Here is a 41,083-nt window from a genome sequence, read left to right on the forward strand (position 1 = left end):
TCAAATGGGCAGAAGATTTTCTCTTTAAAAGAGGTGTAATGAAGGACGATTTATTGATAGGAATAAATCCAGGAGCTGCCTATGGGATTACTAAGAGGTGGTTTCCAGAAAGATATGCAGGGCTTATAGAGAAATTATTGGCTCTGAAAAGAGTAAAAATTATGATTGTTGGTGCAAGGGAAGAGGGAGACTTTTTTGATTACTTAAAAAAAGAGATCAAAGATAAAATAGTCGATACAGTAGGTAAGACAGATCTCATTGAATTGGCTGCTCTTCTAAGTAAGTGCCATGTTTTGGTAACGAACGATTCTGGACCCATGCATATTGGAGCATCTGTCAATACTCCTATTATTGCTATTTTTGGGTCTACTGATCCATTCCAAACAGGCCCTCTGGGGGAAAATCATCTGATTATTAAAAAGGATCTTTCATGCAGCCCCTGTTTTGAAAGGGATTGCGATACATTAGAATGTTTTCATGCGATTACGGTTGAAGAGGTCTATCATTATGTAAAAGATCATATAAATAAGATTTACGGTCTTTCATTATGAATGGCTGGCTTGAGTGCAAAAGGGATATAAGATTGGATTGGTTTGTAAATTAGACCAAAGGTTTTAAAGATATAACTGGAAGATATTTTTGCCAGTAAATATTTTTTTAAAACAACATATATCCTTTTAATATTTGATAGGGTATAATATTTTTATTATAAATATAACCAGTATTCTTAGAAAATACTTAAGTGTTATAAAAAAATAAAAATGATTTGACTTGTTATTTTAAATACAAATCAGCATAATTTTAGAAAAGTTTTTGAATTCTTATATGAAAAGATAAGACATTATACTAAAGAAGACAAAGTAGAAGTCTAATACAATGAATGTACTTTTTTTACTCGAAAGTAGAAAAACACCGAGCAGCAGATTTAGGGGCTATAACTATACAAAATATTTAGAAAAGATAGGGGTAAAGTATAGAGTCATTGCTATACCAAAAAACTTTATTTGGCGACTCTCTATATTTTTTCCTATACTTTTTTATGATGTAGTTTTCATTCAAAAGAAGGTATTTCATATCTGGGAGCTGGCACTCATTAGAATATTAGCATCAAAGGTTATCTATGATATTGATGATGCTATCATGTTTATTGAAAAGGCTACAGAAGAAAAGAAGGAAAGAAGAAATATTAATAGGAATAAAAGACTATTTAAAACCTTAAATACTGCAGATTATATCATAGCGGGAAACAATTATCTGGCAGAATTTATACGGAAATTTAACACTAATATCAAAATTATTCCGACTCCTGTTGATACAAAAGCTTATCATGTAATTAAGCATAAACTTAATAATAGAGATATAGTAATAGGATGGATTGGCACAGAAGGGAATTTAAAATATTTATTTTTATTGAAACACGTTTTTAAAAATCTTAAAGAAAAATATAATAACATAATTTTAAAAATTGTATGTGATAAGTTTATTGATTTGGATAAGTTTTCTATTCAAAAGAAGTTTTGGAAATTAGAGGATGAGGTAAGAGATCTTCAAAGCTTTGATATTGGTATCATGCCTTTAAAAGATGATGAGTGGACAAGGGGAAAATGTGGGTTTAAGATACTTCAGTACATGGCAGTTGGTATACCCTCCGTTTCATCTCCTGTAGGTGTCAATTCTGAGATTGTTCAGGATGGTTTTAATGGATTTTTAGCGAAGGATGATGAGGAGTGGATTGAGAAACTCTCTTTCTTGATTGAAAACAGAGATTTGAGGATAAAGATGGGTAAAAGGGGAAGGGAGTATGTTGAACGTAACTATTCGTTGGATATCACATTCCCTGAATTTAAAGGGGTCTTAGAGGATGTCTTTTTAGATAAATATAAAAAAGATAAAAAACCTCATATTCTACATACAGAAAGCTCTGATGGTTGGGGTGGACAGGAAATGAGAATACTTATGGAGGCTGAAGAGTTTTCTAAGAGAGGATATAAGGTATTATTGGGCTGTTATCCCAACAGCGGTCTTATGAAAAATGCAGAAAAAAGAGGCATCAGAACTGTTCCTATCGCTATTAAGAACTACTTTGATTTCTTATCTATTTTTAAGATTTATCGATTGATTAAAAGAGAAAAGATAGATATTGTCAATACCCATAGCTCCAAAGATAGTTGGGTAGCTTCTTTTTCCTCAAGGATGATAGGAAAAAGAAAACCCTTGCTTATTAGAACAAGACATCTTTCTGTTCCTATTTCAACACATTTTTTTAATTTTATTTATAAGATGCCTGATATGATTATCACAACCTGTGAATCAACTAGAAAAGAAATTATTCATACAAACAAGGTTAAAGAAAATCAGATTATTTCCATTCCAACAGGAGTTGTGTTAGAAAAATTTAATATACAAAATAATAGCACTGATGGGTTAAAAGAAAGCTTTGGAATTGATGATAAATCTCCAATTATCTGTAAAATAGCTGTTTTAAGAAGCTGGAAAAGACATGATATATTTTTAGAGGCTGCTCGAGAGATTGTTCAGGAAATACCAAAAGCAAGGTTTTTAATTGTTGGAGAAGGCCCACAGAAAAAAAATATAGAGGATAAAATCAAACAACTAGAGCTTGAGTGTAATGTAATTATGACTGGATATAGAGAAGATATTCCAGGGATTCTTGCCATATCAGACATATCCGTATTAGTCTCTGATTCTGCAGAAGGGGTTCCGCAGGCAGTGGTTCAATCTCTCGCTATGAGAAAACCAGTAATAGGCACAAAGGTTGGAGGAGTTTCAGAACTTATTATAGATGGAGAGACAGGAATAGTGATAGAACCTAATAATCCAGAAATCCTGGCAGAGAAAATCCTTATGTTATTAAGAAATAGGGAGTACGCAAAAAGATTAGGAGAAGCAGGGAGAAAAATGGTAGAGGAGAGGTTTAGCTGTCAGATGATGGTAGAGAAGTTAGAAAAACTATACCAGGAATCTTTAAAATAATCATATACATTTTTAATTAGAGAAATCAATGAAAGGACTTACAGTTACTGTCATAACATATAATGAAGAAGAAAATATACGAGCCTCTCTTGAGAGTGTCAAATGGGCTGATGAGATTGTTATCATTGATTCTTACAGCAATGACAATACTGTAAAAATATGCAAGGAGTATACTGAAAAGATATTTTTTAATGAATGGCTTGGATTTGGATTGCAGAAGAACCTCTGCATTGACAAGGCAAGTTGCGATTGGATTTTGAATCTAGATGCGGATGAGAGGATCACTTCTGAGCTGAGAGAAGAAATAGCAGATACCCTCTCTCAGGAAAACTCGGTTGATGGGTATTATATACCAAGAAAAAATTTTTTTGATAAGAAATGGATTAGATATGGTGGATGGTATCCTGATTATAATCTGAGACTCTTTAAAAAGAATAAGGGGAGGTTCAAAGAGAGACAAGTTCATGAAAAAATTGATTTAAACGGAAAAGCAGGTTATTTGAAAAACCCTTTAGAGCATCATACCTATAAAAATATAACTGATTTTTTAAAAAGGATGAATAAATATTCTACCTTATCAGCTGAAGAATTGTATAAGAACAAAAAAAAAGTCAGTTATCTTGATATAATGTTTCGTCCTCCTTTTACTTTCCTCAAAATGTATATCTTAAAAAGAGGATTTCTCGATGGATATCTGGGTTTTCTTCTTGCTCTTTTATACTCATTTTATACCTTTGCGAAATACATTAAGTTAAAAGAGCTCTATGAAAATGCATAGTAAAATATCAAAAGAGTCTTTAAATAAAATTTTGCTCATTAAGCAACGAAATATTGGTGATGTCTTGCTTTTGGTGCCTACTATAATGGCTCTTAGAGAGAGTTTTCCAAATACCTATATAGCGGTTCTTGTGAACTCAGGTACTGAGGAGATGCTCACCTTTAATCCGGCTATTGATGAAATTATAGTCTTTGATAGGAAATGGAAAGGTATGCCTTTTTTAAAGAGATGGATAAAAGAGATAAGTTTTGTAAGAAATATCCATAAAAAAAAATTTGATATGGTCATCAACCTTACCGAAGGAGACAGGGGAGCCATTTTCTCCTTATTGAGCGGTGCAAAATACAGATTAGGATTTAATCCTTCAGGGAAAGGTTTTTTGGGAAAGAAGCATATCTTTACCCATTTAGAGGAAGTTCCTGATAAAAAGTTCCATGTGGTCGACTATAATCTAGCACTTCTAAAGGTTTTGGAAATAAAACCCTCAAACAAAGATATATCCATTTACTTTTCTGAAGAAGACGCGAAATATATAGAAGAAATCTTTTATAAAAATAGTATTCAAAAAGAGGATATATTAGTTCATATCCATCCTACCTCCCGTTGGTTATTTAAATGTTGGTCAGACAGAAAGATGGCTGAAGTAATAGACTATTTACGACTTGAGAAGAAGACAAAGGTTTTTTTAACCGCTGCTCCTTCTAAAAAGGAATTAGAGAAAATAGAAAATATATTGAGCTATACCACCTCTGAGCCAATTAATTTAGCAGGAAGCACCACATTAAAACAGCTTGTGGCTTTATCCAGTAAATGCGACCTCTTTTTTGGTATTGATTCAGCACCCATGCATATTGCAGCAGCTGTTAAGACCCCTGTTATTGCACTCTTCGGGCCTTCGGGTGAATTTAATTGGGGTCCGTGGGGTAATGGACATACCGTCATCACAAAAGAGATGGACTGTCGTCCTTGTGGAAAGGATGGATGTAATGGGACGAAGAGAAGCCTCTGTCTTGAAACAATAGAACTTGATGATGTATTGGATGTGATAAATAGGAAACTGGAAGCTATTAATGAAAGTCGCTTTTATAAGAAAGAAGTATAGTGATTTTGGAGGGGCAGAGCTTTATATTAGAAGGTTGGCGGAGAGATTAGCTGAATCTGGGAATGAGGTTCATCTCTTCGCAAACAGCTGGAAAATCAAATCAGAGGCCAAAGGAATCATATTTCATAAAATTCCCATTCTTAAAGGACTCTCCCTTTTTTCTCTTTTGAGCTTCCTTCTTTTTCTGAAAATAAAATTAAAGAAAAACGAATTTGATATTGTCCACAGCTTTGAAAAGACATTATCCCAAGATATTTATAGGGCAGGAGATGGGTGTCATAGAGAATGGCTTTTACAGAGGTCTCGATACAGAAGCTTCTTGAAAAATCTGATTATTAGGATTAATCCTTTTCATATCTGCATGTTGTATATAGAAAAAAAGATTTTTAAAGAAAGAAATTATAAATTTATCATTGCCAATTCAAAAATGGTCAAAGAGAACATTATGAAACATTACAATGTTCCTGAAAAAAAGATTAGGATCATTTATAATAGTATCGATACAGAGAAATTCAATCCTGATCATATAGAGAGATTCAGAAAAGAAGTGAGAGAAAAATATGGAGTAGGGTATAATGATATCCTCATCTCTTTTATCGGTTCTGGGTTTGAGAGAAAGGGACTAGGATATGCAATAAGAGCTGTAAAAGAATTAAGGGATAAAAAATACAAGCTTATTATCGTGGGCAAAGGTAATCCAAAGAGATACAAAAGATTGGCAGATCATCTCTCGATAAAGAAAAAAATAGTATTTGCAGGTCCCATGCTTGACACCTATCCTATCTATGGTGCCAGTGATGTCTTTCTTCTTCCCACAATTTATGATCCCTTTAGTAATGCCTGTTTGGAAGCCATAGCTACTGGCATACCTGTATTGACAACGAGGATGAACGGTGCCTTTGAAACTGTCGTTCAAGGCAAGAATGGATTTGTAATAGAGGACCCAAGGAATACAAAAGAAATCGCTGAAAAGATAAATCTATCTGTTCAGTTAGACAGAGAAGAATTAAGCAGGACAAACAGAGACATCCTTGAAAGATTTTCAAAGCAAAGAGATGTAAGAGAGACGATTTCCCTCTATAAAGAGGTTTTAAATGAACCCTGTCATTAGTGTTGTGATTCCAAACTGGAATGGAGAGGATGTTATCGGAGACTGTTTGGAATCTTTGAGAAAGCAGACCTTCAGAAATTTTGAGATGATTGTTGTAGATAATGGGTCAAGCGATTCCTCATTGGATTTGATCAAAACGAAATATCCTGAGGTAAAAGTAATTTCTCTATCAGAGAATAAAGGGTTCTGTATAGCGGTCAATACTGGAATAAAATATTCTCAGGGGGAATTTATTGCAATATTGAATAATGATACAGAGGTGGTAACAAACTGGCTTGAGGAATTGTATATGGCATTTGAGAATCATCCAGAAATATCCTTTTGTTCTTCAAAGATGCTTTACCATGAACAAAGAGATAAGATCAATACAGTGGGAATTAAGATAAAGAGAAACGGCGATTCATCAAGCATTGGCACTGGTCAACCTGATGGCCCTCGGTTTGAAAAAGAGGGTGAGGTATTCGGAGCATGTGCCGGAGCCGCAGTTTACAGAAAAAGACTTTTTGATGATATCGGTTTGTTTGACGAGTCCTTCTTTGCATATCTGGATGATGTGGACCTGAGTTATCGAGCTCAACTCTCTGGTCACAGATGCCTCTTTGTACCCAAGGCAATTGTGTATCATAAAAAGGGATATTCCCTGAAAAGGCATGATAGTCCAAACGAACTCGAGGTCTTATTAAACAGCAGAAATAGCGTTTACTGTCTGTTGAAGAACTGGCCCACAAACCTTATTCTTAAGAATCTGCATTGGATCTTATTGAGAAGGCTCGAGCTTGCTGTTCGATATACGATACAGAGAATCCATAAAGGCACAGCCATTCCATTTATAAAAGGGAAACTGGATGCGTATAAAAATATTGGTAATATTTTTAAAAAAAGGAAAGAGATCTTATCGCAAAAAAAGGTTCCGGATAGTTATATAGCCAGTATTATGAATAAGGAGTTCTTTTAAGGCCGGAATGAATGTAATCTGAAGTTCGATCAATAATCTCTCCGTTTACATAATCAAAAACAAATATCTTTTCTTCATTCTCTCGGCTCTTTTTTTGGATGTTTATCTTGCCTGTTTTGCTTGAAAAGGTTTTGAGAGTTGGATTAAAAAAGACATGCATCAGGGCTTTAACGTGTACCTCTCCTGTTGAGATATTGAGAAAGTAGATTTTACTGTTATCAGGAAAATTGTCGTATTGGGTTTTAAGAGTATGAATTATTTTTCTCCAGTCAGGTTTTTTTCCAAAGAACTGTTCGCGATGGTATATTTGAAAAGAATTCGAGAGAATAATGACCACTGTTATCATAATCAGAGAAGCTTTAAATCTTCCCCATGATTGCTTGTCTGTTGTTTGTATTAATTTTGTTCCTGCTTGATAGAAACTGTAGATCAAGAAACTCAGAAGGATTGAACTGCCGATTGATGGTGTATAAAAGTATCGTGAAGCGACAATAGTTGTATTTTGAAAGAAACTAAAGGGGATTAAAGTTATTGGTATCCAGATAAAGGAAAAGATCACCACTGGGTTATTGAATAAATCTTTCAATAATTGTCTGGTGATGTAATTTCTTATAATGATAACTGAGAGTATAAGAACAGGAATAATCCATTCATTAATCGTAATCGTACTTCTAAAAATCTTATAAGGAACATGAAAATTGATTGCGATATCGTTTCGAGCTATAAGCGGAGAATCTGACTGTATATAATACTGAAATAGCAAATAGGGTATTAACAAAATAATAAAAACAGCGTATCTTCTTATAAACTGAGAGATATTTGAAATATTTAATCTTTCGTGAAAAATGACATCGTATAGAAACATTATGGGTAATAGTGTGACTGTTCCTTCATAAGTAAGCAGAGAGAGGCCAAAGGTTATAGCTGAGGCGAAATAGCTTGCTTTGCTTTTTGATATCAAATACTTTGAGAAAAGTATAAGAGCTGTAAGATATAACATGGCAGCTTGCAAACTAGCTATTTCGCTGACCTTCATAATAGCCTGGTAGTGTTCGAAATTGACTGCGAAGAGAAGAGAAGCCAGAAAGCTGATAGATCTATTGTTTGTTAATAAGTATGCGAAATAGAAGAGAAGGAGAGAGTTGACGATATGCAAGAGATAATTGATAATGTAATAACCAGATGGATCCAGACCAAATAGTTTATAATTGAATAAAAAAACAAGGTTGTATAATGGCCTGAAGAAATGTCCCAATTTCAAACTGAATAAATTTAAGATATTACCACTTGATTTAACTGACTCTTCTAAAAGATTAAAATCATCCCATAGAAAGAAATTATTAAAGATTCTTACATAAGGGAAAAGGGTAATAACAGAAATAATGAGAAGATATATCAAAAGCTCTTTATTTGTATCTTTGCCGATGAATTCACAGTAATTCTCAGAGAGTTTTAAAACCGCCCTGTCTACCACGGAATCTGAATCCCTGAAAAGTGATAGTCTTAACGCCAAGAGAATAGAAAAAATCAGGAGAGGGTTGTGGAGGTGGTTGAGCCTGATTTTCACACTGCTGATATAAAGCGTTTGTCCGCCAGAGATAAGTATATAAATAATAACAAGCAAAGATAATAAAATAAAAAGATTTAAGAGGTTTTTTAGGATTCTGGATGTCATGATTAAGCTATATATTCTTTTCATTATGTTTTGTATTATAATTTTTTAATATTCTGAGTCAATCTATTATTTTTAAAGTGGCATTATAACGCTCATTTCAATTCGGTGAATTCAAATGAGGGAAAATGTTTTTTAATAACATAAAAAAATTAAGACAAAAGAGATATTAAACTTGATTGCACCATTGTCTTTTGATATAAAATTCATAATATATTTAGAATAAGGGGGAGATATTTTTGGGTAGATTTACAGATAATTGGATCGAGTATTGGAATCAGGATCAGTTTTGGAGCCGAAATATCCTATGGAAAATAAATTCCGAATTACTCTTACATAGAGCTAGTCAATTTCTCACTTTTAAAAAGGATGATTCTATTCTTGACATCGGCTGTGGATCGGGACACATTGGTGAACTTCTTGCTCCTATGGTTGAATCAATATTAGCTGTTGATGTCGCAGAACAGTTTGTAAAATTGTGCAAACAAAGATGCATGAACTATAGCAATGTCTCCACTCAACTTCTAAATGATGATTATACAAAACTGCATTTTTTGAAGAAGCAATTTTCGCTAATACTTTGTGTTAGTGTTGTACAATATTACAATAATATAAAGGAAATAGAGACTCTTATTCGTTCAATACAAAAGATTGCATTGCCTGGGGCGAAAATGTTAATTGCCGACTTGCCTCTCAAAAGAGGGGTGTTCGGATTTGCATGGGATTCTTTATGTTCTTTTCTTTTGAGCATCAAGGAAGGTTATACCTTTCACCTATTGAGTACTGCCTTCAGTCGGTGGTGCTGGAAATCTGTCTATAAATCGTTTTGCAAAAACAATAAAACATTAGAATTTTCTATTCAGGACATTGAAGAATTGATTAAACGTATGGATTTGAAAGCAAAGATTATCACTAAAAGTTTTTCCATCTATGCCAATCGACCCAGTATTCTGATTCAGCTTTGACCTTCCCAAAAAGCCAATTGAATCACTAATATTCTTTGCACAATCTCCTTTTTTAATTATAATAAAGTTATCTATGCTGTTATTTCTTTCTTAAAAATTTAAATTTTTTTGTCAAGGTTTTATGATGTAAACCAGTTCGTACCATCACAAGATCTTGAAATGAGTCTTCTAACAGCTTATTTTTATTATTTCTTTTTTTACCATAATTCGGAAAAAAGGATTTTATTAACTCAATGGTAAACTTCTTTGTGTTTCTAATCCTCTTTCTCATCCATGGTCTCTGCCTTTCTGATGTTATGTCATAAATAATGGCTCTGTAGATCACAAAATCTGCTGGAATGTATTTTTCCGCAACCCATTCAGTGTCAATATGGTATAACTTGCCCGTTCTGTTTTTTATTAAATTACCGAAGTGAAAATCAAAAGATTCTCCTTTCAAAAGAGGGTAGCCTTCTTCATCATCCATCCCAGTGTAATATCTATTGATTAATTCTTTATGATAGATTTCCAATATCTCTAGGAGTTTTCTTTTAAAATTGTTTTCGCAGATTGCCTTAAAGATATCAATTGTTAATAAATCACCTTCATACCAAGGGCTGTCGTTAACTATCTGTTTGATTTTGATTTTATTGCTCACGATTATATGGTTTTCTTTATCCCCGAAAATTCTCTTTTTCTCAATATATGGTTTCTGATTTATTCTTGCTGTTGTAATGCAGCTGAATTTTTTTCTTCTTTTCAGGGAAAATTTTTTAGCAATCCAATCTGATTTTTTGATTATATCAGACTTGCCTTGGCTGGCGACCACTAAAAAAGAATTTGCAAATTCCCCAAGCAATTCTGCCTCATATAATGTTTTATTCACAAGCCCCTCATGAAAAATGTGATCTCTTTGTAGATTATATGAGATGAATGGCACATCTATCCAGTTATGTAAATAATAGCCTTTTTCGATGCCAATATCGCTGAATATGGTAGAAGCAAATTTATAATCAGGGAAACAATAGTAAAAAGAGATATTAGAAAAACCGGTTGCCTTTAAGAGAGCTTCTAACTCCTTTTTAGAAAAGGTTGCTAGGATTCTGTTACCGGTATATCCATGGAGGCTATCAAACATCTTCCTTGTATGATCTTCAGGACATCCACTCCAATACTTTAATCCAATCTTGTTTTCTATCGCAATTATCAAAGCACCATTTTCACTAAGAGCAGTTTTAGCAAGTTTAAGGAGGGATAAACAAGATTCCTTTACATTGATTTGATCTGTAATATATAAAGGAGCATATTCCAGAACACCAATCAAAGTGACTATGTCGTATATAGGTGCAAATTTAATATGCTTCACATTTGAACAAATCACCCTAACATTCTCTAGATCTCTGCATCTTTCTCGCGTGATTTGTGCACGTAGAGGGCTACCCTCAATAGCATCAACTAATTCAAAATTTTCGCCCAAATATCTTGTTGTAGCTCCACATCCAGAGCCAAATTCTAAAATTTTAATATTGTCAGATAATTCGAGACACTTTAAGATATTTGATCTTCCTATACCCAAATGATAATAAGATGGCCAATCTTTTACTGCATGCATAAGCTCTTCTGAATCATTGTTAATTTCTTTAGCATTTTTAATGGCATTCAATATGTAATCTTCAGTTTTAGGACCATCAGAATAATTAATCGTATGCACCCTTTGTTCGGGCGATACAAAAATCCCATTCTCTTTATCATATTTAAATTCTGATAACGACCAGTAGCTATCTAATCCCTCTTTTTCTGTTTCCATTTCTCTCCTTTACCTTCTTCTACACCAACGCATCAAAATATATATGCAATACTTATGAGGGTTACCTTGTATATAAAGAGATTTTTCTGTATAATTCAATGACTGCTAAAAAATATATCTCAAGAATTTAGTATTAATTTATCTATAATAAGTTATTAATATATTCCGGTCAATCTTTTAGTTTAGTGGTTTCAATCTAAGGGAATACTAATGGCTAAGCTCATACAGATTGTTTTCATAATCATCCTTTTTTTGATAAAATATTTCCTGTCCATAAAAGCAAAGAAATATTACGAGGCCGGTTTCTTCACTGTTTATCATAAAGGTTTTCATTCTAATTTTTAGATACCTCATATGGGATTTCCTTGAGATGAAAAATTAGTAGAAAAATGTGCTTCGCCTCCGTTCAAAGACAAGCATTTTTAAACATTTGTTCAAAAAGTTTTTAAAAACCGCTTATAAGCAATTTTTAAATTATTTATGATATAGTTTCTAAAAAAATTTCTTATTTTTCTTTTTAAATACATTACTTTTTTTGAAGGGCGCTTTATCTCCTTCATAATTTCACTTAGCAATTCATAGTCAATCCCTTTTATCTTGGGTTCTGAGCCATATCTGTGCATTCTATCGAACTCGTAAGGAAGCAAGTTCAAATCCTTGTATTTTTCATATGCATAGGTTCCAGGATAAATCGTATACCATGATATCGAGAGAACATCAGGATTCATCCTGTTAATCATCTCAACGGTTTGGTGGGTTTCCTCCGGTGTTTCATTCGGAGCACCGAACATGAAGTTTCCGACAATCTTAAGCTCATTATCTCTTAGTATTTCAGCGGCTCTATAGTTCATTTCGGCCGATGTCCCTTTTTGAATCTGCTTTAGTCCCCTGTCATATCCAAGCTCAAATCCTACAGAGACGGCATGGCATTTCGCTTTTTTGAGGCGTTCAAACATCCTGGGTCTTTTTGCAATAATATCGGGCCTGCTTGAAATAACAAAAGGGGTTTTCATTCCAGAATTTTCATAGGTTTCACAAAAATTATTAACCCATTTTTCGTTAACAGCAAACAGGTCGTCAATAAAATCCCAGTAGGCTGCGTTCCATTTTTCTTTTAATTCTTTCATTTCTCCTATGATATTTAAAGGAGATCTCTGCCGGCATTTTTGGGCCATCATCATAGGTTGGGGAGCGCAGAAGTCACACTTGCCAACACACCCTCTTCCCGAAATGAGAGTTACATAAGGAACCCGTCCTTTCCACAGAGGATTGATGAGCTCGCCTTCTTCATAGGGAATAAGAGACCGGTCTATATAAGGAAGAAGATCCAGATTTTCAACGGGACTTCCTATGAATATTTTTTCTTTATCTGGTCGTATTTTGCCTCCCACAATATTTACAATATCACTCTCTGCTTCACATGTGATAACCATATCGATATAATCTTTCTGAGCTGCGTCTTGGGGGGCAATGGTTGCGTGAATCCCTCCAATAAATGTCAACGAACCGCATGTTTTTTTAGCCAGTCTCAATGATTCCAGAGCATAACCAAAATCAACAGACATGGCGGTTGCTCCAACAAAGTCAGGCTTAAATTCGTTAAGCTTATCCTGATATTCATCCCATCCTGTTAGTGTCCTTAAATCAATAATTTTCGCTTCATGACCGCTATTATTCAGGATGGTTGCCAGAAGAAGAATCCCGTGATGAAGAGAACAGTACTTCCTTTCTTTTCTCCAATAAGAATCCCATCCGTTGATTGCTATCATTGGATTGACAAAAATAACTTTCATATCAAGTCCTATTTTTTTATCATATTTATTTATCTATGAGGATTGTTAAATATATTTTCTTAGACAGTCATCATTAATTCTTTGCAATTAAATCACTGATCGAATATAAAAAATCATATAGTATCTTGGTCTTATAGCAATGGTGATTTTAAATTTTCCTTAAACATTGCCGGGCTACCTAAATATTGTGTATAAAAAGATTTTTCTGTATAATCTAATCATTGCTAAAAAACAATCTAAAGAATTTAGTATTAATTTATCTTATAATAAATTAATAATTTTTTCGGGTCAATCTTTTAGAGGTTTCAATCTTAGGAAATAATATGACGAGGCTCATTCAGTTTGTTTTCAGAATCATTCTTTTTTTTGATACAAGATTTCTTACTCAAGGAAGCAAAGAGTCTCTCAATCGAAAAGAAATAAAAAGAATTCTCTTGGTAAATACCACAGCTATGGGGGATACTCTCTTGTCAACCCCAGCTATCAGGGCAGTGAGAAAAGAATTCTCAGAGGCCTATATAGCCTCATTGGTGCATGTAAAACAGAAAGATGTGCTTAAGAATAATCCCAGGATAAATGAGTTGGTCATATATTCTGGCAAATACAAGGGATTACTGAGACTTATTCGCAGGCTGAGAAAGAAAAAATTCGATTTAGTCATTGTTTTGCATGCAAATGATCCTGATATTGTGCCAATAATATACTTAACGGGAGCTAGGTATAGAGTGGGTTGGGCTGAAAGCAAATTTAGTTTTTTATTTACTCATACGTTTAAAAGACCTGAAAATAAGATACTGCATACTATTGATCAAAGATTCGGTATATTGGAAAGCATAGGAATAGAACCTGATAGTATTGACATGGAATATTTTTTGGATGAAAAAGATGAAAAATCCTCATATGATTTTTTAAGAGAAAATAGAATTACAGAAACAGACATTTTGATAGGATTACATCCCTTTGGGAGTTTAGAATCAAAAGCATGGCCTAATTACATTGATTTCCTAGAGAAGATATCAAAGAGTGATCGTTTTAAATTAGTATTGATTGGAGGAAAGAGACATGAAAGAGAGGTCTTGGAGAATTGGCCAAGGATAGGGAATAAAATCATATCAACAGTTGGAAAAACGTATGTTGGAGAAACCGCTGCCTTAATAAAAAAATGCAGAGTTTTCGTTACAACAGACAGCGGTCCTTTCCATCTGGCTGTGGCCTTAAAAAGACCTACGATTTTGTTAGTTGGTCCTACTTTAATTGAGGTTACAGGACCCTATCAAGATAGAGAGTTACATCGGATCATCAAAGAGGATGTTAATTGTGCTCCTTGCAGATTAAGGTCTTGTGATGAGCATATATGCATGCGAAAAATCACACCAGAAAGGGTTATTTCGGAATTAGATAAAGTTTTAGCTTTAAAATAAGGATTCTTCGTTTTTGTTTACTATGGAACTGCAATCGAAAATCTTACACTTTCTCTATACTATTTCCATTCATGGGAAAATAAGAGAAAAAAAAGAAGAGTTCATTAAGGAGAATATCAGTAAAATTTTAGTTGTGAGAAACGATAATGTGGGTGATGTTATCTGTTCAACACCAGCCATACAGGCCTTAAGTGAGAATTTTCCTAAAGCCTATATTGCAATACTCGTAGCTTCCTACAGCAAAGATGCAATCATCGGAAATCCCTATATAGATGAGGTATTCGTATATGATAAATACAAACATGGAAAATATAAGAGCCGGTGGGCTGCATGGTGGAATCAGTTTAAGATTTTGAGATCATTGAGAAAGAAGAAGTTTGATCTGGCCATTGGTCTTCGGTCCACATTTTCTCCATCCCAAGGGTGGCTCGTATATTTTACAGGGGCCACTTTTAGGCTGGGAACCTATCCATCTAAAAAGAAACATATAAATTTCAAATTCTTTTATAATCTCTTTTCAGAAGAGATTATAAATAAGTCTCATGAGGTAGAAAAGAACTGCAAAATGCTGGAGACGATAGATGTAAAGATTGGGGAGAAAAGGTTAAGTGTATATATCCCTCAAGAAGATTTTTCTAGGGTAGATAAATTTTTAGCTGAAAATCAGATTGAGGACAAGTTATTAATAGGCTTGTATATCTCCTCAAGACTTAGAGAAAACAACCTGGAGGATGAGAAGATTGCTGAGCTTGCAGACAAATTAATTGAAAGGTGCAGAGCAGAGATATTATTAACCCGTGCGCCATGGGAGAGGGAAAGAGCACAGAAGATTTCTGAACTCACCAATAATCACATATATATATTTGATACACATACACTTAAAAGTTTAGGTGCCCTGCAAAAGAGGTGTTCACTCTTTATAAGTGTGGATGGAGGGCCTATGCATCTCTCAGCTGCAATGGGAGTGCCGACCATAGGCCTCTTTGGTAAGACAAGTCCTGATGCTTGGAGACCTTGGGGAGAGAAGAATTTTGTTCTTAAGAAAGGAGATAATGTAAATAATCTCAGTGTTGAGGATATATTAAGAATTACAGACCAAGCCTTGAAAGATTTTGTCTGATTCGCTAATAAAAAATCTTATGAACATTGAGTATTTCGAGGAAACAGGTTGAAAAAATGCCTCTAAATACTATAATATAAAAAAATTCTGTTTGAAAGGAATGAGAACAGGTCTTAGTTATGAATCCGAAGAATATACTCATTATTAAGCCAAGCAGTCTCGGGGATGTTATCCATTCCTTACCAGTATTAAAAATCCTGAAGAAAAGATATCCAGAGGCAAGGATTTCTTGGGTTATCAATAAAGAATTGAGCGAATTAATTGAAGGGAGTCCCTATATAGATGAGATCTTTTTGTTTCAAAGAAAAAAATGGGATCGATGGTTGAAATTACCCTCCAATATTATTGAATTGATGAGATTTGTTATAAAGATTCGAAAGAAAGGATTTGATACAGTCATCGACCTCCAGGGATTATTGAGAAGCGGACTTATTACCTTTTTATCAGGTTCTTCTCGTCGAATAGGTTTTAAAAGTGCAAGAGAATTCAGCCCATTATTTTATACCGATAAAATTTCACTTCCGGATAAAAAAATCCATTCAGTAGAAAGATATATTTCCGCTGTAAAATTTCTATCTGCTGATGGTTCAGAAAGAGATTTTACGATTAGTATCCCAAAAGAAGATATCGATTATGTTGATAGATTTTTAAAAGAGAAAGGAATCAATGATTCAAAAAAGATGGTTGTTGTCAATCCCTGGGCCAGATGGAGGACAAAATGTTGGCCCATTAAAAATTACCTCTCAATGATAAAAAGGCTAAAGGAAGAGGGATTTTTGCCCATTATTATCAGCAGCAATGAGTTTAAAGCGATTACAGATGATCTGATGGAGGGCTTTTCAGATCCTCCCATAGCCTTTGTGGGACAGCCCTTGAAAAGGCTAACAGAGCTTATAAAGAGATCAAGCCTTATGGTTACCAATGATAGTGGTCCTATGCATATTGCAGCAGCTGTAAATACACCTGTGATTGCTCTGTTTGGACCTACAGATCCTCTCTTAACAGGACCGTATGGAGAGGGGCATATTGTTATTCAAAAGAATATGGATTGTGTCCCTTGTCTTGAGAGAGAATGTTCAAAAGAGCACGTTTGTATGGAGATGATAACTGTTGACGAGGTGATAGAAAAGGTCCGGAAAAGGATTTACGAGAATGGGGACAGGATTTAAGACTCTTTGAAAAATAGAAATAATCAAACTAAATAACGGAGAGGAAAATGGGTGTGCCAGCAGTCTTTATGGATAGAGATGGAACCATTAATGATGAGATGGGGTATATCAATCATATCTCTCGCTTTAAGCTTTTGCCGAGAAGTGCGGCAGCCATTCGGTTGATTAATCAAAATAGCTTTAAGACTGTTATTATAACAAATCAGTCAGGAGTTGGAAGGGGATATTTTCCTGAAAAGCTTGTAGAGGAAATCCATGATAATCTTAAAAGAGGCCTCTCCCAAGAGGGCGCTCATATTGATGGAATATACTACTGTCCACATCACCCTTTTTTGGGGATGGGTAAATACAAAAAGGATTGTGAATGCAGAAAGCCAAAGATAGGGATGATTAAAAAGGCAGCGAAAGAGCTGGATATTGACCTTTCTCGTTCCTATATGGTCGGTGACAGGGGTGCTGATATACAGATGGCAAAGGAATTTGGTGGTAAAGGCGTTCTTGTCCTTACAGGGTACGGAAAGGGTGAGTATGAATATTTGAACCATACATGGCCGAAAAAACCGGATTATATTGCCGAAGATCTTTATGATGCTGTGGAGTGGATATTAAGGGATGCTAAAAAGCAAGATTAATATCGCTTATGTGGTTTTAGATTTCAAGCTAAGCGGGGTTCCTATACACATTCTTGATCTCGTGAAATGCCTTGAGAAAGATAAATACAACCCTCTAATCTGTTGTATTAGAGAAAGAGGAGAATTGGCAGGTGATGCAGAGGCATTAGGATGTGAGGTTATTGTTTTAAACAGAGCTAAATCTAAACAATTTGACCTCTTAGCCTTATTAGATATTTGGAGGCTTTTTAGAAAAAGGAAGATTGACATTGTTCACACTCATATGCACCATGCATCCCGATACAGCCATCTTGCAGCTAAACTTGCAGGTGTGCCAGTGATTCTTACCTCTGTTCATGATATTATTGGAGAAAAGAGATTTAAAAGAAACCTTACCAACAAGGTGCTGTCTCTCTTTACGGATAAAGTAATAACTCCCTCACATGCTGTAAAGGAAGATATCTGTAGGTATGATAGGATTGCTCCTGATAAGATAATGGTACTTCCCTATGGTATTGATGTGGACCGCTTTGTCATGAATGTAGATAAAAAAGAAATAAGAAAGAAACTAGGATTACCACTTGATGCCATCATTGTGGGGAATGCTGGAAGGTTCGCTACCAATAAAAGACATCATATCCTTATAAAGGCGATGAAAAGAGTGATTGATAGATTTCCCTCTGCCCTACTCATGATTGTCGGAACAGGCAAGACAGAAGATAAGCTGAAACAGGTGATAGAGGAGCTGCATATTGCTGACCATGTTCTTTTTATGGGTCTGCGAAAGGATATCCCGCTCGTTCTCTCAGCAATGGACATATTTGCATTGCCTTCAGTTGGAGACCCTTTTCCCATAGCATTGCTGGAGGCTGGAGTCAGTGCCTTACCTACTGTGGGAGTAAGGGACGGAGGAATCCCAGAGTCTATTGAAGACGGCAAAACAGGGTTATTGGTTTCCAAAGATAATCCAGAAGAATTAGCAAATGCCCTGATCTATTGAATAGAAAATAGAGATAAAGCTCTTGAAATAGGACAGGGGAGGAGAAGGTATATCCAATCACGATATACCCTGAGGCACCAAAATGAAAATTTCCAAGGGCTTTATGAGTCAATTTTAAAGAGCAAAGGTTTTCTGTTTAATTAATGATGTTTAGAGAAATATTATTTTTTATTGAGAAGGGGCTTAATTCATGAGATGTTTGGTAACAGGCGTTGCTGGATTTATTGGTTCTCATTTGTCTGAAGCTTTGATAAAAGGGGGACATACTGTCACAGGAATAGACTGCTTTACAAACTATTATCCTCGAACTTTGAAAGAAAAAAATATAAAGATGCTGAGAAAAGATAAGAATTTTACTTTTATCGAAGGAAACTTGCTCGACTTCAATCTCAAGGAGATTGTTTCTCAGACAGATTATATATTTCATCAGGCAGCTCAGGCAGGAGTGAGAGCAAGCTGGGGAGATGATTTCAAAATCTATACAGAAAATAATATAAATGCTACACAGCGTTTATTAGAAGCATCTATTGGAACAAAACTTAAAAGGTTTATCTTTGCCTCTTCTTCTTCTGTTTACGGAGATATCAAAAATTTTCCGATGAGGGAAGGAGATACCCTCTATCCTTTATCTCCTTATGGCGTGAGTAAAATGGCCAGTGAATCCCTTTGTTATCTATACTGGAAAAGCTTTTCTCTCCCCGTTATTTCTCTTCGCTATTTTACGGTTTATGGCCCAAGGCAAAGGCCAGATATGGCGTTTCATCGATTTGTCAAATCGATATTGAAGGATAAAGAAATTTCGATATATGGCGATGGAAACCAGACCAGAGACTTTACCTATGTATCTGACATAATAAAGGCAAATATATTAGCTATGGAAAGGGGGGATGAGGGTAATACATACAATATTGGAGGCGGTTCTAAGGTCTCAATTAATGAGGTATTGAAGATTTTGGAAAAGATTTCGGGGAAAAATATCAAGGTTAAATATAATGAGCCTGAAAAAGGTGATATGAGGCATACCTGGGCCGATATTAATAAGGCTAAGAATGATCTCGGTTATTTCCCAACCGTAGGTCTTGAGGATGGATTAGAAAAAGAATTTAAATGGTTAAAAGGAGAGATTTAATATGGCTATTGATAAAGAATTATTAGACATATTGGCATGCCCTAAATGTAAAGGTGATATCTATATCAATAAAAAAGAGGATGGTCTCATATGCGATGCTTGTCAGTTATTGTATGAGATCAAAGATGAGATACCTATCATGTTAATAGATGAAGCGCTTCCACTCGATAAGGTTGAAGAAGAAAGAAAATCCAGGAAAGAGGGCTAGAATAGTTTTTCTAGTTTTTTAAAAAAGTATTAAAAAATCTTTTTTGTATTATGCAATATTCGTAAGAAAGTTCTTATTTATCAAATGAGGACTTGAATCTTTTAAATGAAAAAGATTTTGTTTTATCTACATAGGATTCAGGATGTATCTGTTCTCTCGCCCCTTATCTATTCCTTTAGCCCTGAAGAGATTATCGTGCAGGCAGACCTGAAAAAGGGTTTTAAAGGAAAAAGGAAATATGGCGAGAGGCTTCTAAAACATTATCATATTGATTATATAGAAGAACTTAGTTTCAAAAAAGAGAAGGATAAAGTAGGGATTATCATTACTGCCTCTGAGAGTTCTATGAGGACCCACAAAAATGCCGCACTTCTTGTAAAAAAGGCCAGAAAATGGAAGATACCTACACACTCACTCTTCAACATGGGATAACCCACGAGATAAATGAAAATAAGCCTCTAAAGTTCTATTCAGACCTTATTGCTCTTTGGGGGCCCTATCAGAGGGATTTTTTTTGCAACAAAAGAATATAGCCTCTTAGAGAAAAGACTCTTCTGGAGGCGGACAAACAGCTCTACAGATAAAAAAAGATTTATCATTGCCGGAGCTCCAAAGTTTGATTCACTTTTTCAACCCAAAGAAGTTGACAAGGCCTCCTTAGGTATGCCTGAGGACAAAAGGGTTGTGAGCGTTTTTACGAATACCCATTGGTACAGATATTCTGATGAAGAAAACCAGAGATTTTTTGATAAAGTGGAGTCTTTAGTCAAGAAATTCAATGACCTCTTTTGGGTATTTAAGCTCCATCCCGATGAGAAACCGGATGCCTACCATTTTAGGTTTTACAATCATAATCATTGTAAAGTGATTTATCCAAGGGAGGAAGAGTTTGACCTTGATACTCAGGATATCTTAAGGGTATCTGATGTGGTTATTATGATGTTGAGTACGGTTGCTCTGGAGGCCGCAATACTTAAAAAGCCTGTTATTTCCATAAACTTTACGAACCAACCTAGCTATAGAGACCTCTTGGAATACCGGAACAATATAGACGAGGTATTGATTGAAGCCCTTAAGAATCCCCAAAAGTTTATTGAACAGCAAAGGGCATTTGTAGAGGGGTATCATTCGGGGAAGGGGAATGCTGTAAGTTATTTAAAAGAAATGATTTTAGACATTTTGAAAGGTGGTAAATAGGTGAAAAGTTATTATTAATTGACAAGCCCCCAGTTTTAATATAATTTAGAAAAAATTTATAAAAACATTATAGGAAATATAAATTGAATATTTATATTCGCATCCTAAGTTATATGCGGCCTTACTGGAAGGCATTTATTTTTGCCTTTGTTTGTATGGTTGTCGTTTCAGCAACTACAGGGCTCACCGCTTGGATTGTACAGCCGGTTCTCGATGATATCTTCATTAAAAAAGATGTTTTTATGCTGAAGCTTCTCCCTTTTGCGGTTGTCGTATTATATTTAGGAAGGGGCATCTTTAGATATCTAGCAAGCTATACGATGAACTCCATCGGCATTGTTGTTGTCATGAAGATAAGAAACGATTTATACAATCATCTCCAAACCCTTTCTCTCAATTTTTTCCACGGGAAAAGAACAGGGGAGCTTATGTCAAGGATCACAAGCGATGTTAGCCTTATTGAGGGTTCAGCATCCAATCTTTTGAGTGACTTTGTCAGAGAGATCTTGAGTATGGCAGGTCTTATTTTTGTTATATTTTATAGGGATTGGGAGCTGGCTATCATTGCTTTGCTGGTTTTTCCTCCCTCACTTTATTTTCTTGTAAAGATTGGCGAAAAGCTGAAAAGATTAAGCCGAAAGAGTCAAGAAAAGATGGCAGATATGGCTTCTGTTCTTCAGGAAAACTTTACCGGCATTCGTGTGATTAAGGCCTTTAATAAAGAGGAATACGAGAGCAGAAGATTTTCTGAAGAGAATTCGAGATTCTTTAATCTTGCTAAAAAGACTGTTAAATATGTTGAAATTTCTTCCCCTTTGATGGAATTTGTAGGGGCCTTTGGATTGGCAATGATCGTATGGTATGGGGGGATGAAGGTCATAAATGACCAGATAAGCCCCGGTTCTTTTTTCTCCTTTATGGCAGCCCTTTTTATGCTTTATGCTCCTGTAAGAAAACTGAGCAGATCAAATAACAAGCTCCAGCAGGCCATAGCCGCTGCCTTAAGGGTCTTCTATATCATAGATACAAAACCGGAGATTGTAGACAAGGATGATGCTGTTGCTCTTCCTTCTCTTTCCAAGAGGATCGAATTTAGAGATGTAGGATTTCGATATGATACAGAACCTGTTTTAAAAGATATAAACCTTAAGATCAATAAAGGAGAGATCATTGCTATTGTTGGAGTAAGTGGTGTAGGTAAAACTACTCTTGTTGATTTGATCCCTAGATTTTATGATGTTACAGGAGGAAGTATAAAGATAGATGATATTGATATCAGGAATGTAGCCTTAAAGTCTTTGAGAGATCAAATTGGGATCGTTACACAGGAAATTTTTCTTTTTAATCATACAGTAAGATACAATATAGCTTATGGCAAACAGGATGCTTCTATGGAAGAAATTATCCAGACTGCCAAGGCTGCCTACGCCCATGACTTTATAATGAAAATGCCTGATCAATACGATACTGTGATTGGAGAAAGAGGGGTAAAACTATCGGGTGGTCAAAGACAAAGAATTGCTATTGCTAGGGCTTTGACCAAAGACCCCCCCATATTAATTCTTGATGAAGCTACTTCTTCTTTAGATACAGAATCAGAACAGATTGTTCAGAAAGCATTGCAAAATCTTATGAAGAATCGTACAACTTTTGTAATTGCCCATAGACTTTCTACTATCGTTAGAGCCGATAGGATTGTTGTTTTAGATGAAGGAACGATCATTGATATTGGAAGTCATGAAGAGCTACTTAAAAGAGGCGGTTTATATCATAAATTACATGAAATGCAGTTTCAGTATACATAGGATATATCTTAAAATTTATGGATATAACAGTTATAATTCCAGCAAGATATTACTCAACGAGATTTCCAGGTAAGCCTTTAGCAAAGCTAAAGGGAAAAACATTGATTCAGCATGTATATGAGAGAACTTTGCAATCGAAATTGACAAAAAAAGTTGTTGTAGCTACAGATGATAAGCGTATTTTAGATGAGGTGAAAAGTTTTGGAGGAGAAGCATATATGACCTCTAAAGACCATTTAACGGGAACTGACAGGATAGCAGAATTGGCCAGAGAAATAGATTCGTCTATAATCGTTAATGTTCAAGGAGACGAACCATTTATTGAATCTGATTCAATCGATATCACCATTAAGCCATTATTGGAGGAAAACTCTCTGGTGATGAGCACTATAAAAGTTAAAATAGAGGATATAAAAGAAATTTTTGATTTTAACGTGGTTAAGGTGGTTACTGATAAAGATGATTTTGCACTATATTTTTCTAGATGGCCTATTCCTTTCTTGAGGGAAAAATGGTGTAATATATTGAATAGTGAAAAAAATAAGGATGTATTATCTCATCCAACTCATCTTTTTAAACATTTAGGACTTTATGCTTATAAAAGAGATTTTTTATTACAGTATACAAAATGGCCTCGAACTCCGTTAGAAAAAATAGAAAACTTAGAACAATTACGAGTTTTAGAAAATGGATATAAGATAAAAGTTGTAGAGGGGAAGTATGATTCTATTGGGATAGATACACCTCAAGATTTGGAAAGATTGGAATGTTCTTAATAGAAAAGAAAAGATAAACTTTTTTAAAATGAGGAAAATATGGCTAAATTTATTTTTGTAACAGGTGGTGTACTTTCTTCATTGGGAAAGGGATTAGCCTCTGCCTCTATAGGTGCTCTTCTCGAAAGCAGGGGGCTAAAAGTGACCCTTATAAAGTTTGATCCGTACATTAATGTAGACCCGGGAACAATGAGCCCTTTTCAGCATGGCGAGGTATATGTAACCGATGATGGTGCTGAGACAGATCTTGATTTAGGTCACTATGAGAGATTTACAAGAGCAAAAATGGGTAAGATAAATAACGTTACCACAGGAAAGGTATATCATTCTGTAATTTCCAAAGAAAGAAGAGGTGATTATTTAGGAGGTACAGTTCAGGTAATTCCCCATATTACTGACGAGATAAAGAGTCATTTTTTAGCATTAGCTAATGGGCTTGATATAATCATCTGCGAAATAGGAGGTACAGTAGGCGATATTGAAGGACTCCCTTTTTTAGAGGCAATAAGGCAGTTCCGAACAGACATGGGTAGAGAAAATGTAATCTATATACATCTAACCTTAGTTCCGTATATAAAGACATCATTTGAGTTAAAAACAAAACCAACTCAACATAGTGTAAAGGAGTTATTACAAATAGGTATTCAACCAGACATCATCCTTTGTAGAACGGATAGACTTTTGGCAAAAGAGATAAAATCAAAAATTGCTTTATTTTGTAATGTTCCTGAAGAGGCGGTAATAACTGCTAAAGATGTAGAATGTATATATGAAGTTCCCCTTATATATAAACAGGAAGGACTAGACAATATTATTTCTAAGTTATTGAATCTTCAAACAAGAGAACCTGATTTAAATGAATGGGAAGAGATTGTAAGAAAGATAAAAAATCCCAAATCATCAGTTAAAATAGCTCTCGTTGGTAAATATATTGGTCTCAAGGATTCCTATAAGAGTCTTTTTGAAGCCTTAGTCCATGGGGGAATAGCGAATAATCTTAAGGTTGATGTGGAGTGGGTTGATTCAGAAGAGATAGAGGTAAAAGGAGCTGAGGATTTGCTGTCAAAAACAGATGGAATTCTTATTCCAGGTGGCTTTGGAAATAGAGGGATTGAGGGAAAGATATCCGCAGTTAAATTTGCGAGAGAAAATCGTATACCTTTTTTTGGAATTTGCTTGGGGATGCAATGTGCTGTAATTGAGTTTGCCAGAAATAAGTGCAAATTAGAAAATTCAAACAGCACTGAATTTGATCCAGACACACCTTACCCAGTGATAGATTATCTTCCAGGGCAAAAGGAAATCAAGGACAAAGGAGGAAGTATGAGACTTGGAGCTTATCCATGTGTCTTAGAAGAGGAATCATTGGCTCACAGGGCTTATGGAACAGAATCTATTTCGGAACGTCACAGACACAGATATGAGGTTAATAATAAATATAGGGAGATTTTTGAAAAGAATGGGCTAAAGGTAAGCGGTATTTCCCCTGATGGGAGTCTAGTTGAAATAATAGAATTGAATGACCATCCGTGGTTTTTGGGAGGACAGTTTCATCCTGAATTTAAATCATCTCCCAGACAACCCCATCCTCTTTTTAAAGATTTTATTAGAGCAGCCTTTCAACTTAAGACAAGTGATGAGGAAAAGGTATCAATAAAAGAAAAGTGAATTTAGAAAGTCGTGACAAAAAAAATCATGGTTAAAGAGATTAATATCTCAGGAGTACGGATTGGAGGTAAAGGAAATCCTATGGTTCTCATTGCAGGACCATGCGTTATCGAAAATGAGGATGAGATCCTTTTTTCTGCCGAAAGATTAAAGCAGATAGCTGAGAATGTTAACATACCGTTAATATTTAAATCCTCTTATGACAAAGCTAATCGGAGTTCGATTAGCTCTTTCAGAGGACCTGGTATTGAAAAAGGTCTAAAGATCTTAAGAAAGGTAAAAGAAGAGTTTAGGATTCCTATCTTATCAGACGTTCATGATAAGGAGGAGATAAAAGAAGCTGCAGAAGTTCTTGATATTATTCAAATCCCAGCATTTTTATGTCGACAAACAGACCTTGTTCTCTCTGCTGCGTCTTCAAAGAGGGTCATAAATGTAAAGAAAGCCCAGTTTCTCGCTCCTTGGGATGTTAAAAATATAATAGAAAAGATAGAATCTGTAGGTAACACCAATATCATCTTGACTGAAAGGGGATTTTCATTTGGATACAATAACCTCGTTTCTGATATGAGGTCTATTGTAATAATGCGCGACCTTGGTTATCCTGTAGCCTTTGACGTGTCCCATAGCCTTCAGCTCCCAGGAGGGCTTGGAAAATCATCAGGTGGACAGAGAGAATTTATACCATATTTAACGAGAGCTGCGGTTGCTACGGGTTGTGATGCTATTTTTATGGAGATACACAGAGAACCTGAGAGGGCATTGTGTGATGGGCCCAACATGATAAAGTTAGACGATTTACCCCCTTTGCTGACTCAGATTAAGATGATTGATGAAATTGTAAAAAGCAGTGACTAATTAAAACTATTAAGTCTTCTCATCCTCTTTTTTCTTATATAGATCCTTAAAGGGCTTAAAGATATCTATAGGTATCGGAAAAAGAGTTACTGAATTATTCTCAGTCGCAATCTCACTCAAAGTCTGTAAGTACCTTAACTGCAAAGCGATAGGGTGTTTTTCTATAACAGCAGCAGCCTGTACCATCTTATCAGCTGCCTGGTATTCTCCTTCTGCATTGATAACTTTGGCCCTTCTTTCTCTCTCTGCCTCTGCCTGCTTGGCGATTGCCCTTTGCATCTCTTGGGGAAGGTCCACATGTTTTATTTCTACATTGGTTACCTTAATTCCCCATGGGTCTGTATGTTTATCAAGGATGGATTGTAATTTGCTATTTATATTTTCTCTCTCAGATAAGAGTCCATCCAGTTCTACCTGTCCCAGCACACTTCTAAGGGTGGTTTGGGCCAATTGAGAGGTTGCGTAGATATAGTCTTCTACCTCAATCACTGCTTTTTCAGTGGACATGACCCTGAAATAAACAACAGCATTTACCTTTACTGATACATTATCCTTTGTAATGATATCTTGGGGAGGGACATCCATGACTATCAATCTGAGACTGACTTTTACCATTCTATCAATGATGGGCCACACAATGATTAATCCGGGTCCCTTTGGTTTGTAGTATCTTCCCAGTCTAAATATAACCCCTCTTTCATATTCTCTAAGCACCCTTAGAGAACTCAGTATTAACATGAAAAGGAATAAAAGGATTATTGGGAGACTAAAAAAAAGTTCCATTTACTCTTCCTCCTTAGATTTTGTGATAAATAATTTTAAACCCTCAACCTTAACAACTTTTATCTTTTCTCCTTTTTTTAGGGGCATATCGCTTATGGCATCCCATATCTCCGCATGAATAAAGACCTTGCCTCCTTTCTCTATATCCTCCTGAGCAATTCCAACTTCTCCTACAAGCCCTTCTGTTCCTGTTACTGCCTTTTTTTGATGTGTTCTGATGACAGCCCCAAAAAGGAAGAAGAAGAATGCTGCAGTAGCCAATGTCGTTGGAATAATGATCTTTAAGGATATTCTCAGAAAAGGGTAGGGTGAATCAATGAGCATAATGGAACCAATCACCATAGAAACGACTCCTCCCATGGTCAGCGCTCCATAGCTTACAACCTTAATCTCAAGCAGAAACATAACAATAGCAAGAATAATGAGTAGTAATCCAGCATAATTTATGGGTAACAACTGGAGGGCATAACCGCCTAAAATAAGGGCTATGGCTCCTATAAGTCCCGGGAAGACTACACCAGGATTTGATAATTCGAAAAACAGACCATAAAACCCAAGAATGATTAATAGAAAAGCTATGTTTGGGTCGGATATTACTGCGAGTATCTTTTGATGCCATTCCATTTCAAAATATTCAATCTTTACATCTTTCGTATTGATCGTGTAGATCTTTGAATCTATAGTAACCTTTTTCTTGTCTATTTTTTTTACTAATTCAGAGAGATCATTAGCTATGAGATCGATAACGCCTTTTTTCAATGCCTCGGTTTCAGAGATTGAAACACTTTTTCTAACAGCCTCCTCAGCCCATTTAGAATTTCGTCCCCTCTTTTCAGCGATTGACTTGATGTAAGCTACGGCATCATTATGAATCTTCTTTTTCATCTCTTCATCAATCTTGCCTGCACCAAGGGCAACAGGGGTAGCCGCACCCATATTTGTTCCGGGAGCCATTGCAGCGATATGAGCAGCAAGGGTAATATATGTACCTGCTGATGCTGCTCTGGAGCCGCTTGGAGCAACATATACTATAATAGGAATTTTAGAATTGAGGATTTTTTTAATTATGATCCTCATGGATTTATCTAAACCTCCAGGGGTATCCATTTGGATAATAAGGGCAACGGAATTTCTGCTAGAGGCTTTATCGATCCCATCCGTTATATATTCTGCAGTGATAGGATTGATAACTCCTTCAACCTTGAGGACATTAATTTCATTTTGCGCGTATAAAAAAGAGGGTGGAAGAATTATAATAAAAGTTAAAAGAGTAATTATTTTAGATTTCATATTTAAACTTTAGATATCATTTAATAAAATCTTATTAAAATATACCACAATAAAATAAATTTTACAACTTGTTATCTTTTGGAAAGTTACTAAATTTTTTGACCAAAAAATTTAGAGTTCGGATACTTAAAAACTTTATTTCTTATTGAAATGATTAAAACTCGTTCTTCTTATTCATAAGTTTTCTTCTTTTTCCCTTGCTTCTTCCTGAGAATCTAAAGAGTTTAAACTAAAACTTTTGATACTAATTTTGGAAAATGACTAAGCATTTATTTTTACTATATATTTTTGAAAGATACCTTCTACAAATACCTCTTGACAATTGAGGCTAATTATATTATAAAAATAAGTAATTATAAGAACTTAGCGACTCCTTAAAGGAGGAAATAGTATGTCAGATAAAGATCAACCTACCGATCTTACAAATCCCCAACAATCTAAAGATACTTCAGAACAAGAGCTTTCTGAGTTAAAAGAATTAGTAAAAGATGCATCTCAGGAGAGAAAAAATCTTAAGACACTCATAGAATATGTTGAGGGCAAATCCAAAGAGATTTTAGAAAAAAGAGACACGATTGAGGGTATAGATGAAAAGGTATCACGTTTCAGTGCCATACTAGAAACGTTGGAGAGAAAAAGTAAAGATTTCTCTTGGATGGAAGAGAGGTTAAAAGAAACAGAAAAAACGACCAAAACATTAGAGAAAGTTTTCGAAGAGACTAAGAGACAAATCGATCGCCTTAATATACTTTCAGAACATGTAAATTCAAAGATACAAGATTTATCCCTTCAGCGAGGGGTGGTAGAGAAGGCTAATGAAGATGCTGGAAAGCTCAATGTACTCTTATGGGATATGGAATCAAAGATGAGAAAGTTATCTGAAGAGAACAAATTAATCAAGAAGACGGATAGGAGTATTGTCAAATTAGAAGGGATGTTAGAAGAGACTTCAGCCAAGGCAAAGATGTTTGAAGATTTTAAGTTATTAATGAAGGAAGCCTCTGGAAAGATTACTAATCTTCAGGCTCTTACAGGTGATCTGGATAGTAAAATATTAAGAATTTCTAGGGAAAAAGAAGTGATAGGTAACTTAACTGCCGATACAGAAAGACTGCAGTCTATGTTAGATAATATGCAGGTAAGTATAGACCAGTTGATAAAACAGGATATTACAGTTGAAGATACAAGAAAAGAGATTGGAAATATGACTCCAATGTTGGAAGATCTGAAGGTTGAAATTAAAACTGTATTGGAGAAGACAGGTCTTATAAAGAAAGTGAATGAACGTTTAAATGAGTTAGAATCCGTTAATGAGAAATTAGAAATGGATATTGTTCAAATTATTGAAGAGAAGAAAGATGTGGATAATATAGGAACAAGGGTAGATCAATTAAAGTCTCTATTAAAAGATGATATTGAGGTGAAGGTTGAAGAGTTGAAAGAAGAAATTCAGATTGCTGATATTCTTAAAGAAAGGATCTCTGGATTTCATGACTTAGCTGAGGATATACAAGGCAAGATTGATAGATTTAATGAGGAGATGAAGATCGCTGATGAGATTGAAGAAAGATTAGCTCAGTTAAGGAATCTCTTTGATGAAACAAAAGAACAACTCGAAAACATATCGAGCGGAAGACAATTAGTAGAAGAAGTGAATAAAAAGATCAGTGACTTAAATAACATGGTATTAAATCTCGATATAAAGTTGGAGAGCCAGCTCCAAAGAAAATCTGCATTAGAAAAGATGGAAAAAAGGCTAGATGGTTTAGACTTTTTTATGGAAGAAGCAAATTTAAAGGCAGATCGAACAGCCAAAAAGTTGGAATTTATTGAAAAGATAGAAAAGAGAATTGAAAATTTAAGCCCGATTTTAGAAGACATAGAAGGGAAGATCCTTGATCTTACTAAAGAAAAGGCAGCGGTTGATGCACAGGAGAAAAGAATAAACCAGTTTACTTCTCAGATGTCAACTCTCACTGACGAAATCAATAAAAAACTTGAAGAAATTCAAGCAGGAAAAGAAGATTTCATAAAACTGCATGAAATAAAAGATAGTTTAGATACAACTTTGGATGATCTGAGGAATAAGTCAGATGAGATTGCAAAAAAAGAGGAAATGGTGATAAAGGTCGAGAATAAGATATCAGCTCTAGATAATATTGCCGAAGACATAGAAAAAAGAATTGAGACTTTAAAGGAAGAAGAAGAGTTCGTAATTAAAACTGAAAAGAGGGTAAGTACTTTAGATTCAATATCTAAGAATGTTGAGAAGAGGATGGCTGAAATACAAAAAGAGAAAGAGACCATTGTGAATACACAAGAAAGTGTTGCGACTCTTCAATCATTAATCCAAGATATAAAGGCACAAATGAAGAGGATTACAAAAGAAAATGAAAACTTAGAAGGAATTGGAGACCAGGTAGATAAACTTTCCTCAATAATGAATGAGGTTGAAAATAGAATTGGTTTCTTAAATCAAAAAATTAAAATAATTGATGAAGCAGAGCTGAGAATAGACAATTTAAGTCTCTTAATGGAAGATGTAAAGGTAAAGACAACAAATCTTCAGAAGGAGGAAAAACTGATTAATATGGCTAGCGAACAATCTGCAAGGCTTAGGTTTCTCCTTGGAGAAGTTGAGAAAAAGATAGAGGAATATTCTAATATGAAAGGTTCAAAGTCCTGATTGAGAAGAAAGGAGTGATTTTGTAACTTATCATTTCTTAAGTAATTAATTTCTCGGGGTACGATATATGTTTTTTAAAAAAAGAAAAAAGGTATATGCCTTTTGGATATCAGAGACTCCGAGGATTAGAAAAAGAAAAGTCCTGTGTCTCTATATTCCTTTATCAATTTCTGGTATTTTGTCAATATTTCTTATTACGGCCTTCCTTTTTTATTTTATTTTTAAGATCCCAAGTATTGAAGATTTTCAAAGCTACAAACTTCCTCTCGCTTCAAAAGTATATTCTGATGACGGAGAATTAATCGGAGAATTTTTTCTCGAAAAGAGGATTTTCGTACCGCTATCAAAAGTCCCCAGACATTTCAAAGAGGCAATCATTTCTGTTGAAGATACACGTTTTTATAGTCATAGAGGAATTGACCTTTTAGGGATATTAAGAGCCTTTTACTCAAATATTAAAGCGGGTGAGGTTGTTGAGGGAGGAAGCACTATAACGCAACAATTAGTAAGATCATTATTTTTTAATAGAGAAAAGAAATTATCTAGAAAGATTAAAGAGATATTGCTTGCCATTAAGTTAGAAAGAAAGATATCAAAAGATAAGATATTAGAACTGTATCTTAATCAGATATATTTTGGTCATGGGGCTTATGGTATTGAAGCTGCGTCTCAGGCTTATTTTGGAAAATCTGTAGATGAAATAGATTTACAAGAAAGTGCTCTGTTAGCAGGGCTGCCTCAGGCCCCAAGCGCCTATTCTCCATTTATTAATCCCAAAAAGGCTTTTAAAAGAAGAAACCATGTATTGAAAAGAATGATGATGGAAAAAAAGATTTCATCCTCAGACTTCAAAATTACAGAAAAAAGCCCTCTTGGACTTAATGTTCGTAATGAGAGAAAAGTAGGCAATTATTTCATTGAATATGTGAGACAGCAGTTGGAGGAAAAATATAAAAATTCTCTGCTTTATAAGGGGGGGTTGCATATATATACAACATTAAATAAAGAAATGCAAGAAAATGCAGAAGATGCTTTAAGAGAAGGCTTATTAAAATTGGATAAAAGACAAAGAATGTTAAACATTGTGAATGGAGATAATTCTGTTCCAGAAGCAGAAGGTTCATTACTAGCCTGTGAACCTAAAACAGGATATATCAAGGCGTTGGTGGGAGGATTTGATTTCAATAGAAGTAAATTTAATAGAGCTATTCAGGCTAAGAGACAACCTGGATCAGCCTTCAAACCAATACTCTATCTTGCAGCTTTAGATAACGGTTTTACCCCTGCTGATATTATAATCGATTCTCCTATTGTACATGTTAATTTAGATACACAAAGAAACTGGAAGCCAAATAATTATAATAGGATGTTTTCAGGCAAGACAACTCTAAGAAATGCATTAGCTTTTTCCAGAAATGTGATTTCAGTTAAATTATTAGAAAGGGTCGGGATTGATAGAGTTATAGAATATGCAAAAATTTTGGGTATTAAAAGCCCATTAACAAGAAACCTTTCTCTTGCTTTAGGCACATCGGAAGTTTCTTTATTGGAGCTAACCTCGTCTTTTGGGGTTTTTGCTAGTGGTGGCTTTAAGGCGGAACCTATTCCAATAAAGTATATTTTGGATAGGGATGGAAAAATCCTCGATGTTTTTGAGATTAAAAAGAAGAGAGTTATTAGCGAAGAAACGGCCTATCTTATGACAAGTATGTTAGAGGAGGTAGTTAAAAACGGTACAGGTAGAAATGCCAGATCAATTAAAAGACCCATAGCAGGGAAAACAGGAACGACTGATAATTTTATGGATTCTTGGTTTATAGGTTTTACTCCAAATTTAGTAGCTGGTGTTTGGGTTGGTTTTGATGAGCCAAGAAGTCTTGGACCTCAAGAAACTGGTTCAAAAACAGCCTTGCCCATTTTTGTGAAATTTATGAAAAAATCTTTAAAAGATGTCCCAATACAAAATTTTTCTCCTCCCAATGACGTCACTTTTGTTAAGATAGATAAAGAAACAGGACAATTGGCAACCAAGGATTGTCCTACTAAAAATGTTATATTTGAGGTGTTTAAAAAAGGAACAGAACCAACAAGGTATTGTGATATTCACAGTAAGAGCAAAGGTAATTTTTTACAAACTGATTTCATTAGAATAACTGACCAATCTTTATCAGATAGCATCCACTAGCTTAATCTTCTTCGCTACCCAAATGATTTGAATCTTTTCTACCTTCTTTATCGTGTTTGGTCTGAGATTCAGAAGTAATAAGAAGGTCAATTTTCCTCTCGATTTTTTCAATGCTTTTTAGGCATTTTTTGATTTCTCTTTGTTCTAATATTATTTCTTTAATAAGTCTTTTAATACCAAATATAGAGAAGGGCAGAATAGTCCATACTATAAAAGATAGTATACAAATAAGAAGGATAAAAATTAAAAGACCGCCCAAAATATGACCTATGCCACCCAAATCAATTAAATCAATAGTATTTCCCATAAGTCCTCCTTCTTAAATTACAAAATTATAAGTCAAAAAATTGTCAAGAAAAACAATTTTTTGACTTAAACAAAAGTTTTTTCTAAATAAAAAATACTATCAATAATTCTTAATAATTGTTTTATTTCTCAAAAATGCTTTTTAAATTACATTCATCTTTTTCTGGCACAGAATTTGCGTATTTACCTTTTTAGTAAAAAGATTAATTACTATTAGTTTAGTAAAAAAGGCTTAATGGGTCAATAAAATAAGAAATAGCCGGGCAATTAATTCCTTTAGTGAATAAGTAAATATTTCCTAATTCAAAAATATTAAAAAGGAATCTGTAATGTTTGAAGAAGATTCAAGGGAAGAATTTAAGGATCTTATAGAAGCAGTTACAGAAGCAATTAAAAGCTCAGAGAAGGTAAAAGAAATACTTTATAAACTTTATCAAGAAAAAACGATTTCTCCAAAAGCTATTTTGGCTTTATTTCTTAAAATGCACGTAAGTTTTTTGGAAAACGAGGTAAATCAAGAAAGAATAAAAGAGAATGATGGGAGTATCGATGATATTAAAGTTTCACCCTACCCAAAAACTATTGATGGGAGGTTGATGAGTCCTAGAGAAGCGGCATTTGAGGATTATTGTAGAGAGAAATTTGATGAAAAAAAATGGCTCAAACAATTAGGTATCAAGTTTGAAAATTAAAAATTCCTTCCATGATATAATTATTAAACCATTTTTAGATAAAAATTAATCCTGTTTTATATTCCCAGATCTGTTATCTATTTGAATAAATTCCACAGTCATATAATTACCCTTTAACGATAAAAGACCTATATATCTAAAGGGTCAATGAGGCTTTTAGAATAATTATCTATTCTTAAAAATCAATTTTTACTTGAAATGTATTGAGTGAGATGTTAGATTACAAAAAACATATCAAATTCTTCCATAAACTTAAAGAGGTGGGAAACTATTTCTTTATCTTTAACTTTTTTAAAAGATATTATCTTTTTTTAAAAATTATCTATAAATGAGGTGTTGTTATGACTAACCTAAAACAACAAATGTATAAAGAATTTGCCCAAGAAGGTATCAATCAACTTATAGAAGAATATAAAAGGAAATATAAACCTAAGAAAGAAGATAGATTTAATTATAATGGTATCACTTATGAAATTGGGCCAATAAAAATAACAGATGGTATAGAATTTGAGATTAGTTCAAAGATTCCTCAAGAAGAACTGTCAAAGAAAGCTACTTTAACTACCTATTTCAGAGAGGTGAAGAAAATAATCTCGAACGCAGAGAAAAAACCTTATTCTATAGATAAAGAAAATATCATTCGAGAAATAAGTGAGGATGAAAAAAAAGAAAGAGACTATGTAAAGCTGAGATACGTTTATTTGGACAACGAATTATATAACAATGAAGAAATATTAAAAAGGTCTGAGGAAATAATAAAGAACCCACAAAAACATAAAATTCCAGAAATCTATGGTATTAACACTTTAGCTGGTAAGTTAGTTGTATTATCTATAAGAGATGCAATTTATAAAAAAGCCAAAGAAAATATGAATGATTTAATCAGTGCAAATGAGCAAGTAAGAAAGAAATTTAAAAAAGATGGCAAGTAGATTTATAAAAGAAAAGGAGAATAAAATTAATAATGTATTTAAAGAAAGAAGAAAGTTTCAAAGAATAAATGCACCTCTAAGCGTTGAATTTGTAGTTAAGAGTAAGTCCTCTAAAGATGGTAATGAAAAAGCATCAGGTATTTTCATGGGAAAAATTGGGGATTTAAGCGAAGGAGGGCTTTCTTTAAATACAACAACCTTACAATATATGAACAGAGAAGATATCTTTGAAGATATCTCAAATTTTCTTAATACAGATGTTTTAATTAACAGTAAAATTTCTATAAAAATTCCTATATTGAATAAGGAAATAGATGGAGAAATTAAAAGAGCTGAATGTATACCTATAAAAAATAAACCTTATAATTTTATAACAATTGGTGTTGCTTTTGAAAAATTAGAGAAAGTTGATTTTGAGTTTCTAAAAAGATATATTTTACCAAAACAGAAAAAAGAATAAATAAGTCTTTATTTAGATAGAAGGGAAATTTAATTCAATCATTATTCTAATGATTCTAATATCATCTTTTCGGCAATTTTTTTTGAGTCAGTTTGGTAGGTTCCTTTTTTAATAGCCTGTTTAAGTTCCCTAATCTTTTCTTCTCTGATATCAGGGGTCTCCTTTAAAATCTCAGTTATTTTATGGAGATTTTTTGCTTTAGAGGATAAATGAACACTATCAGTCGAAGCAGACTTGGAGTGATTAATATCCGTTTTCCCAAGTTTGTTCTTGTCCTTAGTACGTTGAATATTTTTTAATATTTCGCTATTTATACCTGATTTATCATTATGAATCTTCATTGAAAAGCCTCTCTTTCTCCCTTTAAGATTTTCTAACTTTTAATCGGTAAAATATATTAAATTTAGAATATTTTTTATAAGTATCTTATTCTCAAGATAAAATTTGTTATACCGATAATGTTTAAAACTGCTTTTGTTATAATAGTTTTTTAAATATACATCTTTATTTTTATAAAGTCAAATTTTGCAAAATATATGCCAGTGGTTTTATTTAAAAGATAACTTTGATAACCTATTAATTTTATGGTAGTTACAGATGAATAAAGTTTTAAATTGGAAAGAGAAAGTGACAATAAGTTGACACGAATTGAATGAAATAAAAAATTATGTTAAAATAATATTGCTAAATCATTAAAATACTTACAGATATAAAGAGATTACCAATGATACATAACACTGTTTTAATTATAGATAATAATGACGATAATATAAAATATATAAAAGACAATTTATCTGCTTCAGGCTATAAACCGATTATTGCAGATAAAAGAGATGGGATTATAGAAAGTATATTAGATCTAAGACCTGATCTCGTTATTTTAAATGATGAGATTCTAAAAAATAAATTTGAGAAATTCTGTAATGACTTTAAATCCAATTCTGACCTGAAGTATACTCCCATAATTTTTATCTCTTTTAAAAAGGATATTGAAAAACTCAAAATTATCTCTAATGAGTTAGTATTTGACTATGTTCTTCGCCCTTTTGATTTTGAAGAACTGAATAGCAAAATACAGATATTTTTAAGAATAAAAGCCCTTCAAACCGAGGTTGATTCAAAAATTAAATCATTAGCACATAATTTGTCTTTATCACATGATTTAGCTGAGTTTACTAATAAAATAAATTCTTTAAATTTAGATGATATCGTTAAGACGGTTAAGGAAAGGATTCCTTCCTTAATAAATGTAAAATATTTTACGTTATATACGTATGATGAAAAAGAGGATAATTTAAAAGTATTAGTTCATAACTATAAGAGATTGAAGAAAAATGAAAAAATTATTTGTCACGCATCAAAGAATAAGATTATAACCCCTTTTCTCTTAAATAAAGATAAGTTATTAAGGAAGAAAAAATTATTAATTATTCCTCTATATTTGGAAAGAAGACTCTTAGGAGTTTTAAATCTAAAAGAGCCACTTGAAGGTCAATTTGATGAGGAGGATATAGATAAAGCTAATAGGATTTCACAGCAACTAGCAAGTGCTATTAGAAACTGTCAGAAGTATAAAAGAATAGAGAATTTATCTATTACTGATGAATTAACAGGACTTTATAACTATAGATACTTTCAGGAAAGATTATCTGAGGAGTTTAAAAGGGTCAAGAGATCTGAACGGCCGTTTTCTATCATATTAATAGATATAGATCATTTTAAAAATATTAACGATACTTACGGACATAAACAAGGAGACAAGGTACTGAGGGAGATTGCTGAGATAATCAAATTTGGTTTGCGGGATTTTGATATTGCCGCCAGATATGGAGGAGAGGAATTTGCATTACTTCTGCCAGATACTGATTTATTAGAATCTGTTATCGTTGCTGAAAGAACGAGGAAAAGAATTCAGAATCATGGTTTTTCAAAAAATGATATTCACTTTAAAGTTACGATAAGTCTAGGCGTAACGACTTATCATTATGGAGATAAAATAAATCAAGATCGACTGCTAGAAGAGGCTGATAGGCTTCTATACAAGGCTAAAAAAAGTGGGAGAAATCGAGTGTGTCATCCGAAATTAATCAGTGAAAGGCCAAGGAGGAAGACAGAGGTTACAAAAGAAGAAAAAAGAGAACTGTTTTGATTTATAATCATTGATCTCCTTTATATTTTTTAAAATTTTCAAATCATTTCACCTTCTAAAATTATAATGATTCCTTACACCTGAATAGCAAGTTTTTGATTGCAATATTGACAATTATTATTATTAAGATAGGTCTTACTTGTAAATCCAAATCGCTTTATGACTATTTTATTACAATGAGGACAGAATGTATTTTCAAATTCATTTCCAGGAACATTGCCAGCATAAATATACCGAAGACCTTTGGATTTTCCAATTTCTATAGCTTTATAAATGGTATCAACAGGTGTAGGACTGAGATGAAGCAACTTATATGAAGGATGAAATCTAGAGATGTGCCAAGGGATATCCCTGCTCATTTTACTAATAAAAGTGGCAATATCTCTTAACTCTTCTTCGCTATCATTACTACCAGGGATAATGAGTGTGGTAATTTCTATAAATATCCCTTGATGAAAACACCACTCAATGCAATCCAATACAGGTTTTAAGCTTCCCTTTGTTATTTTTTTGTAAAAATCTTCTCGAAAAGATTTGAGGTCTATATTTGCAGCATCTAAATAAGGCCTTATCGTTTCCAATGCTTCTCTTGTTATATAGCCATTGGTCACAAAGATATTTTTGATGCCTTTTTTATTTGCAAGGATTGCCGTATCATATGCATATTCAAAAAAGATGGTTGGCTCCGTATAAGTATAAGCGATGCTTTGACATCTTTCCGTTTCTGCGCCTTTTACCAGTTCCTCTGGAGGCATGTCACGACCAATGATTCTAAAGTATTTTTCAGAACCTACTTGGGATATTTCAGCATTTTGACAATTGAGACATCTGAGGTTGCATCCAACCGTAGCAACAGAAAAGGCCCTGCTCTTTGGATAAAAATGAAATAATGGTTTTTTTTCAATAGGGTCTACATGAACGGCTACTGCCTTTCCATATACCAATGAGTACAAGATTCCATTTTGATTTTCTCTAACACCACAAAATCCTCTTTTGCCTTGAACAATCTTACAATAATGAGGACAGAGATAGCATCTAACCGTTTTATCACCTATATTCTCATAGAACATTGCTTCTTTCATATTTTTATCACTCTTTCAATTCTATTGTTTAGAAAAAAATTATAATTTTTAATTGTATAAAGAGACAAAACTATTGTCAAAGAGAAATTGTCTTCAAGAGGATCTATAGAAACATCGGAGAATTCGAAAATTAATGAAGACTAAGGACAGATAAGCTAAGGTAAATATATGGATTGAGATCTAAAAATTATTAAGATAAATGGATTAATTTTTTTTGAGATTAAAAAGGGAGAGTAATTTGAAAACAATATTATTCTTTTTAAATTCAGGATTCGTTTCGATATCCAGCATTTTAATGTTTCCTTGATAGCTTACAATATTTGGATTTATGGTGATATTTGCCAGTTTTCGTGTTACGTTTTTTATTTTTTGGGATTCTTTCTGGATTACCTTAAGTTTATTAACTATCTTTTTGTTAAGATCATTTTCTTTTTGCAACAGAAGTTCTAAATTTAGCAAGACTACCATTAAAGGCGTATTGATTTCATGATTGATTGTTGCAGCAATCTGAGTTATTGCATCAAACCTTTCTTTTTCAATTGATTCTTTATCCTGTTTTAAGAAATTTTCTTTCAATAGCAATCACCCTCTACTAAAATTTCTGGACTAAATAAAAAAAATTTTTAAACTTTTTTGATCCTTCCACCTATTAATAATTTATTTATTTCTTCTTTATTGAATCTCCATTGCTTTCCTATTTTGTATCCTGGTATTTTGCCTTCTTTTGCATATTTATAAACAGTTACTTCATTCAATTTAAGATAATCAGCGAGTTCTTGAGCAGTTATTATTTCCATAACTCTATTTTTTTATTCTGAAGAAGTACAATAGAATTTAAATTTCTCAATATAAACTCTTTTAAGTAAATTTGAGCAATATTCATACCAATTGAGTCAAATTAATATAAAATGAGTGAGAAAGTGATATTAATCAATTAATTTATAAAGAGTTAATGAAATGATAATAATTCTGATAAAAGTAATAAAAAATTTTATAATTGTCAAAATATTGTCACAATTTGTCAGATAACTGTCAGTATTTAGAGCAAAAATCAGTCTAAATCATACTTTTTAATTTTTGGGGAAGGTTAATTTTTGTGATTGACAAAATTCTTAAAGGAGGGTTGTTTATTATAAATTTATTTAGATTTTCATCTGTAAACTTTATATATCCGTTTAATCTTTTTACCATCTTTAAAATAATCTATAAATTTTAAATTTCCATTTTCTTGGTACATCTTAAATGGACCATCTAATTTTCCATCTCTATAGCTCATCTCTGCCCTTAAATTTCCGTTCCAGTAATATACCTTGTGTATACCATCAGGCTTACCATTTTTGTAAATTTTCTCTACGCCTAATGTTCCGTTTTCATTATATATTACTTCTGTAGCTACTCCTTTAATTTTGTCGTAGTTAATTATTTTAATTAATTTTCCATTCTTATAATATTTTTTTATGGTAGCTTTATATTTTAAACCAAAAACAGACGCTTTAGTCCTGTAAAAAAAATTTTTAATTACCCTCATTAATCTACGATTTTTATTGATTCTTTCAACCGCAAGGCTAAAGGATAATTCAGCGGGAGACATCTGTTAATTTCTTTTTATATATCTGATATAATTAACTTTATTAAGATCTTTTTAGTGTACACACATTGGATAAAATATAATAAGCAAAAATAAAAATGACAAATAAAATCTTCTTTTTTTGTATGATTTTTATAAAAATTAAGATTTATAAATTTGGCTGGATAAAAGAAGTGAAATATTTTTTAGAGGCTATACTAAGAAGGGTATATATAGTCTAAATCTTTTATAAAATTAGTTAAAGTCGGAGAAAGAGAATTCAACTACTGCTTACAGGCAGTTTTATGGTAAAGGTTGTTCCTTTCTTTTCTTTGCTCTTAACCAAAATATCCCCATTATGAGCCTTGATAATCCCATAAGAAATAGAAAGACCCAATCCCGTCCCCTTCTCCCTCTTCTTCGTGCTAAAAAAGGGCTCAAAGATCTTGTCCCTTATCTCCTCAGGGATGCCTAAACCTGTATCACTGACATTAATATGGACCACCCCATTATCCTCCCCTGTCTGAATCCTTATTTCACCACCCTCTTGCATCGCATCCTGGGCATTTAAGATGAGATTTAATAAAACCTGATGCATCTGCTGGGAAGAAACCATCACCTTCGGCAGGTCAGATGAAAACTCCTCCACCACCTTTATATTACTCAGAGAAAGCTGGTTCTTTGTTAGAGATAGGGTCTTCTTTACAATACTGTTGATATCCTCTAAACTCCTTGCCTCTGTTTCAGGACGATGAAAGGCTAAGAGCTGTTTGACGATCTTGGCAATCCTGTTGATTCCCTCCTGGGTTAATCCCAAAAGCTCCCTGCTCTTC

The 41,083-nt window shown here is 33.7% G+C and carries 38 protein-coding genes; 26 read left to right on the forward strand and 12 right to left on the reverse strand.

The features are described from left to right. The 6 genes from VMW81_05840 to VMW81_05865 all read left to right on the forward strand — a co-directional run. On the forward strand, positions 1-551 hold a 551-nt coding region (locus VMW81_05840; protein ID HUU50458.1), incomplete at its 5' end, for a glycosyltransferase family 9 protein. Between the two features lie 325 nt (positions 552-876). Continuing rightward, complete coding sequence (locus tag VMW81_05845; GenBank protein HUU50459.1) at positions 877-2,994, forward strand: glycosyltransferase; 2,118 nt, start codon at positions 877-879, stop codon at positions 2,992-2,994. A 28-nt stretch (positions 2,995-3,022) separates the two neighbouring features. Then, a complete protein-coding gene (locus VMW81_05850; GenBank protein HUU50460.1) occupies positions 3,023-3,772 on the forward strand; it encodes a glycosyltransferase family 2 protein in 750 nt (249 codons plus the stop codon). Then, positions 3,765-4,874, forward strand: a complete 1,110-nt coding sequence (gene rfaQ / locus VMW81_05855; GenBank protein ID HUU50461.1) for a putative lipopolysaccharide heptosyltransferase III — start codon at positions 3,765-3,767, stop codon at positions 4,872-4,874. The genes VMW81_05850 and rfaQ overlap by 8 nt, the downstream gene beginning before the upstream one ends. Further along, complete coding sequence (locus VMW81_05860) at positions 4,843-5,985, forward strand: glycosyltransferase family 4 protein (GenBank protein ID HUU50462.1); 1,143 nt, start codon at positions 4,843-4,845, stop codon at positions 5,983-5,985. Before rfaQ ends, VMW81_05860 begins: the two co-directional genes overlap by 32 nt. Next, complete coding sequence (locus VMW81_05865; protein ID HUU50463.1) at positions 5,969-6,940, forward strand: glycosyltransferase family 2 protein; 972 nt, start codon at positions 5,969-5,971, stop codon at positions 6,938-6,940. The genes VMW81_05860 and VMW81_05865 overlap by 17 nt, the downstream gene beginning before the upstream one ends. Here VMW81_05865 and VMW81_05870 read toward each other — a convergent pair. After that, positions 6,918-8,639 (reverse strand): hypothetical protein, encoded by a 1,722-nt coding sequence (locus VMW81_05870; GenBank protein HUU50464.1) that lies wholly within the window; start codon positions 8,637-8,639, stop codon positions 6,918-6,920. The two genes, VMW81_05865 and VMW81_05870, sit on opposite strands and share 23 nt — an antisense overlap. Positions 8,640-8,851: 212 nt before the next feature. Between VMW81_05870 and VMW81_05875 the strand changes: the two genes are divergently transcribed. Next, positions 8,852-9,577, forward strand: coding sequence for a class I SAM-dependent methyltransferase (locus VMW81_05875; GenBank protein ID HUU50465.1), 726 nt, complete (start codon positions 8,852-8,854; stop codon positions 9,575-9,577). A 79-nt stretch (positions 9,578-9,656) separates the two neighbouring features. Here the strand turns inward: VMW81_05875 and VMW81_05880 are convergent, their stop codons facing one another. Next, on the reverse strand, positions 9,657-11,363 hold the full coding sequence (locus tag VMW81_05880; GenBank protein ID HUU50466.1) for a class I SAM-dependent methyltransferase: 1,707 nt from the start codon (positions 11,361-11,363) through the stop codon (positions 9,657-9,659). A gap of 434 nt (positions 11,364-11,797) precedes the next feature. Next, complete coding sequence (locus tag VMW81_05885) at positions 11,798-13,156, reverse strand: radical SAM protein (protein HUU50467.1); 1,359 nt, start codon at positions 13,154-13,156, stop codon at positions 11,798-11,800. Between the two features lie 323 nt (positions 13,157-13,479). Between VMW81_05885 and VMW81_05890 the strand changes: the two genes are divergently transcribed. The 13 genes from VMW81_05890 to kdsA all read left to right on the forward strand — a co-directional run bounded on the left by VMW81_05890 (position 13,480) and on the right by kdsA (position 26,118). Next, positions 13,480-14,577, forward strand: a complete 1,098-nt coding sequence (locus VMW81_05890; GenBank protein ID HUU50468.1) for a glycosyltransferase family 9 protein — start codon at positions 13,480-13,482, stop codon at positions 14,575-14,577. A gap of 22 nt (positions 14,578-14,599) precedes the next feature. Further along, on the forward strand, positions 14,600-15,697 hold the full coding sequence (locus VMW81_05895; protein ID HUU50469.1) for a glycosyltransferase family 9 protein: 1,098 nt from the start codon (positions 14,600-14,602) through the stop codon (positions 15,695-15,697). Positions 15,698-15,816: 119 nt separating this feature from the next. Further along, a complete protein-coding gene (waaF, locus tag VMW81_05900; GenBank protein HUU50470.1) occupies positions 15,817-16,866 on the forward strand; it encodes a lipopolysaccharide heptosyltransferase II in 1,050 nt (349 codons plus the stop codon). Positions 16,867-16,913: 47 nt separating this feature from the next. After that, the gene (locus VMW81_05905; GenBank protein ID HUU50471.1) at positions 16,914-17,498 is read left to right on the forward strand and encodes an HAD family hydrolase; all 585 of its coding nucleotides are present in this window, start codon (positions 16,914-16,916) and stop codon (positions 17,496-17,498) included. Beyond that, positions 17,479-18,477: a glycosyltransferase gene (locus tag VMW81_05910; GenBank protein HUU50472.1), complete on the forward strand. Its 999-nt coding sequence runs from the start codon at positions 17,479-17,481 to the stop codon at positions 18,475-18,477. The genes VMW81_05905 and VMW81_05910 overlap by 20 nt, the downstream gene beginning before the upstream one ends. A 190-nt stretch (positions 18,478-18,667) precedes the next feature. After that, positions 18,668-19,606, forward strand: coding sequence for a GDP-mannose 4,6-dehydratase (locus tag VMW81_05915; protein HUU50473.1), 939 nt, complete (start codon positions 18,668-18,670; stop codon positions 19,604-19,606). A 1-nt stretch (position 19,607) separates the two neighbouring features. Then, positions 19,608-19,814, forward strand: a complete 207-nt coding sequence (locus VMW81_05920; protein HUU50474.1) for a Trm112 family protein — start codon at positions 19,608-19,610, stop codon at positions 19,812-19,814. A 105-nt stretch (positions 19,815-19,919) separates the two neighbouring features. Next, positions 19,920-20,246 carry a hypothetical protein gene (locus tag VMW81_05925; protein ID HUU50475.1) on the forward strand — a complete coding sequence of 109 codons (327 nt, stop codon included), beginning with the start codon at positions 19,920-19,922 and terminating at the stop codon, positions 20,244-20,246. Between the two features lie 48 nt (positions 20,247-20,294). Further along, entirely contained in the window at positions 20,295-21,011 is a 717-nt protein-coding gene (locus VMW81_05930; GenBank protein ID HUU50476.1) for a CDP-glycerol glycerophosphotransferase family protein, read from the forward strand. 83 nt (positions 21,012-21,094) lie between these two features. Beyond that, a complete protein-coding gene (gene msbA, locus VMW81_05935; GenBank protein ID HUU50477.1) occupies positions 21,095-22,816 on the forward strand; it encodes a lipid A export permease/ATP-binding protein MsbA in 1,722 nt (573 codons plus the stop codon). A gap of 17 nt (positions 22,817-22,833) precedes the next feature. Further along, entirely contained in the window at positions 22,834-23,592 is a 759-nt protein-coding gene (kdsB, locus tag VMW81_05940) for a 3-deoxy-manno-octulosonate cytidylyltransferase (protein ID HUU50478.1), read from the forward strand. A gap of 39 nt (positions 23,593-23,631) precedes the next feature. Further along, entirely contained in the window at positions 23,632-25,260 is a 1,629-nt protein-coding gene (locus tag VMW81_05945; GenBank protein ID HUU50479.1) for a CTP synthase, read from the forward strand. A 27-nt stretch (positions 25,261-25,287) separates the two neighbouring features. Continuing rightward, positions 25,288-26,118 carry a 3-deoxy-8-phosphooctulonate synthase gene (gene kdsA / locus VMW81_05950; protein HUU50480.1) on the forward strand — a complete coding sequence of 277 codons (831 nt, stop codon included), beginning with the start codon at positions 25,288-25,290 and terminating at the stop codon, positions 26,116-26,118. Positions 26,119-26,127: 9 nt separating this feature from the next. Here the strand turns inward: kdsA and VMW81_05955 are convergent, their stop codons facing one another. Then, a complete protein-coding gene (locus VMW81_05955; GenBank protein HUU50481.1) occupies positions 26,128-26,901 on the reverse strand; it encodes a slipin family protein in 774 nt (257 codons plus the stop codon). Further along, positions 26,902-28,191, reverse strand: a complete 1,290-nt coding sequence (locus tag VMW81_05960) for a nodulation protein NfeD (GenBank protein ID HUU50482.1) — start codon at positions 28,189-28,191, stop codon at positions 26,902-26,904. Between the two features lie 391 nt (positions 28,192-28,582). Here VMW81_05960 and VMW81_05965 point away from each other — a divergent pair, with 391 nt between their 5' ends. Further along, entirely contained in the window at positions 28,583-30,877 is a 2,295-nt protein-coding gene (locus VMW81_05965) for a hypothetical protein (protein HUU50483.1), read from the forward strand. Between the two features lie 67 nt (positions 30,878-30,944). Then, positions 30,945-33,062: a PBP1A family penicillin-binding protein gene (locus VMW81_05970; GenBank protein ID HUU50484.1), complete on the forward strand. Its 2,118-nt coding sequence runs from the start codon at positions 30,945-30,947 to the stop codon at positions 33,060-33,062. Position 33,063: 1 nt separating this feature from the next. On the opposite strand, the gene VMW81_05975 is transcribed toward VMW81_05970, so the two are convergent. Further along, positions 33,064-33,369, reverse strand: coding sequence for a hypothetical protein (locus tag VMW81_05975; GenBank protein ID HUU50485.1), 306 nt, complete (start codon positions 33,367-33,369; stop codon positions 33,064-33,066). 328 nt (positions 33,370-33,697) lie between these two features. Here VMW81_05975 and VMW81_05980 point away from each other — a divergent pair, with 328 nt between their 5' ends. From VMW81_05980 to VMW81_05990, 3 genes are all read left to right on the forward strand, one after another. Then, positions 33,698-34,060 carry a hypothetical protein gene (locus VMW81_05980; GenBank protein ID HUU50486.1) on the forward strand — a complete coding sequence of 121 codons (363 nt, stop codon included), beginning with the start codon at positions 33,698-33,700 and terminating at the stop codon, positions 34,058-34,060. A gap of 341 nt (positions 34,061-34,401) precedes the next feature. Beyond that, a complete protein-coding gene (locus VMW81_05985; protein ID HUU50487.1) occupies positions 34,402-34,992 on the forward strand; it encodes a hypothetical protein in 591 nt (196 codons plus the stop codon). Beyond that, a complete protein-coding gene (locus tag VMW81_05990) occupies positions 34,982-35,452 on the forward strand; it encodes a PilZ domain-containing protein (protein HUU50488.1) in 471 nt (156 codons plus the stop codon). Before VMW81_05985 ends, VMW81_05990 begins: the two co-directional genes overlap by 11 nt. 41 nt (positions 35,453-35,493) lie before the next feature. On the opposite strand, the gene flgM is transcribed toward VMW81_05990, so the two are convergent. After that, positions 35,494-35,793, reverse strand: coding sequence for a flagellar biosynthesis anti-sigma factor FlgM (gene flgM, locus VMW81_05995; GenBank protein HUU50489.1), 300 nt, complete (start codon positions 35,791-35,793; stop codon positions 35,494-35,496). Between the two features lie 383 nt (positions 35,794-36,176). On the opposite strand from flgM, the gene VMW81_06000 reads away from it, so the two are divergent. Further along, the gene (locus VMW81_06000) at positions 36,177-37,601 is read left to right on the forward strand and encodes a diguanylate cyclase (protein ID HUU50490.1); all 1,425 of its coding nucleotides are present in this window, start codon (positions 36,177-36,179) and stop codon (positions 37,599-37,601) included. A gap of 74 nt (positions 37,602-37,675) precedes the next feature. Here the strand turns inward: VMW81_06000 and amrS are convergent, their stop codons facing one another. From amrS to VMW81_06025, 5 genes are all read right to left on the reverse strand, one after another. Beyond that, complete coding sequence (amrS, locus tag VMW81_06005) at positions 37,676-38,683, reverse strand: AmmeMemoRadiSam system radical SAM enzyme (GenBank protein ID HUU50491.1); 1,008 nt, start codon at positions 38,681-38,683, stop codon at positions 37,676-37,678. A gap of 204 nt (positions 38,684-38,887) precedes the next feature. Then, the gene (locus VMW81_06010) at positions 38,888-39,259 is read right to left on the reverse strand and encodes a histidine kinase dimerization/phospho-acceptor domain-containing protein (GenBank protein ID HUU50492.1); all 372 of its coding nucleotides are present in this window, start codon (positions 39,257-39,259) and stop codon (positions 38,888-38,890) included. Between the two features lie 47 nt (positions 39,260-39,306). Continuing rightward, positions 39,307-39,480 (reverse strand): helix-turn-helix domain-containing protein, encoded by a 174-nt coding sequence (locus VMW81_06015; protein HUU50493.1) that lies wholly within the window; start codon positions 39,478-39,480, stop codon positions 39,307-39,309. A gap of 353 nt (positions 39,481-39,833) precedes the next feature. After that, positions 39,834-40,274 carry a hypothetical protein gene (locus tag VMW81_06020; protein HUU50494.1) on the reverse strand — a complete coding sequence of 147 codons (441 nt, stop codon included), beginning with the start codon at positions 40,272-40,274 and terminating at the stop codon, positions 39,834-39,836. Between the two features lie 256 nt (positions 40,275-40,530). Further along, a partial coding sequence (locus VMW81_06025) for an ATP-binding protein (GenBank protein ID HUU50495.1) occupies positions 40,531-41,083 on the reverse strand: 553 nt, incomplete at its 5' end.

This window comes from Nitrospinota bacterium, from assembly GCA_035528715.1.
Classification (GTDB): domain Bacteria; phylum JADFOP01; class JADFOP01; order DATKYB01; family DATKYB01; genus DATKYB01.

Coding starts and splice junctions, on each gene's coding strand:
- VMW81_05845 (HUU50459.1), top strand. CDS start 877: ATGAATGTACTTTTTTTACTCGAAAGTAGAAAAACACCGAGCAGCAGA.
- VMW81_05850 (HUU50460.1), top strand. CDS start 3,023: ATGAAAGGACTTACAGTTACTGTCATAACATATAATGAAGAAGAAAAT.
- rfaQ (HUU50461.1), top strand. CDS start 3,765: ATGCATAGTAAAATATCAAAAGAGTCTTTAAATAAAATTTTGCTCATT.
- VMW81_05860 (HUU50462.1), top strand. CDS start 4,843: ATGAAAGTCGCTTTTATAAGAAAGAAGTATAGTGATTTTGGAGGGGCA.
- VMW81_05865 (HUU50463.1), top strand. CDS start 5,969: ATGAACCCTGTCATTAGTGTTGTGATTCCAAACTGGAATGGAGAGGAT.
- VMW81_05870 (HUU50464.1), bottom strand. CDS start 8,639: ATGAAAAGAATATATAGCTTAATCATGACATCCAGAATCCTAAAAAAC.
- VMW81_05880 (HUU50466.1), bottom strand. CDS start 11,363: ATGGAAACAGAAAAAGAGGGATTAGATAGCTACTGGTCGTTATCAGAA.
- VMW81_05885 (HUU50467.1), bottom strand. CDS start 13,156: ATGAAAGTTATTTTTGTCAATCCAATGATAGCAATCAACGGATGGGAT.
- VMW81_05890 (HUU50468.1), top strand. CDS start 13,480: ATGACGAGGCTCATTCAGTTTGTTTTCAGAATCATTCTTTTTTTTGAT.
- VMW81_05895 (HUU50469.1), top strand. CDS start 14,600: ATGGAACTGCAATCGAAAATCTTACACTTTCTCTATACTATTTCCATT.
- waaF (HUU50470.1), top strand. CDS start 15,817: ATGAATCCGAAGAATATACTCATTATTAAGCCAAGCAGTCTCGGGGAT.
- VMW81_05905 (HUU50471.1), top strand. CDS start 16,914: ATGGGTGTGCCAGCAGTCTTTATGGATAGAGATGGAACCATTAATGAT.
- VMW81_05910 (HUU50472.1), top strand. CDS start 17,479: ATGCTAAAAAGCAAGATTAATATCGCTTATGTGGTTTTAGATTTCAAG.
- VMW81_05915 (HUU50473.1), top strand. CDS start 18,668: ATGAGATGTTTGGTAACAGGCGTTGCTGGATTTATTGGTTCTCATTTG.
- VMW81_05920 (HUU50474.1), top strand. CDS start 19,608: ATGGCTATTGATAAAGAATTATTAGACATATTGGCATGCCCTAAATGT.
- VMW81_05925 (HUU50475.1), top strand. CDS start 19,920: ATGAAAAAGATTTTGTTTTATCTACATAGGATTCAGGATGTATCTGTT.
- kdsB (HUU50478.1), top strand. CDS start 22,834: ATGGATATAACAGTTATAATTCCAGCAAGATATTACTCAACGAGATTT.
- VMW81_05945 (HUU50479.1), top strand. CDS start 23,632: ATGGCTAAATTTATTTTTGTAACAGGTGGTGTACTTTCTTCATTGGGA.
- kdsA (HUU50480.1), top strand. CDS start 25,288: ATGGTTAAAGAGATTAATATCTCAGGAGTACGGATTGGAGGTAAAGGA.
- VMW81_05955 (HUU50481.1), bottom strand. CDS start 26,901: ATGGAACTTTTTTTTAGTCTCCCAATAATCCTTTTATTCCTTTTCATG.
- VMW81_05960 (HUU50482.1), bottom strand. CDS start 28,191: ATGAAATCTAAAATAATTACTCTTTTAACTTTTATTATAATTCTTCCA.
- VMW81_05965 (HUU50483.1), top strand. CDS start 28,583: ATGTCAGATAAAGATCAACCTACCGATCTTACAAATCCCCAACAATCT.
- VMW81_05970 (HUU50484.1), top strand. CDS start 30,945: ATGTTTTTTAAAAAAAGAAAAAAGGTATATGCCTTTTGGATATCAGAG.
- VMW81_05975 (HUU50485.1), bottom strand. CDS start 33,369: ATGGGAAATACTATTGATTTAATTGATTTGGGTGGCATAGGTCATATT.
- VMW81_05980 (HUU50486.1), top strand. CDS start 33,698: ATGTTTGAAGAAGATTCAAGGGAAGAATTTAAGGATCTTATAGAAGCA.
- VMW81_05985 (HUU50487.1), top strand. CDS start 34,402: ATGACTAACCTAAAACAACAAATGTATAAAGAATTTGCCCAAGAAGGT.
- VMW81_05990 (HUU50488.1), top strand. CDS start 34,982: ATGGCAAGTAGATTTATAAAAGAAAAGGAGAATAAAATTAATAATGTA.
- flgM (HUU50489.1), bottom strand. CDS start 35,793: ATGAAGATTCATAATGATAAATCAGGTATAAATAGCGAAATATTAAAA.
- VMW81_06000 (HUU50490.1), top strand. CDS start 36,177: ATGATACATAACACTGTTTTAATTATAGATAATAATGACGATAATATA.
- amrS (HUU50491.1), bottom strand. CDS start 38,683: ATGAAAGAAGCAATGTTCTATGAGAATATAGGTGATAAAACGGTTAGA.
- VMW81_06015 (HUU50493.1), bottom strand. CDS start 39,480: ATGGAAATAATAACTGCTCAAGAACTCGCTGATTATCTTAAATTGAAT.
- VMW81_06020 (HUU50494.1), bottom strand. CDS start 40,274: ATGTCTCCCGCTGAATTATCCTTTAGCCTTGCGGTTGAAAGAATCAAT.